Below are 57,164 nucleotides of genomic sequence, written 5' to 3' on the forward strand. Positions count from 1 at the left end.
TACCAGAACCGTCGACCGACCCTGGATGCCATACCGCACCTGGGCCTGTTTGTAGGTCAGTTCGCCTTTTTCGATCTGATCAACGACGGCCAATTTAAAAGACAGCGAGTAATCTCGCTGTGTGCGCTTTACACCTTGCTCCATCTGACTCTCCGGAAATTCGGGATGGGAGGTGTAAACCTTATTCAGGACGGGACACGCCCATAAAAAAAGCCGACTTTGCAGTCGGCTTTTTTCAGCGTTTGGTGCCCCGAGGGAGACTCGAACTCCCACTCCTTTCGAAAACGGATTTTGAATCCGCCGCGTCTACCAATTCCGCCATCAGGGCTTGTGGCGGCGAAGTATAGAGAGGTGCCTACCGTTGGTCAATCACGTTTCATGGTGAATTTTTGTCTTTTCGGCTAAACTTTGCGGCCCTGTCGAACCGAACACCATCATGCGCGTCGCTGATTTTGCCTTTGAGCTCCCTGATTCCCTGATTGCTCGCCATCCTCTGGCGCAGCGCCACAGCAGCCGACTGTTGACCCTGGACGGGCCGAGCGGGGCGCTGGCTCATCGCCAGTTCACCGATCTGCTCGAGCACCTGCGCCCGGGCGATCTGATGGTGTTCAACAATACCCGGGTCATTCCTGCGCGTCTGTTTGGCCAGAAGGCCAGCGGCGGCAAGCTGGAAATTCTGGTTGAGCGTGTACTGGACAGCCACCGCGTGCTGGCCCATGTGCGTTCGAGCAAGTCACCCAAGCCGGGTACGCAGATTCTGATCGAGGGTGGTGGCGAGGCCGAAATGGTCGCGCGTCACGATGCGCTGTTCGAGCTGCGCTTTGCCGAAGAAGTGCTGCCGCTGCTCGACCGTGTCGGGCATATGCCGCTGCCACCTTATATCGACCGTCCGGATGAAGGCGCTGACCGTGAGCGCTATCAAACGGTTTATGCCGAGCGCGCCGGTGCGGTTGCCGCACCCACCGCCGGGCTGCATTTCGATGAAGAGCTGTTGGCCAAGATTGCCGCCAAGGGCGTAGAAACCGCCTTTGTCACCCTGCATGTTGGCGCTGGTACCTTCCAGCCGGTGCGGGTCGAGCGCATCGAAGACCACCACATGCATAAAGAGTGGCTGGAAGTCGGCCAGGATGTGGTCGATGCCGTTGCCGCCTGTCGTGCGCGTGGCGGGCGAGTGATCGCCGTGGGTACCACCAGTGTGCGTTCGCTGGAAAGCGCTGCCCGTGATGGTGTGCTCAAGGCGTTCAGTGGTGACACCGACATCTTTATCTATCCGGGCCGTCCGTTCCATGTGGTCGATGCCCTGGTCACCAACTTTCATTTGCCAGAATCCACGCTGCTGATGCTGGTTTCGGCCTTCGCCGGTTACCCCGAGACCATGGCTGCCTACGCGGCAGCGGTCGAGAACGGGTACCGCTTCTTCAGTTACGGTGATGCCATGTTCATCACCCGCAATCCGGCGCCGCGCGGCCCCGAGGATCAAGCATGAGTCGCACCTGTCGTATGTCCTTCGAATTGCTGGCCACCGACGGCAAGGCCCGTCGCGGCCGCCTGACATTCCCCCGTGGCGTGGTCGAAACCCCGGCATTCATGCCAGTGGGCACCTATGGCACGGTCAAGGGCATGTTGCCACGGGACATCGAGGCCATCGGCGCGCACATGATCCTCGGTAACACCTTTCACCTGTGGCTGCGCCCAGGCACCGAGGTGATCAAGGCGCACGGCGACCTGCACGACTTCATGAAGTGGCAGGGGCCGATCCTCACCGACTCCGGTGGTTTCCAGGTGTTCAGCCTGGGCGCCATGCGCAAGATCAAGGAAGAGGGCGTGACCTTCGCCTCGCCGGTAGATGGCTCGAAAGTGTTCATGGGGCCGGAAGAGTCGATGCAGGTGCAGCGTGACCTGGGTTCCGACGTGGTCATGATCTTCGACGAATGCACCCCGTACCCGGCCGATGAAGACGTCGCCCGTATCTCCATGGAGCTGTCGCTGCGCTGGGCTCAGCGTTCGAAGAACGCCCATGGCGACAACACTGCGGCTCTGTTCGGGATTGTGCAGGGTGGCATGCACCAGAATTTGCGCATGCGCTCGCTGGAGGGCCTGGACAAGATTGGTTTCGACGGCCTGGCCATTGGCGGTCTGTCGGTGGGCGAGCCCAAGCACGAAATGATCAAAGTGCTGGATTACCTGCCCACCCAGATGCCTGCTGACAAACCTCGTTACCTTATGGGGGTAGGCAAGCCGGAAGATCTCGTTGAGGGTGTGCGCCGCGGCGTCGACATGTTTGACTGCGTGATGCCCACGCGCAATGCGCGCAACGGTCATCTGTTCGTTGATACCGGCGTGCTCAAAATCCGTAACGCGTTCCATCGCCATGATGATTCGCCACTGGATCCAACCTGTGACTGCTACACCTGCCAGAACTTCTCCCGTGCTTATCTGCATCACCTGGATAAGTGCGGCGAAATGTTGGGCAGTATGTTGAATACGATCCATAACTTGCGTCATTACCAGCGTTTGATGGCTGGTTTACGCGAGGCTATTCAACAAGGTACATTGGCCGCCTTTGTCGATGCCTTTTACGCCAAGCGCGGGCTTCCTGTGCCGCCCTTGGACTGATGTTCTGTCGATCCCTAACAAGTACTGATTGCAACTGGAGTGCTAAATGAGCTTTCTGATCCCAGCCGCTTACGCGGACGCCGCTGCCCCTGCCGCCGGCCCAGCCGGAACCGGTTTTGAGTGGATTTTCCTGGTTGGCTTCCTGGTCATCTTCTATCTGATGATCTGGCGCCCACAGGCCAAACGCGCCAAAGAGCAGAAGAATCTGCTGAGCAACCTGCAAAAAGGTGATGAAGTTGTCACCAACGGCGGTATCGCTGGCAAGATCGTCAAAGTTGCCGACGACTTCGTAGTGCTGGAAGTTTCCGACAATGTCGAACTGAAGTTCCAGAAGGGCGCCGTTGCCGCGACCCTGCCAAAAGGTACGCTCAAAGCGATCTAAGTTTCAGTTTTTTACCAATCGACGGGGCGCGCAAGGCGCCCCGCGTCTTGAACGGGCGGCGTGATGCTGAACAAATACCCTCTGTGGAAATACGCACTGATCGTGGTGGTACTGGCGATCGGTTTTATTTATTCCGCTCCCAACCTCTACCCTGATGACCCGGCCGTTCAGGTCAGTGGTGCCAGCACGGCGCTGCAGGTCACTCAGGCGGACCTCGATCGTGCAAGCAAAGCGCTGGCCGATGCCGGTATCAAGGTCAAGGCCGCGAGCCTGGGCGAGAAGGGCAAGGGTGCACTGCTGCGCCTGACCAACCAGGAAGATCAACTTCCAGCCAAGGATGTTGTGCGCAAGGCACTGGGCGATGACTATGTCGTAGCGCTGAACCTGGCCCCGACTACTCCGCAATGGCTGCGTAATCTGGGTGCAAGCCCGATGAAGCTGGGCCTGGACCTGTCGGGTGGTGTGCACTTCCTGCTTGAAGTAGACATGGACAAGGCCATGGCGGCCCGTCTGAAGGTCTACGAAGGTGAAGTCAAAAGCCTGCTGCGTAAAGAGCGTGTGCGCTACCGCAGCCTGCCGCAACAAGATGGCGATATTCAGCTGGGCTTCGCCGATGATGCAGCCCGCGAACAGGCGCGTAGCCTGATCCGCAAGAATTTCAATGATTTCGAGCTGACCACTACCGAGCGCAATGGCCTGTCGGTGCTGCGTCTGGCGATTACCCCGGCCAAGGTCGCGGAAATTCGCGAATACTCGATCAAGCAGAACCTGACCACGGTTCGTAACCGGGTCAACGAGCTGGGCGTTGCCGAGCCGCTGGTACAGCGTCAGGGTGCCAACCGCATCGTGGTCGAGCTGCCAGGCGTGCAGGACACTGCCGAAGCCAAGCGTATTCTCGGTAAAACCGCCAACCTGGAGTTCCGTCTGGGTGCTGAGCCGGGTGCCTCGAAAGCCACCACCGAAACCTTTGAGTTCCGTGAAGGCGGTCGTTCGGCGGCGGTCGAGCGCGGCCTGATCATCACCGGTGACCAGGTAACCGACGCTCAAGCCAGCTTCGACGAGCAAGGTCGCCCGCAAGTGAACATCCGTCTGGATGGCCATGGCGGCGAACTGATGAGCCGTGCAACGCGCAGCAACGTCGGTCGTAGCATGGCGGTGATCTTCATCGAGCAGCGTCCAACCACCCGCTACGTAAAGCAGATGGTTGATGGCGTAGAGAAAGACGTCGCCGTTCAGACCTTCACCGAAGAGAAGAAAATCATCAGCCTGGCGACCATTCAGTCGCCGCTGGGCAGTCAGTTCCGTATCACTGGCCTCAACGGTCAGGGTGAGTCTTCTGAGCTGGCCCTGTTGTTGCGTGCTGGTGGTCTGGCTGCACCGATGTACTTCGCTGAAGAGCGCACCATCGGCCCGAGCCTGGGTGCTGACAACATTACCAAGGGTATCGATGCATCCCTGTGGGGCATGCTGTTCGTATCGCTGTTCATCATGGCCATCTACCGCTTCTTCGGTCTGATCGCCACCATCGCCCTGGCCGGTAACATGGTCATGCTGCTGGCGTTGATGTCGCTGCTGGGGGCAACCCTGACCCTGCCGGGTATTGCCGGTATCGTGCTGACCATGGGTATGGCGGTCGACGCCAACGTGCTGATCTTCTCGCGGATTCGCGAAGAGTTGGCCAATGGCATGTCGGTGCAGCGCGCCATCCACGAAGGCTTCAACCGTGCTTATACCGCGATTGTCGATGCCAACCTGACCACCTTGCTGGTCGGCGGCATTCTCTTTGCCATGGGTACTGGCCCGGTCAAGGGCTTCGCCGTAACCATGTCCCTCGGGATTTTCACCTCGATGTTCACGGCCGTAATGGTTACCCGTGCAATGGTCAACCTGACCTGCGGTGGGCGTGATATCAAGAAGCTGTGGGTTTAAGGGGCTGCCATGTTACGTACCATTAACTTCATGGGTGTGCGCAACGTTGCGTTCGGCGTCACCCTGCTTCTTACCGTACTGGCGCTGTTCAGCTGGTTCTACAAAGGGCTGAACTTCGGCCTGGACTTCACCGGCGGTACGCTCATCGAGCTGACTTACGAGCGCCCGGCCAATTTGGGTGAGGTTCGCGAAGAACTGGTCAAGGCCGGCTTCCAGGACGCAGTGGTGCAGAGCTTCGGCGCCACCACTGACCTGCTGGTGCGTATGCCTGGCGATGACCCGCTGCTGGGTAACCGTGTTGCCGAGGCGCTGAAGAAAGTCAGCGGCGACAACCCGGCGGTGGTCAAGCGCGTCGAGTTCGTCGGGCCGCAAGTGGGTGAAGAGCTGCGTGACCAGGGCGGCCTGGGCATGCTGCTGGCATTGGGCGGCATCATGATCTACCTGGCGTTCCGCTTTCAGTGGAAATTCGCCTTGGGTGCGATCCTGTCGCTGGTGCACGACGTGGTTGTGACCATGGGTATCCTGTCGTTCTTCCAGATCACCTTCGACCTGACAGTTCTGGCGGCGGTGCTGGCGATCATCGGCTACTCGCTCAACGACACCATCGTGGTATTCGACCGTGTGCGTGAGAACTTCCGCGTACTGCGCAAGGCCTCGCTGATCGAGAACATCAACATCTCGACCACCCAGACCCTGCTGCGTACCGTTGCCACCTCGGTGTCGACCTTGCTTGCCATTGCTGCGCTGCTGTTCTTTGGTGGTGACAACCTGTGGGGCTTCTCGCTGGCACTGTTCATCGGTGTAATGGCGGGTACCTACTCGTCGATCTACATCGCCAACGTGGTGCTGATCTGGCTGAACCTGAGCAGTGAAGACCTGATTCCTCCAGCCAAGGCTGAAGGGGTGGATGATCGTCCATAAGGACTTTTCCCACGCAGTTGGTCGTACAAGAAGGCGCGAGTATTGAACTCGCGCCTTTTTTTGTGCTCCAAGGCAGGGAGAAGGCAGGCAATGTCCTGCAGGTACGATCAGGAGGTTCACGTGAACAAGTCAATGCTGGTGGGTGCGGTTCTGGGGGCTGTCGGTGTGACCGCCGGAGGTGCTGTAGCTACCTACAACCTGGTCAAGAGTGGGCCGGAATACGCTGAGGTACTGGCGGTTCAGCCGGTCAAACAGACCGTCAAAACCCCGCGCGAAGTGTGCAAGGACGTAACCGTTACGCGTCAGGCGCCGGTGAAGGACCAACATCAGATTGCCGGTACCGTGGTTGGTGCTCTGGCGGGTGGCCTGCTGGGTAATCAGATTGGTGGTGGTACCGGCAAGAAAATTGCCACGGTCGCTGGTGCGGTCGGTGGTGGCTATGCCGGTAACAAGGTGCAGGAAGGCATGCAGGAGCGTGATACCTACACCACGACGCAAACCCGCTGCAATACGGTCAATGACCTGAGCGAGAAGGTGGTTGGTTATGACGTCAAGTATTCGATTGGCGACAAGGTCGGGCAAATCCGTATGGATCGCGACCCGGGCGCTCAGATCCCGCTGGATAAAGAAGGCAAGCTGATCCTGAGCGAAGCGCAGCCAGGTCAATAACGGTAATTCTCCTCGGTGGGAGCGGGCTTGCCCCGCGATTGCGATCTGTCAGGCGCATCGAATCGCGGGGCAAGCCCGCTCCCACAGGTTGCAGTCTTCCAAAGCCATAAAAAAAGCACCCCGAGGGGTGCTTTTTTTGTGCTCGATCGAGGCTTAGCGTTTGATCGTAGCAGGCAGGTGCGGCTGGATAGCAGTCAGTACAGCTTTGAAGCACTTGGTGTTACCGGCAACGATGTGGCCCTTCTCAAGGAAGTCGTGGCCGCCGGTGAAGTCGCTCACCAGGCCACCTGCTTCCTGGATCAGCAGCGTGCCCGCAGCCATGTCCCACTCCGAAAGGCCCGACTCCCAGAAGGCGTCAAAGCGACCGGCGGCAACGTAGGCCAGGTCCAGGCTGGCAGCACCGGCGCGGCGAATGCCGGCGGTTTGGCCAACCAAGGCGCGGAACATGCCCAGGTAGTTGTCCAGGTCAGCCATCTGGTTGTCGCGGAACGGGAAGCCGGTACCCAGCAGGGCGCCTTCCAGGCTGGTGCGTGGGCTGACGCGCAGGCGGCGACCGTTCAGTTGGGCGCCACGGCCGCGGCTGGCGGTGAATTCTTCCTGGCGGACAGGGTCCAGAACCACGGCGTGCTCAAGGCGGCCACGGTATTTGCAGGCAATGCTGACAGCGAAGTGCGGGACGCCACGCAGGAAGTTGGTGGTGCCATCCAGTGGGTCGATGATCCACTCGTAGTCCTTGCCTTCTTCGCCGGTACCTGCGTGCAGGCCGGTTTCTTCACCGCGGATGGTGTGGTTCGGGTAGGCCTTGCGCAGGGCATTGATGATGCTTTGCTCTGCAGCGCGATCGACTTCCGAGACGTAATCCTTGGCGTCCTTTTCATCAACCTTGATGCTATCCAGGCGCTCGATGGAGCGGAAAATCAATTCACTGGCGCTGCGGGCGGCGCGCAGCGCGATATTCAGCATAGGCTGCATGGACGTTTCACCTGGGTCGTTAAAGAAAGCCGAACATTCTAGCAGAAAACTTTGCGCGAAGAAGGGTGGCATTTGCTTTCGTAGCGCAAAGTCGGTCGGTTCTGTAAGATTTACCCCTTCTATTCCGTGTCTGTGAGCGCTCGCCTTGCTGCAAAATATTCGTGTTGTTCTGGTCAATACCAGCCACCCCGGCAATATCGGCGGCGCTGCGCGTGCCATGAAAAACATGGGCTTGTCGCGCCTGGTGCTGGTCGATCCGCTGGACTTCCCGTCCCACGAGGCCGATGCCCGTGCGTCGGGTGCCGATGATGTGCTCGCCGGTGTGCAAGTAGTGGCCACCCTGGAAGAGGCGTTGGTCGGTTGCAACCTGGTGTTCGGTACCAGTGCTCGCGAGCGTCGGATTCCCTGGCCGTTGGTCGATCCGCGTGAATGTGGCACCAAGGTGATCGAACATGCTGCGCAGGGCGAAGAAATTGCCCTGGTGTTTGGCCGTGAGTACGCCGGTCTGACCAATGAAGAGCTGCAGCGTTGCCACTTCCATGTGCACATACCGTCGAATCCGGACTTCAGCTCGTTGAATCTTGCGGCTGCGGTGCAGGTACTGGCCTACGAAGTGCGCATGGCCTGGCTGGCGGCTGAGGGGCAGCCCTCAAAAGTGGAAAAGTTCGAGGTAACGTCGGTGCGCAGTAGCGAGTTGGCGACCATGGATGAAATGGAGCTGTTCTACCAGCACCTGGAAAGTACCTTGGTAGACATCGGTTTCCTGGATCCGGAAAAGCCCAAGCATCTCATGCCGCGCTTGCGTCGGCTGTATGGGCGCAGTTCGGTCAATCGTTCGGAAATGAGTATTTTGCGCGGCATTCTCACGGAAACCCAGAAAGTGGCCCGTGGCGAGCCGCATAAGCGCAAGGATCAGTAAATGTTCGAGCGTCTGCGTGAAGATATCCAGAGCGTTTTCCACCGTGACCCGGCGGCGCGCAATGCCTTTGAAGTGCTGACCTGTTACCCGGGCATGCATGCGATCTGGCTGCATCGGGCTGCGCATGCGCTATGGAAGCGTGACTGGAAGTGGCTGGCTCGGCTGGTATCGAACTTCGGGCGCTGGATGACCGGCATTGAAATTCACCCGGGGGCCAGGGTCGGTCGGCGCTTCTTTATCGATCATGGTATGGGCATTGTAATCGGTGAAACTGCCGAGATCGGTGACGATGTGACCTTGTACCAAGGGGTTACCCTGGGGGGGACCAGTTGGAACAAAGGCAAGCGTCACCCAACCCTTGAGGATGGTGTGGTCGTGGGTGCCGGTGCCAAGGTGTTGGGGCCGTTCACCGTGGGTGCCGGGGCGAAGATCGGCTCCAATGCTGTGGTTACCAAGGCAGTGCCGGCTGGTGCCACGGCGGTAGGCATTCCTGGACGTATCATCATCAAGACCGACACCGAAGTTGAAGCCAAGCGCAAGGCGATGGCTGAGAAAATCGGCTTCGACGCCTATGGCGTGAGTGAAGATATGCCAGACCCGGTAGCGCGTGCCATTGGTCAGTTGTTGGATCACCTGCAGGCGGTCGATGGGCGCCTTGAGGGTATGTGCGGTGCCTTGAAGAACCTTGGCAGTGACTACTGCGCCAAGGATCTGCCGGTATTGCGTGAAGAGGACTTTGCGCAGATCAAGGACCAGGCACGAAGCGACGCATCGACGCATTGACAGAAGGGGCGTGCGCAGACGTCCCTTAGTTTGCTATCATCCCGCCGCCGTCCAGCGGTAAACCCGACTAAAGCACTAGGTCTTATAGTTGACTTAAATGCTCGGGAATAGCATACTCGCTCCCATCCTGAAACCCCGTGGTACCTACTAGCCATGCGACTGACTACAAAAGGCCGATACGCCGTGACCGCCATGCTTGATCTGGCGTTGCACGCGCAGCATGGGCCGGTGTCTCTGGCCGACATTTCCGAGCGCCAAGGCATCTCCCTATCTTATCTGGAGCAGCTATTTGCAAAGCTGCGCCGCAGCAGCCTGGTTTCCAGTGTGCGCGGCCCTGGCGGTGGCTATCAGCTATCGCGAAGCATGGAGAGCATTCAGGTTGCCCAGGTCATCGACGCGGTTAATGAATCGGTCGACGCAACACGCTGCCAGGGGTTGGGTGATTGCCATTCCGGCGATACCTGCCTGACGCACCACTTGTGGTGTGACCTGAGCCAGCAGATTCACGAGTTTCTCAGCGGCATCAGCCTGGCTGACCTTGTTACTCGCCGTGAGGTACAAGAAGTCGCCCAGCGTCAGGACCTGCGTCGAATCGCAGGCCGGGCACCGCAGCTGGACAAGATTGAGACGTCCGCCGTCGAATGACCGTTTCGACGCGCGACGCGACCGCCTGATAGGAGATATTCAATGAAGTTGCCGATCTACCTCGATTACTCCGCGACCACACCGGTCGACCCACGCGTTGCTCAGAAGATGAGCGACTGCCTGCTGGTCGATGGAAACTTCGGTAACCCGGCGTCGCGCTCCCACGTCTTTGGCTGGAAAGCCGAAGAAGCGGTCGAGAACGCTCGCCGCCAGGTCGCTGACCTGGTCAATGCCGACCCGCGGGAAATTGTCTGGACCAGTGGTGCCACTGAATCCGACAACCTGGCAATCAAGGGTGTCGCGCACTTCTACAGCACCAAGGGCAAGCACCTGATCACGTCCAAGATCGAGCACAAGGCTGTTCTGGACAGCACGCGCCAGCTGGAACGTGAAGGCTTCGAAGTCACCTACATCGAGCCAGGCGACGATGGCCTGATCACTCCGGCCATGGTTGAAGCTGCCCTGCGTGATGACACCATTCTGGTGTCGATCATGCACGTGAACAACGAAATCGGTACCATCAACGACATCGCTGCCATCGGCGAGCTGACCCGCGCACGTGGCGTCATGTTCCACGTTGACGCTGCTCAGTCGACCGGCAAGGTTGAAATCGACCTGCAAAAGCTGAAAGTCGACCTGATGTCGTTCTCCGCTCACAAAACCTACGGCCCTAAAGGTATCGGCGCGCTGTACGTCAGCCGCAAGCCTCGTGTACGCCTGGAAGCCACCATGCACGGTGGCGGTCACGAGCGCGGCATGCGTTCGGGTACCCTGGCGACCCACCAGATCGTCGGTATGGGCGAAGCGTTCGCCATTGCCAAAGAGCTGATGGCCAGCGAGAACGTACGCATCAAGGCCCTGAGCGACCGTTTCTACAAACAGGTTGAAGGTCTGGAAGAGCTGTACATCAACGGCAGCATGACTGCGCGTATCCCGCACAACCTGAACCTGAGCTTCAACTACGTCGAAGGTGAGTCGCTGATCATGGCACTCAAAGACCTGGCCGTTTCTTCCGGCTCGGCCTGTACTTCGGCTTCGCTTGAGCCGTCTTACGTGCTGCGCGCCCTGGGCCGCAACGATGAACTGGCTCATAGTTCGATCCGCTTTACCTTCGGTCGCTTCACCACCGAAGAAGAAATCGACTACGCCGCGCAGAAGGTTTGCGAGGCCGTGACCAAGCTGCGCGAGTTGTCGCCGCTGTGGGATATGTACAAAGACGGCGTCGACATCTCCAAGATCGAGTGGGCTGCGCACTAAGTAGTCGCCGGCAAGAGCGGCTCTCTGATGAGGAAGGAATTGCACCATGGCATACAGTGAAAAGGTCATCGACCACTACGAAAATCCGCGTAACGTCGGCAAGATGAATGCCGAAGATCCGGATGTCGGCACCGGCATGGTCGGCGCTCCGGCGTGCGGCGACGTAATGCGTCTGCAAATCAAGGTCAACGAGCAGGGTGTCATCGAAGACGCCAAGTTCAAGACCTACGGCTGTGGTTCGGCCATCGCTTCGAGCTCCCTGGCCACCGAGTGGATGAAGGGCAAGACGCTGGATGAAGCCGAAACCATCAAGAACACCCAGCTGGCCGAAGAACTGGCATTGCCGCCAGTGAAAATTCACTGCTCGGTACTCGCCGAAGACGCCATCAAGGCGGCCGTTCGCGATTACAAGCAGAAGAAAGGTTTGCTCTAAGTTCGCCTGTTGCAGGTAAGGAGTCTCGATGGCTATCAGCATGACAGAAGCCGCCGCCAACCACGTGCGGCGCTCCCTTGACGGGCGTGGCAAAGGCGTTGGTATTCGCCTTGGCGTACGCACCACCGGCTGCTCGGGCCTGGCCTATGTGCTGGAGTTCGTCGATGAGCTGGCCGACGAAGACCAGGTTTTCGAAAGTCATGGCCAAAAGGTCATCATCGACCCGAAAAGCCTGACATACCTCGACGGCACTGAGCTGGATTTCGTCAAGGAAGGGTTGAACGAAGGCTTCAAGTTCAACAACCCCAACGTACGCGGTGAGTGTGGCTGCGGCGAAAGCTTCAACGTCTGAGGCTGCGCGTGGGTACTCCTTGTCATTTCGCCCTGTTTGACTTGCAACCTGGCTTCCGTCTGGACCTCGATAAACTGGCCGTTCGTTATCGCGAGCTGGCCCGTGAGGTCCATCCGGATCGCTTCGCCGATGCTTCCGAACGCGAGCAGCGCATTGCGCTGGAGCGCTCGGCTGCATTGAACGAGGCCTACCAGACACTCAAGAGCGCGCCCCGGCGTGCCCGCTACCTGCTGGCTATCAGCGGCGCCGAAGTGCCGCAGGAAGTCACTGTCCACGATCCCGAGTTCCTGCTGCAGCAAATGCAATTGCGCGAAGAGCTCGAAGACTTGCAAGACAGTGCCGACCTTGATGGTGTCGCGACCTTCAAGCGCCGCTTGAAAGTGGCCCAGGAAGCGCTCAACGAGGACTTTGCTGCCTGCTGGAACGAGCCTGCGCAGCGCGAACAGGCCGAGCGCCTGATGCGCCGCATGCAGTTTCTCGACAAGCTCGCCTATGAAGTGCGCCAGTTGGAAGAGCGCCTCGACGACTAACCCGGCGCTGCCTTTGGCGGCGCCCCTGGTATTCAGATAAGCATGGCCCTACTGCAGATCGCCGAACCCGGTCAGAGCCCTCAACCGCACCAGCGCCGCCTGGCGGTGGGGATTGACCTTGGTACCACCAACTCCCTGGTTGCCGCCCTGCGCAGCGGCCGTAGCGAGCCCCTGCCTGACGCTCAAGGTCGGGTCATCCTGCCGTCCGCGGTGCGTTACCACGCTGACCACATCGATGTTGGTCAGGTGGCGCGTGATGCCGCCTCCAGCGACCCGCTCAACACCGTGCTGTCGGTCAAGCGCCTGATGGGGCGTGGCCTGGCGGACGTGAAGCAGTTGGGCGAGCAGCTGCCGTATCGCTTTGTCGGTGGGGAGTCGCACATGCCCTTCATCGACACCGTCCAGGGGCCGAAAAGCCCGGTGGAAGTCTCGGCCGATATCCTCAAGGTGCTGCGCCAGCGCGCAGAAGAAACCCTGGGCGGCGAGCTGGTCGGTGCCGTGATCACGGTGCCGGCCTACTTCGACGATGCCCAGCGCCAGGCCACCAAAGACGCCGCGCGTCTGGCCGGTCTGAACGTATTGCGCCTGCTCAACGAGCCCACCGCCGCAGCGGTGGCTTATGGCCTGGACCAGAACGCCGAAGGTGTCGTGGCTATTTACGACCTCGGTGGCGGTACTTTCGATATCTCGATCCTGCGCCTGACCGGCGGTGTGTTCGAAGTGTTGGCGACCGGTGGCGATACTGCTCTGGGTGGCGATGATTTCGACCACGCCATCGCCAGCTGGATCGTACAGTCCGCTGGGCTGTCGTCCGACCTCGATCCGAGTGCTCAACGCCGTCTGCTGGAAACCGCCTGTGCGGCCAAGGAAGCCCTGACCAGCGCCGATGCCGTGACCGTTAGCTATGACGGTTGGCAAGCCGAGTTGACCCGTGCCGCCTTCGACGCCCTGATCGAACCGATGATCGCCCGCAGCCTCAAAGCCTGCCGCCGCGCCGTGCGTGACAGTGGCATCGAGCTGGAGGAAGTGAGTGCGGTGGTGATGGTTGGTGGTTCGACCCGGGTGCCACGTGTGCGCAGCGCCGTTGGTGAGCTGTTTGGTCGTCAACCGCTGACCGACATCGACCCTGACCAGGTCGTTGCCATTGGCGCCGCGATCCAGGCCGATACCCTGGCCGGTAACCGCCGTGACGGTGGCGAGCTGTTGCTGCTCGACGTGATTCCACTGTCCCTGGGGCTGGAAACCATGGGCGGGTTGATGGAAAAGGTGATTCCGCGGAACACCACCATCCCGGTTGCCCGTGCCCAGGAGTTCACCACCTATAAAGACGGCCAGTCGGCGATGATGATTCACGTGCTGCAAGGCGAGCGTGAACTGATCAGCGACTGCCGTTCGCTGGCACGCTTCGAACTGCGTGGTATTCCGGCGATGGTCGCCGGTGCGGCGAAAATTCGCGTGACTTTCCAGGTCGATGCCGACGGCTTGCTCAGCGTTTCTGCGCGTGAACTGGGTTCGGGCGTCGAGTCGAGCATTCAGGTCAAGCCGTCTTACGGCCTGACCGACGGCGAGATTGCCCGCATGCTCAAAGACTCCTTCGAACACGCCGGTTTCGACAAGGTTGCGCGTCAGTTGCGTGAGCACCAGGTTGACGCCGAGCGCTTGCTTGAAGCGGTACAAGGCGCGCTGGATGCCGATGGCGAACGCCTGCTGGACGCCGAAGAGCGTCTGGCCATAGAACAACAGATGCAAGACTTGCGTGATTTGATCAACGGCACCGATGGCGCAGCTATCGAGCAACAGACCAAACGTCTGTCGCAGGTGACCGATGCCTTTGCCGCCCGTCGCCTTGATTCGACGGTAAAAGCCGCGTTGGCCGGGCGCAACCTGAATGAGATCGAGGAATAACTGATGCCGCAGGTGATTTTTCTGCCCCACGAGAAGTTCTGCCCGGAGGGTATGGTCGTGGAGGCCGAGACGGGTAAGTCCATTCTCGAAGTGGCTCACGACAACCACATCGAAATCGAAAGCGCCTGCGGCGGCGTCTGTGCCTGCACCACATGCCACTGCGTCATTCGTGAGGGCTTCAACTCGCTCAACGAAGCTGACGAGCTGGAAGAGGACTATCTTGATCGTGCCTGGGGCCTGGAGCCTACGTCGCGCCTGACCTGCCAGGCCAAGGTCGGCACCGAAGACGTGACCGTCGAGATTCCCAAGTACTCCCTCAACCACGCCGCCGAAGCGCCGCATTGATCTGGAGCTGACATGAGTCTGAAATGGGTTGATGTACTTGAAATTGCAATTCAGCTTGCCGAAAGCAAGCCGGAAGTCGATCCTCGTTACGTTAATTTCGTCGATCTGCACCAGTGGGTGCTGGCGTTGCCGGAGTTTAGTGACGATCCGCAACGTGGTGGCGAGAAGGTTCTCGAAGCCATCCAGGCGGCCTGGATCGAAGAAGCCGACTGAGCGCGCTCGGCAGGTTAGGCAATCCCCCGGAACCCGCGTATAATTCGCGGGTTTAATTTTTCGCTTCACTCAACGTTTCTGGAGTTTCACCATGGCTGTTCAACGTACTTTCTCCATCATCAAGCCTGACGCCGTTGCCAAGAACGTGATCGGCAAGATCACCACCCGCTTCGAAGACGCCGGCCTGAAAATCGTTGCTTCGAAAATCAAGCAGCTGTCCAAAGCCGAAGCTGAAGGCTTCTACGCTGAGCACAAAGAGCGCGGTTTCTTCGCTGACCTGGTTGCCTTCATGACTTCCGGTCCAGTTGTTGTTCAGGTTCTGGAAGGTGAAAACGCTATCGCTCGCAACCGTGAGCTGATGGGCGCTACCAACCCTAAAGAAGCTGCTCCAGGCACCATCCGCGCTGACTTCGCTGAATCCATCGACGCCAACGCCGTTCACGGTTCGGACTCCGAAGCCGCTGCTGCTCGCGAAATCGCTTACTTCTTCGCAGCTACCGAGGTAACCACTCGCTAAGCGAAAGCTTACGGGTGAGGGTGAATCCATGACGACATCGACTGGCAAAACTAACCTGTTGGGGCTAACCCAGCCGGAAATGGAAAAATTCTTCGACTCAATCGGGGAGAAGCGTTTCCGTGCCGGTCAGGTAATGAAATGGATTCACCACTTTGGCGTCGATGATTTCGACGCCATGACCAACGTCGGCAAAGCCTTGCGTGAAAAACTCAAGGAAGTGGCCGAAGTTCGCGGTCCGGAAGTGGTCAGCGAGGACATCTCCAGCGACGGTACCCGTAAATGGGTCGTGCGCGTGGCGTCCGGCAGCTGCGTCGAGACCGTGTACATTCCCCAGGGCAAACGTGGCACCTTGTGTGTCTCGTCTCAGGCCGGCTGCGCCCTGGACTGCAGTTTCTGCTCCACCGGCAAGCAAGGATTCAACAGCAACCTCACCGCCGCCGAAGTCATCGGCCAGGTGTGGATTGCCAACAAGTCGTTCGGCACCGTACCCGCCAAAATCGACCGTGCCATCACCAACGTGGTGATGATGGGCATGGGCGAGCCGCTGCTGAACTTCGACAACGTGGTCGCTGCCATGCACCTGATGATGGACGACCTCGGCTACGGCATTTCCAAACGCCGGGTGACCCTGTCCACCTCCGGTGTGGTACCTATGATCGAAGAGCTGGCCAAGCACATCGACGTCTCCCTGGCCCTGTCGCTGCACGCGCCGAACGACGCGCTGCGTAACGAACTGGTGCCGATCAACAAGAAGTACCCGCTCAAGGTACTGCTTGAAGCGTGCATGAACTACATGTCGCAACTGGGCGAAAAGCGTGTGCTGACCATCGAGTACACCTTGCTCAAGGACGTCAACGATAAGCTCGAACACGCTGTGGAAATGGCCGAGCTGCTCAAGAACGTACCGTGCAAGATCAACCTGATTCCGTTCAACCCGTTCCCGCATTCCGGTTACGAGCGGCCGAGCAACAACGCCATACGTCGTTTCCAGGACCACCTGCATCATGCCGGTTACAACGTGACCGTGCGCACCACCCGTGGTGAAGACATCGATGCGGCCTGTGGCCAGTTGGTCGGGCAGGTGATGGACCGCACCCGCCGCAGCGAGCGCTACATCGCCGTGCGTCAGTTGAACGCTGATGGCGATCTGCAAGACAGCGCCGTTCGCAACTGAAGAGAGGAACTCCATGACCTTGCGCGCCGCGCTGTCGATCCTGTCGCTCGCCCTGCTTGCAGGCTGCGTGTCCAGCGGGAGTTCGGACACGCTGGCGAGTCGCGAGGGACGGGCGCAGGCCGGTCAGGCCTACGTTCAGTTGGGGTTGGGATATTTGCAACAAGGTTTGACCGAACAAGCCAAAGTGCCTCTACAAAAGGCGCTTGATCTCGATAGCCAGGACGCCGCCGCAAACGGTGCCCTGGCTTTGGTGTATCAGGCCGAAGACGAGCCGGAACTGGCTCGCACGCATTATCAGAAAGCCCTGGCCAGCCGCCCGGACGACACCCGGCTCCGTAACAACTACGGCAGTTTCCTTTATGCTCAAGGGCAGTATGCGCTGGCGCAACAGATGTTTGCCCAAGCCGCTATCGATACGCTGTATCCTGAGCGTTCACGGGTGTTCGAGAGCCTTGGTCTGACGGCTTTGCGGCTTGGCCAACGCGAGCAAGCCCAGGAGTATCTGGTAAAAGCGTTACGACTCAACCAGCAGCAACCACGCGCGTTGCTGGAAATGGCTGAGTTGTCTTACGAAGACAGGCATTATGTGCCAGCCCGTGACTACTACGATCGTTTCAGCCAGCTGAGCGACCACAGTGCCCGCAGTTTGCTGCTGGGCAGTCGCCTGGCCAGCGTCTTCGATGAACGGAACATGGCCACCGAGTTGGGCCTGCAATTACAACGACTTTATCCCGGTACGCCGGAATATCAGCAATACCTGTCGGAGCAATGATGAAAGCGGCGCATCCCGAAGTAGCAAACGCGACTCGCGAGAATCCAGGTGAGACTCTGCGTCAGGCCCGAGAGAACAGGGGCTGGTCGCAAGCCGAAGTGGCTCTCAAGCTGAACCTCACAGTGAGTTCCCTGAACAACCTTGAAACCGGCGCTTTCGACAAGCTGCCTGGGCATACTTTCGCCCGCGGCTACATCCGCGCCTATGCCAAGTTGCTGGACATGGATCAGGCTGTCCTGGTGCAAGCCTTCGACCAGTGCACCGGCACCGACGCCCAAGGTAGTGATGTGCATGCACTGGGACGTATCGAAGAGCCGGTGCGTCTGTCGCACAATATCCTGCGTGTTGTGAGCCTTTTGCTGCTGGTGGTAGTGATCGGCGGGGGCTTTTTCTGGTGGCAAGACCAAAGCAGCCAGCGCAGCAGAGACCTGGTGAACATGGCGCTGGAGCACGTCGAAGTCGAAAGCGCCGACGGCACGACCCAAATCCATCCGCTGGATGAGCCGGAAGACCAGGCGGTCAACGCCGCGCAGCAAGCGCAAACGACGCCATTGACCCTGGATCCGGCCCCGGAAACCACTGAGCCAAGCGAAACCGTACCTGCACCTAAGGCGCCAGACAGCACTGCGGTCCTGCCTGCTGTGCCCGCAGCCAGCAGCACCGTCGCGCCTGTTGCGCCTGCCGCACCGGCTGCCGCGGTGCCTGCACCTGCACCGGCTGCCGCGGTGCCTGCACCTGCACCTGCTCCAGTGGTGCCTGTCGCTCCTGTGGTCGCCGCCGCGACCCCGGCCGCAACGCCGGCTCCCGCTGCACCCGCCGCAGCTCCGGCCGGTAGTGGCCAGTTGCATATGCAATTTACCGCCGATTGCTGGACTTCGGTCACCGACGGCAACGGCAAGGTGTTGTTCAGCGCCATCAAGCGCAAGGGCGACAGCCTGGACCTGACCGGCAAACCGCCGTTTGCAGTACGCCTGGGCTTTGCCCGCGGTGCGCAGGTCAGCTACAACGGCCAGCCTGTTGACGTTGCGCCGTTCACCAGTGGCGAGACTGCTCGCCTGAAGTTGGGACAATAAGTCATGCACGGCGAATCACCGATCAAACGTCGCGAATCGCGAAAAATCTGGGTAGGTAATGTACCTGTCGGCGGCGATGCCCCTATCGCCGTCCAGAGTATGACCAACACCGACACCAATGACGTCGCCGCTACCGTGGCGCAAATCAACCGCCTGATTGACGCCGGCGTCGATATCGTCCGCGTCTCGGTACCGGATATGGACGCGGCCGAAGCTTTTGGCCGAATCAAGCAGCAGGTCAGCGTGCCGCTGGTCGCCGATATCCACTTCGACTACCGCATTGCCCTGCGCGTGGCCGAACTGGGCGTCGACTGCCTGCGTATCAACCCAGGCAACATCGGCCGTGAAGACCGTGTGCGGGCAGTGGTTGACGCTGCACGTGACCGCGGTATCCCGATCCGCATCGGTGTAAACGCCGGTTCGCTGGAAAAAGACCTGCAGAAAAAGTACGGCGAACCGACCCCAGCTGCGCTGGTCGAGTCGGCCATGCGTCATGTTGAACACCTCGACCGCCTGGATTTCCAGGACTTCAAGGTCAGCGTCAAGGCCTCTGACGTGTTCATGGCTGTCGAAGCCTACCGTCTGCTGGCCAAGCAGATCGTCCAGCCGCTGCACCTGGGCATCACCGAAGCCGGTGGTCTGCGCTCGGGCACAGTGAAATCCGCGGTCGGCCTCGGTATGCTGCTTGCCGAAGGGATTGGCGATACTATTCGCATTTCCCTGGCCGCTGACCCGGTTGAGGAAGTCAAAGTCGGTTATGACATCCTCAAGTCCTTGCACCTGCGTTCGCGTGGTATCAACTTCATCGCCTGCCCGAGCTGCTCGCGGCAGAACTTCGATGTGGTGAAAACCATGAACGAGCTGGAAGGGCGCCTGGAAGACTTGTTGGTTCCGATGGATGTGGCCGTGATCGGCTGCGTGGTCAACGGTCCTGGCGAAGCCAAGGAAGCCCACGTAGGGCTGACGGGCGGTACGCCGAACCTGATCTACATCGATGGCAAGCCAGCGCAGAAGCTGACCAATGACAACCTGGTCGATGACCTTGAAAGGCTCATCCGCCAGAAAGCGGCCGAAAAGGCCGAAGCCGACGCGGCGTTGATCGCCCGTGGCTGACACCCCGATTCGTAAGGATTTTCCGTGAGCAAATCGCTACAAGCCATCCGTGGCATGAACGACCTCCTGCCCGAGCAGACTCCGCTGTGGCGCTACTTCGAGAGCACCGTGGCCAGCCTGCTGGACACCTACGGCTACCGTCAGATCCGCACGCCGATTGTCGAGTTCACCGAGCTGTTCAAACGCTCGATCGGTGAAGTAACCGACATCGTCGAAAAAGAGATGTACACCTTTGCCGACCGTAACGGTGACTCCCTGACCCTGCGTCCGGAAGGCACCGCAGCCTGTGTTCGGGCGGTGCTCGAACATGGCATCACCGGTGGTGGCCAGGTGCAGAAGCTATGGTACATCGGTCAGATGTTCCGCCACGAGCGTCCGCAGAAGGGGCGTTACCGCCAGTTCAACCAGATCGGCGTCGAAGTGTTCAACCTCGACGGTCCGGACATCGATGCCGAGCTGATCGTGCTCACCTGGCGTCTGTGGGGCCTGCTGGGCATTCGCGACGCCGTCAAGCTCGAGCTCAACAGCCTGGGCACCAGCGAAGCACGTGCCCGCTACCGTGATGCACTGGTCGAGTTCCTCTCGGCACGTCTGGAGCAACTGGACGAAGACAGCCAGCGCCGTCTGAAAACCAACCCGTTGCGCATCCTTGACAGTAAAGATGCCAATACCCAGGCGGTACTGGTTGGTGCACCGAAGCTTGAAGACTACCTGGACGAAGAGTCGCGGGTGCATTTCGAAGGCCTCAAAGCCCGACTGGATGCCGCCGGTATCCCGTTCGTGATCAACACCAAGCTGGTGCGTGGCCTCGATTACTACAGCAAGACGGTGTTCGAGTGGGTCACCGACAAGCTCGGCTCCCAGGGCACAGTCTGTGCCGGTGGTCGCTACGACGGCCTGGTTGAACAAATGGGTGGCAAGCCGACCCCGGGCGTTGGTTTCGCCATGGGTATCGAGCGCCTGATCCTGCTGCTGGAAACCCTGGAGCAGGTACCTGAGTCGATCCATCGTACGGTTGATGTCTACCTGTGCGCCTTTGGTGAGCAGGCGGAGCTGGCAGGCCTGGCCCTGGCCGAGCGTCTGCGCGACCGCTTGCCGAACCTGCGTCTGCAGGTCAATGCCGGCGCTGGCAGCTTCAAGAGCCAGTTCAAGAAGGCCGACAAGAGCAATGCGCTGTTCGCCTTGATCCTGGGGGACGACGAACTGGCGCAACAAGTGGTAGGTTTCAAACCCCTGCGTGGCCAGGGCGAACAACAAAACATTGCCTGGGATGCTCTGGCAGAGCACCTGGAAGCTTCCCTCGCGCAGGCGTGAAGCGGTTCAACAGCCGATTTGGTGAAAAGGAGTATTGGGGTGTCGAGTACCGATGATGAACAGCTGGCGGCATTCAAGGACTGGTGGCAGCGTAATGGCAAGCCACTGGTAACCGGCGGCCTGCTGGCACTGGTGATAGTGTTTGGCTGGCAAGCCTTCCAGAAGTACCAGGGCAACCAGTCGCAAGGCGCCTCGAACCTTTATCAGGCCTTGCTGGAAACCACCCTGACGCCAAGTGGCGAGCCGGATGCTGCCAAGGTTGCTGAACTGTCCGGCAAGCTCAAGAACGAGTTTGGTGGTTCCGCTTACGCCCAGTACGGCAGCCTGTTCGTGGCTAAAGTCGCGGTCGAAGCCGGCAAGCTGGATGACGCCGCCGCTGAGCTGAAGGCGATCATGGACAAACCTGCCGACGCGACCCTGGGCGAAATCGCCCGTCAGCGTCTGGCCCGTGTCATGGCTGCCCAGGGCAAGGCTGAAGAAGCGCTGAAACTGCTCGACGGCGACGCCGACAAAGCGTTCCTGGCTAGCCGCGAAGAGCTCAAAGGTGACCTGCTGGTACAGTTGGGGCGTGCTGCTGATGCTCATGCCGCTTATGAAAAGGCCAAGGCCGCGCTGTCTGATGACGCTGCGATCGGTGGTTTGCAACTCAAGCTCGACGACCTGGCCAAAGGGGATGCGTGACGTGATCGGTTGGAAACATGCAGCAGTGCTGACCCTGGCCCTTCTGGCCGTGGGTTGCAGCAGCAACAGCAAAAAGGAATTGCCACCGGCCGAGCTGACCAAGTTCACCGAAGAAGTGGTCCTGAAGAAGCAGTGGAGCCGCTCGATCGGTGACGGTCAGGGCGAGACCTTCAATATGCTGGTTCCGGCGATCGAGAACGATCGCATCTACGCCGCCGATGTCACTGGCGTGGTAATGGCCATGGACCGCAACAATGGCGATGTGGCCTGGAAAAAAGACCTCGAACTGCCTGTCTCCGGCGCTGTAGGTGTCGGTTACGGCCTGGTCATGCTGGGCACCTTGCGCGGTGATGTGATCGCGTTGGATGCCAGCACGGGTGAAGAACGCTGGCGTTCGCGCGTGACCAGTGAAGTTCTGGCGCCGCCTGCCAGCAACGGTGACGTGGTCGTAGTGCAAACCCAGGATGACCGTGTGATTGGCCTGGACGCCAGCACCGGTGACCGTCGCTGGATCTACGAAAGCACCCCGGCGGTACTGACTTTGCGTGGTACCGGTGCACCGATCGTGACCAACCATCTGGCGGTCGCGGGCCTGTCCACCGGTAAAGTAATCGCACTGGACACCCGTAACGGTGTGCCGGTCTGGGAACAGCGTGTTGCCATTCCGCAAGGCCGTTCGGAGCTTGATCGTGTTGTCGACATCGACGGCGGTCTGCTGTTGTCTGGCGGTACCCTGTACGTAGCCAGCTACCAGGGTCGGGTTGCCGGCCTGGATCTGGAGAGTGGCCGGGTGATGTGGCAGCGTGATGCTTCCAGCTACACCGGTGTGGCTCAGGGTTTCGGTAACGTCTACGTGAGCCAGGCTTCGGGTACCGTGGAAGGTATCGATGAGCGTTCCTCGAGTGCCCTGTGGAGCAACGACTCCCTGGCGCGTCGCCAACTGTCGGCGCCGGAAGTGTTCTCCAGCTATGTAGCGGTAGGTGACCTGGAAGGCTACCTGCACCTGCTCAGCCAGGTTGATGGCCGTTTCGTCGGCCGTGAGCGTATCGATAGCGATGGCCTGCGTGCCCGTCCACTGGTGGTGGGTGACACCATCTATGTGTACGGCAACAGTGGCAAGCTCGAGGCGCTGACCATTCGCTGAGGCTATGCTTGAGGCCGTACAGGCCTCGGGCTGCGGCACTTTGGGTGCCGCCCGAACTCCGGCCGCTGCAGTGCAGCGGCCTTTGTATTTTCTGAATTTATGCAATGGAGAGCCGCATGGTTCCCGTAATCGCCCTGGTGGGCCGACCGAACGTCGGTAAATCCACCATGTTCAACCGCCTGACCAAGACCCGCGATGCAATCGTCGGCGATCTGTCTGGGCTGACCCGTGACCGCCAGTACGGCGAAGCCCGCTGGCAGGGTCGTACTTACATCCTGATCGACACCGGTGGTATCACCGGTGATGAAGTGGGCATGGACGAGAAAATGGCCGAGCAGTCGCTGATGGCCATTGAAGAAGCCGACTACGTGCTCTTCCTGGTCGATGCCCGTGCCGGCATGACCGCCGCCGACCAGATGATTGCCGAGCACCTGCGCAAACGTAACAAGCAGTCGTTCCTGGTGGCCAACAAGATCGACAACATCGATCCGGACACCGCCCGTGCCGAGTTCGCCCCGATGGGCATGGGCAACGCCATTCCCGTGGCTGGTTCCCAGGGCCGTGGCATCAACGCCTTGATGGAGCTGGTACTAAGCGAGGTACCGCGCGACAAAGAAGACGAAGCCCTCGACGAAGACGTCGCTGAAGGCGAAGAGGCCGTGCGCATTCCGGGGCCGAGCGAGAAAGATGGCATCAAGATCGCCATCATCGGTCGCCCCAACGTCGGCAAGTCGACCCTGGTCAACCGCATGCTCGGTGAAGAGCGTGTGGTGGTTTACGACGAGCCGGGCACCACGCGCGACAGTATCTACATTCCGTTTGAGCGGGATGAAGAGAAGTACACCCTGATCGACACCGCCGGGGTGCGCAAGCGCGGCAAGATCCACGAAGAAGTTGAAAAGTTCTCGGTGGTGAAAACCCTGCAGGCGATCAAAGACGCCAACGTGGTGATCTTCGTCATGGATGCCCGCGAAGGCGTGGTTGACCATGACCTCAACCTGCTGGGTTTTGCCCTGGAAGCCGGTCGTGCCATTGTCATCGCCCTGAACAAGTGGGACGGCATGCAGCCGAGCGAGCGCGACTATGTGAAGACCGAGCTTGAGCGCCGGTTGTTCTTCGTCGACTTCGCCGACATTCACTTCATCTCAGCGCTGCACGGCACTGGCGTGGGCAACCTGTACAAATCGGTACAGGCGTCGTTCAAGTCGGCGGTCACCCGCTGGCCAACCAGCCGTCTGACCCAGATCCTCGAAGACGCTGTCAGCGATCACCAGCCGCCGATGGTCAATGGTCGTCGGATCAAGCTGCGTTATGCCCACCTTGGTGGTGCCAACCCGCCGATCATCGTGATCCACGGTAACCAGGTCGAGAAGGTACCCAAGTCGTACTCGCGCTACCTGGAAAACACTTACCGCCGGGTGCTCAAACTGGTCGGTACGCCGATCCGTATCGAGTACAAGGGTAGTGACAACCCGTACGAAGGCAACAAGAACACCTTGACCGACCGCCAGGTCAACAAGAAGCGTCGCTTGATGTCGCACCACAAGAAAGCCGAGAAGAAGCGCAGAGACAAGCGTTAAGCGCATCGCGGGGCAAGCCCGCTCCCACCAGAGGCTGTGGGAGCGGGCTTCCCCGCGATCAGGCTGCGACCGTTACAACCTTTTTCCTGACCATTCAATCCGCTATGCTCGGTCTCTTGAACGCCGGATTGTTCTGCAGGAAAGAGGGCTCCATGATCAGCAGCAAGTTGCCGAACGTCGGCACGACCATCTTTACCACCATGTCCCAGCTCGCCGTGCAAACCGGCGCCTTGAACCTGTCCCAGGGGTTCCCCGATTTCAATGGCCCTCAGGCGTTGCTTGATGCGGTCGGTCGGCATGTCAGTGCCGGCCACAACCAGTATTGTCCGATGACCGGCCTGCCCGCGCTGCGTGAGCAAGTCGCGACCAAGATTGCCCGTAGCTACGGTGTGAGTGTTAATGCCGAGACGGAAATCACCATTACTCCCGGCGCCACTGAGGCGATCTTTTGCGCTATTCATGCCGTGGTTCGCAGCGGCGACGAAGTGATCGTCTTCGACCCCTGCTACGACAGCTACGAGCCTGCAGTCGAACTGGCCGGGGGGCGCTGTGTGCATGTGCAGCTCACCGACGGGCAATTTGCCATTGACTGGCAGAAGCTCACCGACGCACTGAGCCCGCGCACGCGCATGATTATCCTGAATTCGCCACACAACCCCAGTGGTGCGCTGATCAGCCGCGATGATCTGGACAAGCTGGCACTATTGATTGCCGAGCGCGATATCTATCTGATCAGCGACGAGGTGTATGAACACCTGGTGTTCGACGGGGTGCAGCACGCCAGCGTGCTGGCTGTTGAAGCGTTGTACCAACGGGCCTTCGTCGTTAGCTCATTTGGTAAGACCTATCACGTGACTGGGTGGAAAACCGGCTACGTGGTGGCACCGCCCGTCCTGAGCGCCGAGCTGCGCAAGGTGCATCAGTACGTCAACTTCTGTGGTGTGACGCCGTTGCAATGGGCACTGGCCGACTTCATGGCCGCGCATCCAGAGCATGTTGAGGAGCTACCGGGCTTCTATCAGGCCAAGCGCGACCTGTTCTGTGACTTGTTGGAATCGTCACGTTTCCAGTTCACCCGTACCAGCGGCACCTACTTTCAACTGGTCGACTATTCGGCCATTCGCCCGGACCTGAATGACGTCGATATGTCCCTGTGGCTCACCCGCGAGCACGGAGTGGCGACCATCCCGGTGTCGGTGTTTTACCAGCAACCCATTCCCGAACAGCGCCTGGTGCGTCTGTGTTTTGCCAAACGCGAGGAGACGCTGCGTCAGGCAGCGGAGAAGCTATGCGCGATCTGAGTGCTCTGCCTAATTTGAAAGTTGCCTTGGTCCAGACCGCCTTGGCCTGGCACGACCGTCAGGCCAACTACGAGCATTTTGAAAGTCTGTTGGAGCAGGCCCGCGGGGCTGATCTGATCATCCTGCCGGAGATGTTCACCACAGGCTTTTCGATGGAGTCCGAAAGCCTGGCCGAGCCGGAAAACGGCCCTACCTATAAATGGCTGAAGGCCCAGGCGAAAAAGCTCGATGCCGTTGTTACTGGCAGTGTGATCATCCAGGCTGCTGACGGCAGCCATCGCAACCGCTTGCTCTGGGCCCGTCCGGATGGCGAGATCCTGTTTTATGACAAGCGCCACCTGTTCCGCATGGCCGGTGAGCATAAGCACTACACCCCGGGCGAACGTCAGGTGCAGTTCGAGGTGAAGGGCTGGCGGGTGCGCGCGCTGATTTGCTACGACCTGCGATTCCCGGTGTGGAGCCGTGATGCGCAGGACACCGACCTGTTGCTGTACACCGCCAACTGGCCAGCAGCACGTCGCCAACACTGGAATCGCTTGTTGCCTGCCCGGGGCATTGAAAACCTGTGTTATGTGGCGGCGGTGAACCGGGTGGGTACCGACGGTAAGGGCTTTGCCTATTCAGGCGACAGCCAGGTGCTCGATTTCCAGGGAGAGAGCCTGCTCAGTGCAGGGGAAGCGGACGGGGTGTTTACTGCGGTGCTGAGTTCGGCCGATCTGGCGGCGTATCGCACGCGCTTTCCGGCCAATCTGGATGCCGACACTTTCGAACTGCATTAAAGACAATCGCGGGGCAAGCCCGCTCCTACAGGTTGGAAGTAATTCCTGTGGGAGCGGGCTTGCCCCGCGATCATTCAATACACGTCGCGGCGATAACGCCCCGACTCGACCAACTGTTCGACCTCAGCTGTCCCGAGCACTTCGTTGAGCACCGCATCGACGCCGCTGGCCATGCCCTGCAGGCTGCCGCAAATGTAGATCGACGCCCCTTCTTCCAGCCAGCGACGCAATTCAGCCGCCTGTTCGCGCAAGCGATCCTGCACGTAGACCTTGTGTGCCTGATCACGCGAAAACGCCAGGTCCAACCGCGCCAGTTCGCCCGTGCGCAGCCAACCTTGCAGTTCTTCACCACAGAGGAAGTCATGGGCCTGGTTACGCTCGCCGAACAGCAACCAGTTGCGTGATTCGCCTGCGGCGATGCGAGCTTTGAGCAGGCTGCGCAAACCGGCCAGGCCGGTACCGTTACCGATCAGGATCGTCGGGGTGGTTGGTGCCGGCAGGTGGAACCCGCTGTTGTTGCGCAGACGCAGGCTGACGCTGTTATCCACAGCCAGATATTCAGTCAGCCAGCCTGAACCCAGCCCCAGGCTGCCATCGGGGTGGCGTTCCTGGCGCACGATCAACTCCAGAACGCCATCGCTGGCAATCGAGGCGATCGAGTACTCCCGCGCTGCCAGTGGGATCAATGCATCCACCAACGCCTGGGCGTGCAGGCCGACCAAGTGTTCGCGGCTGTTGGGCAACTGACGACCACCCAGCGCTTGAAGCAGGCTTTCCTGCAAACCTTCGACTTCGACACGCGATTCACCATCAAGGCCCAGCCCACGCAGGAAGTGTTCGACGCTCTGCGGATTATTACGCGGCAGGATCTCGACCAGATCACCCGCCTGCCATTGCATTGGCTGCGGTGGTGTCAGCCCAAGCAGATAAACCGCCGAGCTTTGGCTGCCGGGGTTCATCAATTGGCGCTGAGTCAGTGTCCAGTTATCAAAGGCAGGCGCCTGCCAGGCAGCCGGTGGCGTGCTGCCGGTCAACTGTGCCAGTTGCTGCTGCCACAGCTGCAAAGAGGCTGGGTCGGCGCTGTCGACTTCCACCGTGGCGAAAGCACTGGTAGCCCCACGCTCGCCAAGCCAGGCCTGCAGACGGCGGGCAAAGCCACAGAAGTGTGGATACTGGCGGTCGCCCAATGCCAGCAACGCGTAGTTCAGATTGCTCAGCGCCCATGGCTGGCCGAGCACTTTGCGTTCGAAGCCGCGTGCACTATCGGGTGCCTCACCATCCCCGAAGGTACTGACCACGAACAATGCGCGCTCAGCCTGATGCAGATCGCTTTCGGTCAGTTCGGCCAGTGGGCGCACCTGCACCGGCAGGCCGGCGGCCTGCAATTGCCCGGCGGTCTGCCAGGCCAACTGTTCGGCAAAGCCACTCTGGCTGGCGAAGCCCACCAGCCAACCGTTGCCTTCAACAGCGGAGGGCCGCAGGTTGCTGCGGGCCGCGCGCACCTGGCGTTTTTTGCGACGGCGGTCGAGGTACAGCAACCAGCCAGTGACGAAGAACAACGGCATGGTCAGGCTGGCGATGGCAAACAGAATCCGTCCGGTCAGGCCAAAATAGCTGCCTACATGCAACGCATAGACGCTGGCCAACAGTTGCGCCTTGAAGGATTTGTCGTCGTAGCGTTCGAGCTTTTTCACCTGGCCGGTGGCCGGGTCAAAGGTCAGGGTGTTGAACGCACGTTCGTGTGCTGCGCCTTGCAGTCTGTAGAACAGCGTCGCAGGCTGACCACCCGCCGGGGGCAGGCGCAAATTGTAGTTGGTCATGTTCGGACCGGCGGCGGCCTGCAAGCTGGCCCACACGGCATCGTAGTCAACCACCAGAGGTTTGGCGTCTTTGCCCGGCGCGCCGCCTGGGCGGCCGCGGCCTTCACCACGCTTGTGTTGCTCGCCTGCCGCCGGAGCGTCGGCAAGCAGTTTGTTCAGGCCTTCCCGGTACCATTCGTAGGACCAGAACAAGCCTGTGAGGGCGAACAGCAGATAGAACAGCAGGCACCAGGTGCCGAACACGGCGTGCAGGTCCCAGTTGAAAGCGCGGCCTTTCCTGGCCCAGTCCAGTGTTAACCAGGTCCGCCAGTTCAGGGCCTGGCGCGGCCAGCGCAGGTACAGGCCAGAGAGGCAGAAGAAAATCAGCATCAGGGTACAGGCACCGGTGATCTGCCGTCCGGTATCGCCCATGGCCAGAAAACGGTGCAGTTGCAGCATCAGGTCGAAAAAGCCCTGACCGCTGACATCGCCTTGCAGCTTGCCGGTGTACGGGTCGGCGTAGCGCATCAAGCCACGGCGTTGTCCGGGCGGTGGGGTGAAGAACACGCGCGCCGCAGTGTCACCTTCCGTGGCCACCGAGAGCATGGCCACTTTGTCGCCTTGTTCGGCTTCGATTCGACGAACCAGCTCGGGCATGGGCAGTACGCCTTCCTGGCGTACTTCGACCTTGAGCACGTCGGGGTTGAACAGGCGCAGGAGTTCATCCTGGAATGCCCAGATTGCCCCGGTAATACCCATCAAGGCCAGCACCAGGCCGGCGGTTATGCCGAAGAACCAGTGCAGTTGAAACAGGGATTTCTTCACCACATCAATCACCTTGTTTTGCCGCAAATGCGAATGCGTCGCACATTATGCCTTGATACACAAAAGCCCCGCTCACAGAAGTGAACGGGGCTTGCCGGTCAGCGCGCTTAGAAGTGCACTGCGGTGGTCAGCAGGGCAGTGCGCCCAGGTGCCTGGTTGGCGTAGTGAGCAGCGTAAGCCTTGTCGTAGTAGACCTCGTTGGTGAGGTTCTGGACGTTCAGCTGCAGGTCGACGTTTTTGGTCAGCTTGTAGCTGGCCATCGCGTCGTAGCGCCAGTACGAGTCGACCATCACGCTGTTGGTCACGTTGCCAAATACGTCGTCTGTATAGAAGGCACCACCGCCGACGGTGAGTTTCGGCGTGACGTTGTAGGTGGTCCACAAGGTCAGACTGTTGTTTGGCGTGTTGGGCATCTGGTTGCCGTCGTTGTAGCCGTCGACCAGCACCTTGTTCACGGTCTGGGCGCCGCCGTCTACCAGTTCGGAGTCCAGGTAGGTGTAGCCGGCGAACACTTGCCAGTTGTTGGTCAGCTTGCCGGTAGCGGTCAGTTCCAGGCCATCAACGCGGCTTTTACCTGCGTTCTGGTAGGTGTTGGCATCAACCAGTACACGAGCGTTTTCTTTCTCGGTACGGAAGACCGCTGCGGTCAGGTTCAGGCGTTGATCCAGCAGATCCCACTTGGTACCAATTTCATAGTTAGTGGTTTCTTCGGGCTTCAGCTCGCTGGTAGTGGTGGCTGTCAGCAGTGGATTACCGTCGCTACCTTCACCCAACGAAGCACCGGCTGGCGTTGCCGAGGTCGCGTAGGAAATGTAAACGCTACCGTTGTCGGTTGGCTTCCAGGTCAGGCCCAGTTGACCGGTGATGAACTCGCTGGTGTCTTCGGTTTTGAATTGAGTAACGGCACCCTTTTTATCCAGGGCTTTGGTCTTGGCCTTGGTGTCAAAGTGGTCGTAACGCAGGCCCATGGTCAGCAACCAGGCCGGGTTCAGTTCCAGCGTGTCTGTCAGATAAATGGCACGGGTGCTACCGGAAGTATCGGTACCCAGGTCATTACGAGCAACACTACCGCCCCATGCTTCATTTGGGTCCGGGTTAGGGAACGAGGTACACACACCAGGAATCAGGCCTTCACCCGTCGAGCAATCGCCTGACTTGAATCCGGTAACGTCATAGCCTTCTTTGTTAGAGACTTCGCGGCTCAGCTCGATACCGGTGGAGAAGGTGTTCTTGAAACCACCAATGTATACCTCACCGAACAGGTCGGTCTGGTTGGTGGTGGTGCTGGTATTCGCCACGCGGTTGTTCGGACGGCGCCAGACTTCACCCTTGAGGATGTTGCCTTTACTGTCATCAGGCTGACTGTAGATGTAGTCCTGCAGGGTGCTGCCGTGGCGCAGGGTGTTCTTGATCGTCAGCGAGTCGCTCAGGTCATGCTCCAGAGCGATGGTGGCGATGTCTGCGCGGCTCTTGTAGAAGTCACGATCGACCAGGCCGTAGAAGTTGTCGCTGTCGCCGCCATCAATCGGTTTGTCCGGGTTGGCCGAAGTACGGTTGGCCGAGCTGCCGGACTTGAGGCTGTACGGAATACCAGAGTCTGGCAGGTCGTTGCTTTCTACGTGGTAGTAGTCCAGGTACAGACGGGTTTCTGTGCCCAAGCCGAAGACCAGCGATGGCGCTACGCCCCAACGGTCGTAATTGACTTCGTCGCGACCGGCGACATTGCTTTCGTGGCTCATCAGGTTCAGGCGGAACGCCGCAGTGTCGAGGAACTGATAGTTGCCATCGAAGGTGTAACGCTGGGTCTGGTCCGAACCCCAGGTGAATGCGCCGTCGGTGGAGTTGCCCAAGTGCGCGCGCTTGCTCACCAGGTTGATGGTGCCACCTGCAGCACCGCGACCGCCGATGGCCGAGTTAGGGCCTTTGGCCACTTCTACCGATTCGACGGCAAAGATTTCTCGGGTTTGCGAACCGGTGTCACGCACGCCGTCAAGGTACATCGAACCCTGGGAGTCAAAACCACGAATGAACGGGCGGTCGCCCGATGGGTTGCCACCTTCACCGGCACCCATGGTGATACCCGGCACAGTGCGCAGGGCGTCCTGAAGTGTAAGGGCGTTGGTGTCCTTGATGACTTGCTGAGGGACCACCGTCACGCTGCGCGGAATGTCGATTAGCGGCGCGGTGTACTTCGGCGACGAAGCACTTTCCACTTTGTAGTCAGTATTTGCCGCATCGGCCTGTCCGGTAACGCTGGTAGCGTCCAGGGCAATCGCGCCGTTCTTGGCTGGCTCGGCTTCTGCGGCATATGCCACGTGGGCTGCCGAGGTGGCGGTGAGTGCCACGCCGATGGCAGAGGCGAGCAAGCGTGGTGAACTGACAGCAGTTGGCACATAGTGACGCGGCATGGTGGTCCCCTTCCCCGGTTTCAAAGGCCGCGAAATATAATGTAATGAATTATGAGTAACAATTGAGAAAGATTGCTATTTGTTTGAAATTTACAATCTTTACAATTTTTCCCTTGCGCCTTTTAGGCTGAATCGATGCGCCTATCTGAAAAGGCTTGTGGTGAGTCAATGGGAATCAATACCATTGGCATCCCATTTGCTCTCAGGTGCCTGCGCCATGCTGCTACACATATCCGGACTGTTCTCTACTGAGGAAGTCGTGCGTATCCGTGAAGCGCTGGAGCAGACCGAGTGGGCAGATGGCAAGATCACCGCCGGTTACCAGTCGGCCAAGGCCAAGCACAACTTGCAACTGCCAGAAGGCCATCCGTTGGCCAAGGAAATCGGCACAGCGTTGATCGAGCGCTTGTGGCAGCACCCACAGTTCATGTCGGCGGCATTGCCACACAAGGTGTTTCCGCCGTTGATCAACTGCTATCGCGAAGGGGGCAATTTCGGTTTCCACATCGACAACGCTTTACGCCAGCCTCGCGGTAGTCACGAACGGGTGCGTACCGACTTGTCTTCAACGCTGTTTCTGAGCAACCCAGAGGACTATGACGGCGGCGAGCTGGTGATCCAGGACACTTACGGCATACAGCAGGTGAAGCTGGCGGCGGGCGATCTGGTGCTCTATCCGGGCACCAGCTTGCACAAGGTCAATCCGGTGACCCGTGGCGCACGCTACGCGGCGTTTTTCTGGACCCAGAGCCTGGTGCGTGAAGACAGCCAGCGCGCGTTGCTGTTCGAGATGGACAACGCCATTCAGGCACTGACGGCAGACGTGCCCGAACACCCGGCGTTGATTCAGCTCACCGGCACTTACCACAACCTGTTGCGTCGCTGGGTCGAGGTCTGATTCATGGCCTTTGCACTTCGGAACCGGCAAGAGCTGGACAGCGACCAATTCACCGAAATGCTTGAACACAGCCCGGCCAAGGCTGCGCAGGCGATATTAGCCGCAGCAGGGCAGGGCCTCGTTGAGGCTCAGCTCTTGCTGGGGCAGATTCTGCTCGACGGTCGCGGCATCGAGAAAGACCCAGGCTTGGCGCGCCGCTGGTTTGCTATTGCCGCCGAGCGTGGCAGTGCGATGGCTTGCAACATGCTCGGCCGTTGCCTGGAGCACGGCTGGGGCGGCGAGGTGGATCAGGCCCAGGCGGCGCAACACTACCGGCAGGCAGCGCGTACCGGGCTGGACTGGGGGCTATACAACTACGCCAATCTGCTGGCTACTGGCCGTGGTGTCATCCAGGATCACGCAACTGCACTGAGCTGTTATCGGCAGGCGGCCGAACTGGGCCACGCCAAGTCGATGAACCTGCTCGGGCGTTATCTGGAAGACGGCGTGCATTGCCCGCGTGATGTACACAGCGCGCAGCGCTGGTATCAGCGTTCGGCAGAAGGCGGGGATTTTCGTGGGCAGTTCAGTCATGCCGGAGTACTGGCGGCGCAAGGGCGCACGCAAGATGCCTTGAAGTGGTTGCAACAAGCGCTCGAGGGCGGTAACGCGAATTTCCTGCGAGTAGCCGGGCCAGCGCTGGAACTCGCCGAGCAGCCTGAAATTCGCCGTTTGGCACAGGCATATGCCGCACGTTTGGCGCAGTTGCAAGCACAGGCTTGATCGCCAGTGGGAGCGGGCTTGCCCCGCGACGCGGTGTGTCAGGTAAAACGCGAATCGCGGGGCAAGCCCGCTCCCACCGGGGGGGACTGGCTAATCAGCCAGCCGAAAAAAAGGGGCCTTTCGGCCCCTTTTTCATTACAGGTAGTAGGCTTTCAGCGGCGGGAAGCCGTTGAACTCTACAGCGCTGTAGCTGGTGGTGTAGGCACCGGTCGACAGCCAGTACAGGCGGTCACCGATAGCCAGGTTCAGTGGCAGGCCGTACTTGTAGTGCTCGTACATGATGTCGGCGCTGTCGCAGGTAGGGCCGGCGATGACCACTTCTTCCATTTCGCCTTTCCTGAAATTCGCCGTTTGGCACAGGCATATGCCGCACGTTTGGCGCAGTTGCAAGCACAGGCTTGATCGCCAGTGGGAGCGGGCTTGCCCCGCGACGCGGTGTGTCAGGTAAAACGCGAATCGCGGGGCAAGCCCGCTCCCACCGGGGGGGGGACTGGCTAATCAGCCGGCCGAAAAAAAGGGGCCTTTCGGCCCCTTTTTCATTACAGGTAGTAGGCTTTCAGCGGCGGGAAGCCGTTGAACTCTACAGCGCTGTAGCTGGTGGTGTAGGCACCGGTCGACAGCCAGCACAGGCGGTCACCGATAGCCAGGTTCAGTGGCAGGCCGTATTTGTAGTGCTCGTACATGATGTCGGCGCTGTCGCAGGTAGGGCCGGCGATGACCACTTCTTCCATTTCGCCTTTCCTAAAATTCGCCGTTTGGCACAGGCATATGCCGCACGTTTGGCGCAGTTGCAAGCACAGGCTTGATCGCCAGTGGGAGCGGGCTTGCCCCGCGACGCGGTGTGTCAGGTAAAACGCGAATCGCGGGGCAAGCCCGCTCCCACCGGGGGGGCTGGCTAATCAGCCGGCCGAAAAAAAGGAGCCTTTCGGCCCCTTTTTCATTACAGGTAGTAGGCTTTCAGCGGCGGGAAGCCGTTGAACTCTACAGCGCTGTAGCTGGTGGTGTAGGCACCGGTCGACAGCCAGTACAGGCGGTCACCGATAGCCAGGTTCAGTGGCAGGCCGTACTTGTAGTGCTCGTACATGATGTCGGCGCTGTCGCAGGTAGGGCCGGCGATGACCACTTCTTCCATTTCGCCTTTCTTCTCGGTCCAGATCGGGAACTTGATGGACTCGTCCATGGTTTCGATCAAGCCGGAGAATTTACCCACGTCGGTGTAGACCCAGCGCTCGACTGCGGTACGCGATTTACGCGCTACCAGCACCACTTCACTGACCAGAATGCCGGCGTTGGCGATCAGCGAACGGCCTGGCTCAAGGATGATTTCCGGCAGATCGTCACCGAAGTCTTCCTTGAGGAAACGGATGATTTCTTCGGCGTAGGTTTCCAGGCTGTTGGTACGGGTGATGTAGTTGGCCGGGAAGCCGCCGCCCATGTTGATCAGCTTGAGTTCGATGCCGTCTTCTTCTTTCAGGCGTTCGAAGATCACTTTGACTTTAGCGATAGCCGCATCCCAGACGCTGATGTCGCGTTGTTGCGAACCCACGTGGAACGAGATGCCGTAAGGCACCAGACCCAGGTCACGGGCAAGGATCAGCAGGTCCATGGCCATGTCGGTCTGGCAGCCGAACTTGCGCGACAGTGGCCAGTCGGCAGTGGTCGAACCTTCAGTGAGAATACGCACGTACACCTTGGAGCCTGGTGCCGCCTTGGCGATGTTGCGCAGGTCGGCCTCGGAGTCGGTGGCATACAGACGCACGCCCTTCTCGTAGAAGTAGCGGATGTCCTTGGACTTCTTGATGGTGTTGCCGTAGCTGATGCGATCAGGGCCGACGCCACGGCCGAGCACTTTGTCCAGCTCGTAGATCGAGGCGATGTCAAAGCTCGAGCCTTTTTCCTTGAGCAGGTCGATGATCTCGACGGCCGGGTTGGCCTTGACTGCGTAGTAGACCTTGGCGAATTCGAAACCGGCGCGCAGGTCGTCATAGGCCTGGCTGATCATCTGGGTGTCGATGAGCACGAACGGGGTTTCTTGCTTGTCGGCGAACGCCTTCATTTTTTGGAAGGTATCGCGCGCGAAGTAGTCTTCGACCTGAATCGACATGCTTAGGGACTCCATGGGCAAACTGATTGAAAAAGTGGCTGCAACTGAACGCCCTCCGTATCCCCACTTTGGTTCGCCTACTTCCCAAGGCATGTCGCCGAAAGCAAAAAGGTCAACCGTGCGTGATAAAGCGAGCTACGGGTGACCTTGCTGTCTCGTCGTCAGTACTTGAGCCGGATGGATCGTTTCCAGCATGGACGTTCGGCGCGAACTTTAGGACCTGAGGGGCTCAAGATCAACAAAAAACGTCGCGATTTCGCACGCGTTTGTCGCCCCGTCGTGCACAGTCACTTTGTAACCGACCCAGGTAAACAGTAGATGTTCAATTTGGTGACAAAAGCGTTAAAAATACCGAAAAGCACGAAGAACGTTCAGTGATTCGGTGAGTTCGTTGATGTGCTTGCTAATCGGCGAAATTAGCGACGAAAGTGGCAAAAAAATCGCTGAACAGTGCTTGTGGAGCGCTTGCCATTGTCATCGGTGAAACCCGTAGCCGTTCAATTTTTTTTTCGTGCCCAGCAACATGTTCAATCGAGATTTTTTTTGCCTGAATTACGCTTCGTCGCTCACCACGAACTTCAATTGATCGTCTTAATAAGAAACATTACTATTCGCGTCATTCCTCACGCTTGGCGAAGACCCCCGCACCGTGTCGCGACACAAAGGCTTCCTTGACCACTACCATGAGCTGATCGGCACCTGGACGCGCAAGTTGCGCAATCGCCAGCAGGCCGAGGATTTGGCGCATGATGCGTTTGTCCGGGTGCTGGAAAATGACCAGGCCGGGGTCGAGCAGCCACGCGCGTACCTGCACCAGACCGCGCGCAACATTGCCGTGGATGGCTACCGCCGCGAAGACCGTCGTCAGGCCGTTGAGCAAGACATCATTGATCCCGGTACCGACCTCAGTGGCGACCCGGAGGCTTATATGCATGCCGTCGAGCTGGCCGACAGCGTCGAGCGGGCACTGGCGCTGTTGCCGCTCAATTGCCGGCGCGTGTTCATCTGGCAGAAGCTCGAAGGGCTGACCCAGGCCGAAATCGCCGAACGCATGGGCTTGACCAAGAACATGGTCGAAAAGTATATGATTCGCACGCTCCGGCATCTGCGTGAGCACCTGGATGTGTCAACGAGATGAGTCAGGCGAATGTTTTCATGAATAACGATGCGTGCCTGTGTGGCCGTGAAGCGGTGCGCGATCAGGCCGCCCAATGGTTTGCCCGCACTTGCGATGGCACGTTGAGCGCAGACGTACAGACTCAGTTCGAAGCCTGGCTGACACAGCACCCTCAACATCAGTACGAATACGATGTGCTCGCCCAGCTTTGGGGCGCAGCCGATGGTATTGCGCGGGTGCGTCTTGAGGCGCTGTGCCAAGCCGAGCCGGTGCGTCAATTACCGCGTCGGCGTTTCATTCAGCAGGCGCTGGCTGCGGGTGTGGCTGCGGCGGCAGTGGGGCTTGGCTGGTTCGGTTGGCAGCACCATCAGCTCAACTATCAAGATCAGCTTCACACTGCGCTCAACGAGCGCCGCCAGATTGACCTGCCCGATGGCTCGCATCTGGAGCTTAATGGCCGCACGCAGCTCAGCGTCGACTTCAGTGCCGGGCAACGGCGTATCGACCTGACGGCTGGCGAAGTCATGTTCAGCGTTGCCCACGATACCGCTCGGCCATTTGTTGTGAACACCCGTCACGGCGCGGTCACCGTCACCGGCACCCGTTTCGACGTCCGCCTGGACCCGACGCGCACCCGGGTGGCAGTGGAACAAGGCTCGGTCAAGGTACAAGGAGCTGATGCCAGCCAGGCGTTACTCACAGCCGGGCTCGGCGCGCAGATCGATGCCCGGGGTACGGTCGCCAAGCCTTATGCCGTGGACGCTGCTGCACTGACCGCCTGGCGCAACGGCAAGCTGGTGTTCAACGACGCTCCGTTGAGCGAAGTGGTCGAGGAAGTCTCGCGCTATCGCGCCCAACCCCTGCGGATCGGCGAAGGAAAAGTTGGTGCTCTACGCCTGAGCAGCACCTTCAGCAGTGACGACACGGATGCGTTGTTGCGAGCACTGCCGAGCATCCTGCCAGTGGCCATCAAGACCCACGCCGACGGCTCCAGCGAAATAATTTCAAAATAAATTCAGGTTTTTTTTCAGTTGTTCGTCTTCCTGGCCAACTGCAACTGCCAAGCATTTCCATTTGCATGCAGATGGCATTTTATCCGGCCCTTTTGGATTTCTCGAAGACGTGAACAACAACAAGTTTTCCCCGCGTTTTGCCCCACGCTTGCGTACCCGATTGTTACCTCTGGCGTTGGCCCTGGCGGTCAACGGTGGCATCGCCAGCAGCTACGCTGACGAGCCAGCTACCTCTATCCAGATCCAGGCCCAACCGCTGGCCTCGGCCCTGAGCCAATTGGGACAGCAAACCTCGCTGCAACTGTTCTTCAGCCCGGAACTGGTCGCTGGCAAGCAAGCACCGGCCGTCTCCGGCACGTTGGCTCCGGAGCAGGCACTGCAGGCGCTGCTGCAAGGCAGTGGGCTGACTTACGAGATTTCCCAGGGCACCGTCGTGCTCAAGCCGGCTCAGAGCGCAGGCACCTTGACCACTGGCAGCCTCGAACTGGCACCCACCGACGTCAAAGTGGTGGGTGACTGGCTGGGAAACGCTGATGAAACCGTGGTGCAGAACCACCCGGGCGCGCGTACCGTGGTTCGTCGCGAGGCGATGATCGAAGAAGGCACGATGAACGTGCGTGATGCTCTGCGCGGCATTCCCGGTGTGCAGGTGCAGGACTCAAACGGCACCGGCGGCAGTGACATTGCATTGAACGTAGGCGTACGCGGCCTGACTTCCCGTTTGTCTCCGCGTTCCACCGTACTGATCGACGGCATCCCGGCAGCCTTCGCCCCCTATGGTCAGCCGCAGTTGTCCATGGCGCCGATCTCCTCTGGCAACCTCGACAGTATTGACGTTGTGCGCGGCGCAGGCTCGGTCCGTTATGGCCCGCAAAACGTGGGCGGGGTGATCAACTTCGTTACCCGGGCGATTCCGGAAAAGGCCACAGGCGAGTTGTCGACCACCATGGAAACGTCCCGTCATGGTGGCTGGAAGCACATCGAGTCGGCATTTCTCGGTGGTACCGCCGACAACGGCCTGGGCGCAGCGTTGCTGTACTCGGGAGTCAATGGCAATGGTTACCGCAGCAGTAACAACGACAATGACATCGATGACGTACTGCTCAAAACCCATTGGGCAGTGACCGACAGCGATGAGTTGTGGTTGAACTTCCACTATTACGACGCCAAGGCTGACATGCCCGGCGGTTTGACCCAAGCGCAGTTCGACGACGATCCCTATCAGTCCGACCGTGACTACGACAACTTCAGTGGTCGCCGCAAAGACGTGTCGCTCAAGTACCTGCGCCAGATCGACGATGTCACCCAGTTCGAAGTTCTGACCTACTACACCGACAGCTTCCGTGGCAGCAGCATCGCCGCCCGTGACCAGAAGACTTTGTCGTCGTACCCGCGCAGCTATCACACCTTCGGGATCGAGCCGCGCCTGTCGCGGATCTTCTTCGTCGGCCCGACTACCCAGGAAGTCAGTGTCGGTTATCGCTACCTCAAAGAGGCCATGCACGAGCAGGCTACTCGCCTGGCTCTGATCGACAACGTTCCGACCCCGGAGCCGGGCTCTGACGGTCATGTCTATCAGGACCGTACCGGTGGCACTGAAGCCAGTGCCTACTACATTGACGACAAGATCGATGTGGGTAACTGGACCATTACGCCGGGGATCCGTTTCGAACACATCAATACCGACTGGCATGAGCGCCCGGTGATCGGTACGGATGGCAAGCGCGTACAAGAGAAAAACCGCAGCATCACCAGCAACGAACCGTTGCCGGCGCTGAGTGTGATGTATCACCTGTCTGATGAGTGGAAGCTGTTCGCCAACTATGAAACCTCATTCGGCAGCCTGCAGTACTTCCAGTTGGGCCAGGGGGGCAAAGGCGACCAGACCGCCAATGGCCTGGAGCCGGAAAAAGCCAAGACCTATGAAGTCGGTACGCGCTACAACAACGGTATCTGGGGTGGTGAGCTGACCGCGTTCTACATCGACTTCGACGATGAGCTGCAATACATCAGCAATGACATTGGCTGGACCAACCTCGGCGCCACCAAGCACCAAGGTATCGAGGCCTCGGTGCGCTACGACCTGTCGGGCCTCGATCCGCGCTTGCAGGGCTTGAGCGCCAACGCTGGGTACACCTATACCCGCGCCACCTATGAAGGTGAAATCCCAGGCTTCAAAGGTCGTGACCTGCCGTTCTACTCGCGGCAAGTAGCCACTGCCGGCCTGCGTTACCAGATCAACCGCTGGACCTGGAACCTCGATGCTTTTGCTCAATCGAAGCAGCGCGCGCCGGGTACCGGGATGAACAAAGACGGCAGTTTCAACGGCAACTACATCACTGAGCCGAGTGCTGATGGCCAGTACGGCGACATCCCAGGTTATGTCACTTGGGCGGCGCGTGGTGGTTATGACTTTGGCCCGCAACTATCGAACCTGAAACTGGCTGCCGGGGTGAAGAACATCTTCGACAAGCAGTACTACACCCGTTCCAGCGATAACAACGCGGGGATCTACCTGGGTGAGCCGCGCACCTTCTATGTGCAGGCCAGCGTAGGCTTCTAACCCTAACCGGTGCTGTGAGTGGGAGCGGGCTTGCCCCGCGATTGCGATTTGTCAGTCATATCGCAATCGCGGGGCAAGCCCGCTCCTACAGGTGTGGTGTCAGGCCACGGCTTCAGCGGGGGAGACGATACTGGTCTTGCCGCCGCGCGAGCGCCCTGAGCTCAGGTAAGCGGCAATCGATTCCTGTGTTACTTCTCCCAGAAACACCTGCTCGGCATCGAGCACCGGCAACCACGAGCGATTGAACTCATACATGCGCGACAGCAAGATCCGCAGGTGTTCATCGTGGGCAGCGGTGGCGTTGAAGGGGCGCAGGAAGTCACCACAGCTGCCTTGCTGGCGGTGCAGGTCGCGCCGGCGCACGTAGCCTGTGGCTTTATTCTGCGCATCGGTCACCACCACGTAGCGCCGGTCGTGTTCGTCCATCAGCTCCAGTGCGTCATTGACCGGCGTTTGCGGGCTCACTGACGGGGCGTTGTCGGCGGCGTCTTCAGCACGTACCAGCAGCAGGCGCTTGAGGGTGCTGTCCTGGCCGACAAAGTTGCTGACAAAATCATCGGCCGGATGCGCCAGGAGCGTGTCGGGATGGTCGATCTGGATCAGCTTGCCGGCGCGGAAAATGGCGATCTTGTCGCCCAGTTTGATCGCCTCGTCGATGTCATGGCTGACCATGATCACCGTCTTGTTCAACGCACGCTGCATCTCGAAGAATTCGTTCTGGATCATCTCGCGGTTGATCGGGTCGACTGCGCCGAATGGCTCGTCCATCAACAGCAACGGAGCTTCGGCAGCCAGGGCGCGAATCACGCCGATTCGCTGTTGCTGGCCGCCCGATAGCTCACGCGGGTAGCGCTGCAAATATTGCTTGGGCTCAAGCTTGATCATGCTCATCAACTCGCGGGCGCGCTCGTGGCATTTTTGTTTGTCCCAGCCGAGCAGGCGCGGGACCACGGTAATGTTTTCTTCGATGGTCATGTTGGGGAACAGGCCGATCTGCTGAATGACATAACCAATACGCCGGCGCAGGGTCACTTCATCAAGGCCGCTGGTGTCTTCGCCGTTGATCAGCACCTTTCCTGAGGTGGGTGTAATCAGGCGGTTGATCATTTTCAAGGTGGTGCTCTTGCCGCAACCGGACGGGCCGAGGAATACGCAAATCTCGCCTTCATTGACGGTCAGGCTCACGGCATCGACAGCTTTGACGTCTTTGCCGTTGGCGTGGAAGGTCTTGCTCAGGTTTTGAAGTTCGATCATTTGCGCAGTCCTTCTGGAGTCAGGGCACGTTGCAGGGTTTGCAGCAGCAGGTCAGCAAAGATGGCCAACAGGCTCACCAGTACAGCGCCAACTAGCAGCATCGACATGTCGCTACGGCTGATGGAGGTCAGGATCAGGACGCCGAGGCCACCGGCACCAATGGTGGCGGCGATGGTCATGACGCCAATGTTCATCACCACGGCGGTACGCACACCGGCGAGGATCACCGGCACGGCGATGGGCAGCTCGACCATGCGCAGGCGTTGGCCGAAGGTCATACCGATGCCGCGCGCGGCTTCACGGATACCGGGCTCGACATTGGTCAGCGCCAGGTAGGTGTTGCGCAGGATCGGCAGCAGTGAATAGAGGAATACCGCCGTGATTGCCGGTAATGGTCCCAGCCCCTGGCCAAACTTCGAATAGAACGGCAGCAACAAGCCAAACAGGGCGATGGACGGAATGGTCAGTAGAACCGTAGCGCAGGCTTGCAGCGGGCCGGCGAGGGCGGGAAAGCGGGTCATCAGGATGCCCAGCGGCACACCGAACAAGATGGCAAGGCTGACGGCAATACCGACCAGCGTGATGTGTTGCCAGGTCAGGTGCAGGACCTGGGCCCAGTCCAGGTGAGCGAAGGTATCGAGCATGGTCATGGCTGCTCCTGTGCGGGTGGATGCTGGCGCAGGTACTCGGTGGCGACCTTGCCGGGGCTCTGGTGCTCGACGTCGACTTTGGCGTTGAGCTCACGCATCGTTTGGTCATCCAGTTGCTCGGCCAGTGGCTTGAGCAGGGTGGCCAGCTGCGGGTGAGCGTCGAGAATTTCTTTGCGTACGACGGGCGCGGCGGTGTAGTCGGGGAAGTAATGTTTGTCGTCTTCGAGCAGTTTCAGATTGAAGGCGCTCAGGCGGCCATCGGTGGTGTACACCAAGCCACTGAATACCTGGCCGTTGCGCAAGGCGGTGTACACCAGGCCTGCATCCATCTGACGGATGTTGCGGCGGGTCAGTTGCAAGTCGTAGGTGTCGGTGAGACCGACCAGGCCATCGGGACGGTTGGCGAACTCGGTGTCCAGGGCCAGCACGTGGTCGCGGTCCTTTTCTTCCCGCAGCACCTGGTTCAGTTGGCTGATGGTGTTTACCTGCGGGTACTGCTCAGCAATCTTGCGCGGCAAGGCCAGGGCGTAGGTGTTGCTGAACTTCGAAGGTGTCAGCCAGACCAAGCCTTTTTTCGCGTCCAGCGCTTTGACCTTGGCATAGGTGGCTGCCGCGCTGGGCATGCGCTCATCGATATGGTTATAGGACACCAGCGATACACCGGTGTATTCCCAGACCAGATCCAGCTGTCCGGTTTCATGGGCGCTGCGGGCCAGGTTGCTGCCCAATCCGCCGGTGATGCGTACGTCGAAACCATTCTGATTGAGGTAATGGGCGGTGATTTCGGCCAGTACGCTCTGCTCGGTGAACACCCGCGCGCCGAGGCGAATCACAGGCTTTGTCGCGGCTTGGGCAAATCCCGAGAACAGCAGGGCCGCGCCCAGTAACAAGGCGATTCTTTTCATTGGAGTTCCTTCGCTTAGTGGGCCAGGCCGCGTTCAAGCCAACGCCGACTGCCTTGCGCCACCAGGGCGTCAAGCAACAGGGCGAGCAGAGCGGTGCAAGCAGCGCCGAGCAGCAGTTGCGGCTGATTGTTCAGGGCAATGCCGGGAAAAATCAGGCTGCCCAGACTGTTGGCGCCGATCAGGAACGACAGTGGCGCGGTGCCGACGTTGATCGCCAACGCCACTCGCACACCGCCGACGATAATCGGCACGGCATTGGGCAACTCCACTCGCCACAGACTTTGACGAGGTGTCATGCCGATGCCGGTGGCAGCTTCTTTAAGCGAGGCGGGAACGTTTTTCAGGCCTTCGTAGGTGTTGCGCACGATTGGCAGAAGTGAGGCGAGGAACAAAGCGAAGATCGCCGGACCTGCACCGATGCCCAGGAAACTCAGGGCAATGGCCAGAACGGCCAGGGGAGGGATGGTGTTGCCAATATTGAAAAACTGCATGAAGCGTTCGGCGCGGTCGACCCTGTGTGGTCGACTCAAGGCAATCCCAGCGGGTATGCCCACGGCTAACGCCGCCACCATCGACAGCAGCACCAGCATCAGGTGCGCTTGCAGGTAGAACCACAGATCAGCGCGGTAATGCACGATCGTATCAATGCCGATCCAGTGGATCAGCAGGGCCAGGATGACGAGCGCAAAGGCACATCCCATCAGCCCCTTGCCATAGCGTTTAGCCACAGGCGGACTCCTTTTTTTGTCGGCGAACACACTCCCGTGGCGGTCACCATTCCAGGTGACAGGCAGCGTGATCGCGATAAGCAGCGCGTTTTCCGGACCGGATCAACACGCCATGAGCGAAGCCTCGTCAGGCTCGTAGTGCTAGTGAAACCAACCCTGACGAACGGTCATGACCGGTTGCAAATCAGGGGAGTGGACGCCTCCACAGCCGTAAAGGTTCCCATCTGAAGCGGCATTTGGCCAGTGTTAATCCCTGGGTTGTATGAAAATTCGCGCAAAAAAACCGGGCGTTTCCTCCCTGTGGTCATTGAGTTGCCTGCTATCTGGCCATTCGTCATGAAGTTCAGCATTGCGGAGGATTTTTATGACAGTCGATTGAGGGAATAGTCCCCTGAGGGTATTTTCTTGCGAAGGTCAATCAGGTTCAGTGATGAGTTTCTTTCGGATTTCGAAGGCTTGAATGAAGAAATCCGGGACGAACTGCTCAGCCACCTGAAGATGCTGGAGAGGCTTGGGCCGGCACTTGGTCGCCCGCGCGTGGATACGCTAAAAGGATCTCGGCATCACAACATGAAGGAACTGAGGTTTGACGTTCTAAAGGGTGTCTGGCGAGTGGCTTTTGCGTTTGATCCGAAGCGATGTGCAGTTGTTCTTGTTGCGGGCGACAAGTCTGGAGTAAGCCAGCAACGGTTTTACCGAAAGCTGATCCGGCATGCCGATGAGCGTTTTGATAGGTATTTGTCAGGAGGTCAGGAACATGTCAAAAACACTAGATGAAGTCATTGACCGTCTTTCACCTGAACGACGGGCACGAATAGAGCAGCGCGGGCACGAGTTGATTCGTGAAGAAATGACACTGCAGGCGCTGCGTAAACAGTTGGCGCTTACCCAAGAAGGTATGGCCGAACGCCTGGAGATTCGTCAGGCGAATGTTTCCAAGGTTGAAAGGCGCAGCGACATGTTGATTTCGACCCTGCGCACCTATGTGGAAGCCATGGGGGGGACACTTGAGCTAGTTGCGCATATGCCCGGTCGCGGACCTGTAACCCTTGAGGGTTTCGCTGACGGTTCGGCGGCACATAAATAACGTGCTTGGCATTGCGTGCGACCGACGGGGAGATCAGATTTTGGTCCCCGTCCGACTTCAGGTATGATATCGCCCCTTTTTTCAATCCCCAGTCAGGCGATTTCCCATGACCAACCAGGCCGCCGAAGTCGCGAAGCGCCGCACTTTCGCCATTATTTCCCACCCCGACGCCGGTAAAACCACCATCACCGAAAAGCTCTTGCTGATGGGCAAGGCAATCGCCGTTGCCGGTACCGTGAAGTCGCGTAAGTCCGACCGCCATGCCACCTCCGACTGGATGGAGATGGAGAAGCAGCGTGGTATCTCGATTACCACCTCGGTCATGCAGTTCCCGTACCGCGAGCACATGATCAACCTGCTCGACACCCCCGGTCACGAAGACTTCTCGGAAGACACCTACCGCACCCTGACTGCGGTGGACTCGGCGCTGATGGTGCTCGACGGCGGTAAAGGCGTTGAGCCACGGACCATCGCCCTGATGGACGTGTGCCGCCTGCGTGACACGCCGATTGTCAGCTTCATCAACAAACTCGACCGTGATATCCGCGACCCGATCGAACTGCTCGACGAGATCGAGGCGGTACTGAAGATCAAGGCCGCGCCAATCACCTGGCCGATTGGTTGCTACCGTGATTTCAAAGGTGTGTACCACCTTGCGGGCGATTACATCATTGTCTACACCCCGGGCCACGGCCACGAGCGTACCGAGGTGAAGATCATCGAGAAGCTCGACTCCGACGAAGCCCGCGCCCACCTGGGTGACGAATACGAGCGCTTCCTCGAACAACTGGAGCTGGTGCAGGGCGCCTGCCATGAGTTCGACCAGGACGAGTTCATGCGCGGCGAGCTGACGCCAGTGTTCTTCGGTACCGCCCTTGGCAACTTTGGTGTCGACCATGTGCTCGATGCCGTTGTCGATTGGGCGCCACGCCCATTGGCACGGGTTGCCAACGAGCGCAGCGTCGAGCCGACCGAAGAGAAGTTCAGTGGCTTCGTGTTCAAGATCCAGGCAAACATGGACCCTAAACACCGCGACCGTATCGCGTTCATGCGCATCTGTTCCGGGCGTTATGAAAAGGGCATGAAAATGCGCCATGTGCGCACCGGCAAAGACCTGCGTATCGGCGACGCGCTGACCTTCTTCTCATCCGAGCGTGAGCAACTGGATGAGGCCTGGGCCGGTGACATCATTGGTTTGCACAACCATGGCACCATCCAGATCGGGGACACCTTCACCGAAGGCGAAGCCCTGGGCTTCACCGGTATCCCGCACTTTGCCCCGGAACTGTTCCGCCGCGTGCGCCTGAAAGACCCGCTCAAGTCCAAGCAATTGCGTCAGGGCTTGCAGCAGCTGGCCGAAGAAGGTGCCACCCAGGTGTTCTTCCCGGAGCGCAGCAACGACATCATCCTGGGAGCCGTGGGTGTGCTGCAGTTCGATGTGGTCGCCAGCCGCCTGAAGGAAGAGTACAAGGTCGAGTGCGCTTACGAGCCGATTACTGTTTGGTCCGCACGCTGGATCAGCTGTGACGACAAGAAGAAGCTTGAGGAATTCCAGAACAAGGCCATGGAAAACCTGGCCGTCGACGGTGGTGGTCACCTGACCTACCTGGCCCCGACCCGGGTCAACCTGTCGCTGATGGAAGAGCGTTGGCCGGATGTGAAATTCCGCGCTACTCGCGAGCATCATTGATTTAAGCTTTAAGCTTTAAGCTTTAAGCTTTAAGCTTTAAGCTTTAAGCTTTAAGCTGTGAGAAAAAGCAGGCCGGTACGCGGCCTGCTTTTTTTTTTGGCTAAAAGCTTGGCGCTAATTTTCCCTCTGCGTTTTACCTCGTCAGCCCTGTTGAATACAGCCTTGCCAACCACTCCGACGAGTGCTCGGCACAGCATGAAAAAATCCAGGGAGTGAAAAATGGCGACGATTCAACATAGCTACGATCGATCTTTTATTGCCTACATTGCGTGTACCACACCGGGGTACGAGGGCTACCTTGATTGTGCGACGTTGGTGCTAAAAGATGGCCAGGTCGGGCGGCTTGCCGATGATTGGATGATTGTGACATCGGAAGTGGTTCGCGAACCGCATCGCTTCTGGTTTCGCTGTCTGTTTGACGAGTCCCGCGGTCGCCCTTACTACGATATTCAGTCTTGGAGCCGTCGGACCGGTCGGGATTTCAACTCCAAGAAGCGCCATCTGGACCGCAGTTACAACGGATACCCAGGGCTCTACGAGGTAGCTCCCGAAGATGACAATCTGTGGAAGGTGATAACTCTTCAGGACGGTAAGTTTGCAAGCATGACCTCGATTGTGGAGGTCGGGCAGAAAGTCGAAGCGCGAATCACTACACGTGACAATGATGTGCTCCAGGCTGGCGGCTGCAGGGTGGTTGGCGACGGCTGGTTTGCCTCGGTCTGCACCAGCGGCGGGCAGGAGTTGGACCTGAGCTTGGAAATCCTCGATATTGGCGAGGAGTTGCTAGACGACCAATGATTGATAGGCCTGTGTTTCGAACAATGGTCGGGATGCAGGCCTTGGTCCTCGGTAAACCTGCTCCCACAGCTTAAGGCTTTCTAGTCTGTGGGAGCGGTATTCTCAGTTCCCCGCTTTGATGCTGGTCCACATCCGCGTACGAATGCGGTCGATTTTGGCCGGCATTGCCTCCAGTGCGTACAGCTTGCCGAGCATTGCATCGCTCGGGTAGATCATGGTGTTGGCCTTCAGGGCCGGGTCTACCAGTGTGTCCGCTTTGTGGTTGCCGTTGGCGTATTGCACGTAATCGCTGATGTTGGCCATCACCTCTGGTTGCAGCAGGTAGTTCATGTAGGCGTAGCCGGCTTTTTCATCCGGGGCATCGGCCGGCATGGCGACCATGTCAAACCACATTGGCGCGCCTTCTTTCGGGATCGAATAACCGACTTTGACGCCGTTCTTCGCTTCCTCTGCACGGTTTTTCGCCTGCAGCACATCGCCGGAGAAACCCACCACTACGCAGACATCGCCATTGGCCAGGTCGCCGGTGTATTTGGAGGAGTGGAAGTAGCTGATGTAGGGGCGCACTTTCATCAGCAGCGCTTTGGCTTTGTCGTAGTCTTTCGGATCCTGGCTGTGGTGCGGCAGGCCCAGGTAGTGCAGGGCGATGGGCAGCAGTTCCGGGCCGTTATCCAGCACCGCGACGCCACAGCTTTTCAGCTTGCTGATGTATTCGGGTTTGAAGATCAGGTCCCAGGAATCCACTGGTGCGTTGTCACCCAGCACCGCTTTGACCTTATCGATGTTGTAGCCGATGCCGGTACTGCCCCACAGGTAAGGGAAGCCGTACTGGTTGCCCGGGTCGTTGACCTCCAGCGCCTTAAGAAGCACCGGATTGAGGTTCTGCCAGTTGGGCAGTTGGCTCTTGTCGAGTTTCTTCAGCGCTTTGCCCTGGATCTGCCGGGCCATGAAGTGGTTGGAAGGGAACACCACGTCATAGCCGGAGTTGCCCGTCATCAGCTTGCCGTCGAGGGTTTCATTGCTGTCGAAGACGTCGTAGGTCGGCACGATACCGCTGGCTTGCTGGAAGTTTTTCAGGGTGTCGGGGGCGATGTAGCTGGACCAGTTGTAAATCTTCACCGAGTCAGCTGCCTGGGCCATGGACGTAGCCAACAACAATGGGGCGATGAGCAATGGGCGCATGTCTGGATTCCTTGCTTTGTCTGTTTTTATCGAAGGAGGCAGGCGATCAAACGATCAGAAAATCAATACGTAGGTTTTGCGCACGGTTTCCTGGATGTCCCAGATTCCGGTGCTGTTGGCGGGCAGCATGATGGCGTCGCCGGCTTCGATGGTCAGCGGCTCACCACCATCCGGGGTGAAGGTGCAGCGGCCCTTGATGAAGTGACAGAACTCCTGCTGCACAATCTGGCGGCGCCAACGCCCAGGGGTGCATTCCCAGATTCCGGTTTCGACGCCATCGGTGCGTTCGACTGCGGTGACCGAGGCAATCGAGACGGGTTCACCGAGGGGCACGGCGACCGGGTTCGATTCTTGTAAAGCGACGCTGTCGGTGTTCTTGAACTGGGTAATGCTCATAGCGGTGAATCCTGTGCAGGGGGATCGAAAAGTCAGCGCATGAAACCTTCCATGAAGTCCGCAACACCAATGGCCAGACGGCGGCGCCACGGCGCGCTGTCGGGGTTGGCGAGGGTCTGGTCCTCATGGACGAAACTCTTGATGATGGCGTTGTAGCCCAACCAGCGGCATGGCTCCGGTTCCCAGCCTTTGAGCCGCGCCAGTGTGCTGTCGGGGTGGACCCAGGGTTGTTCAGTCAGCTCACTGCGCCGCTCCAGAATCAGGTCGGCAACTGTGCGCCCGCCCAGGTTGGCCGCACCGACACCTTCACCACCGTAGCCACCGGCCAAGGCGATGCCTTGTTTGCGGTCACACAGCATGTGCGGCTGGAAGCGCCGGGCCATACCCAGGTTGCCGCCCCAGGCGTGGGTGATGGCGACGTCCTTGAGTTGCGGGAACAACTCGCCGAACAGGTAGCGGCGCAATTCGATTTCGCTACTGGTGAGGTCGAAGTTCTCGCGCAGGCGCCCGGCAAAGCGGTAGCCGCCACGGGCACCGAACACCAGACGGTTGTCGGCGCTGCGCTGGCCGTAGGTCACCTGGCGGCTGTTTTCGCTGAACGCCTGGCCGCGGTTGAGGCCAATTTTTTCCCAGACCTGTTCCGGCAGCGGTTCGGTGGCCACGATCAGGCTTTGCACCGGCATTTGGTAACGGCCCAGCGGCGGCAGGTTGACCGAGTAGCCTTCAACGGCTGGCACCAGCCACTGACACTTGACCCGTGCTTGCGCGGTACGCACTTCTCCTGCGCGCCAGTCGATCACCGGGCTGTTTTCGTACAGGCGCACGCCCATGCTTTCCACCGTGCGTGCCAGGCTACGTACCAGCTTGGCCGGTTGGATGGTGGCCACATTGGGGTTGAAGATCGCTCCATAGGCTTTACGCACCCTTAGCTGGGTGGCTAGCTGTTCAGGGCTGAGCCAGCAGTAGTCGGCTTCGTTGAGCCCTTGCTTGTAGAGCTTGTTGAGGTAAGCGCGAAGGGTCGCTTGCTGCTCGGGGTAGCGTGCTGCGCAATACAGCACGCCTCCTTTGCGGTAGTCGCAGTCAATGGCTTCGCGTTCAAGCACGCGCTGCACTTCATCTGGAATGCCATGCAACAGGTCGTAGGAGGCGCGGCGTTGTGCCGGGGAGCTGGCGGCAAGCAGGCGGTCTTCACCCAGCAGGTTGCCCATCAGCCAGCCACCGTTGCGCCCGGAGGCTCCGAAGCCGGCGAAGTTGGCTTCAACGATAGCGATGTTCAACTGTGGCGCATGCTGCTTGAGGTAGTAGGCGGTCCACAGTCCGGTGTAACCCGCGCCGATGATGCAGACATCTACGTCCAGGTCGTGCTGCAACGCTGCACGCGTGCTCAGCGACTCATCGAGCTGGTCCATCCAAAGGCTGATTTTGCGCCATGCCTGCATGTTGTTCGGCTCCACATCCGTTACGGTCTGTGGCTGATCCTAGAAGCAGGCGGGGGCGCTTGTCTTAGCTGCGTGCACGCAGAGAATTCTGTTTCACCCAGGCTTTGGGCGAGAGCCCGGTGTGTTGGCGAAAACACTTGTAGAAGGCCGACAACGAATTGAAACCGGCGGCAAACGCCAGGTCATCGGTTTTGGCGTTGGCTGGCGCTTGTGCCAGGCCGTTGAGCAGGTGATGCAGACGCGCCTGATTGACGTATCGGTAGAAGCTCTGGCCGAGTACCTGGTTGAGCAGGTAGGAGATCTGGTTGCGGCTGTAACCGCTCTCGCGGGCGACCCGTTGCAGGTCCAGTTCCGGATCGAGATAGGGTTGCTGGCGCTGGAAATACTGTTCCAGGTCCTGGGCCATGGAACTCAATTGCCGAGGCGAAAGCCCCAAGCGGCTCATGGTCGGGCGCACGTCGCTTTGACTGGCGTCGGCTTTGGCTTCGCGGACCAGCGAGGCGTACTCATTGACCCGCCAGATCAGCCCGTCGCGTACGGTGATCGCTTCACTGGACTGGAAGGCCACCAGCCCATCGCCGCCGCGCAGGGTCACTTGGTACTGGATGAATGCAGTACAGCCATCGACGCGGATACGGTCGCTGTGGACGATGTCTTCGTCGGCTTCGCGCGGCATGCTGGCGCGTACGTATTCGCGCAGTTCGGCGAAGTGCATCACGCGGTTCTGAAAGAAATCGTTGTACTGGATATCGGGGTGGTACAAGGCCATCACCCCGTCGAGGTCGCGATGCTTCCAACACAGGTGATAACGCATGACGGTGGCGGCAGTTTCCGGGGTTTGTTCCGGGCCGTCGGGGAGTGGGGGTGGGGTCATTGGGAGATAGTGAGGGAGGGCTTAATCGCGGGTCAAGCCCGCTCCCACAGGGATGTTCACCACACCTGTGGAAGCGGGCTTGCCCCGCGATCGATTTACAAGAACTGCTCCGCGTAATGGCACGCCACCTGCCGCGTTCCCACCTGGCGGAACGCAGGCTCTTCAGACGCGCAACGTTCGGTGGCATACGGGCAGCGCTTGTGGAACGCGCAACCCGGCGGCGGGTTCAACGGGTTAGGCAGCTCGCCGGCGATCTTGATCTTCGGCTTGAGCGGATCCGGATGAATGGTCGGGGTGGCCGATAGCAGCGCCTGGGTGTAGGGGTGCAGCGGCTTGTTGTAGATATCCTCCTTGGGTCCCATTTCCGCCGGGCGCCCCAGGTACATCACCAACACTTGATCGGCGACATGACGCACCACCGCCAGGTTGTGGGAAATGAACACGTAAGCGGTGTTGAACTCTTTCTGCAGGTCCATGAACAGGTTCAGCACCTGGGCCTGGATCGACACATCGAGCGCCGAAGTCGGTTCGTCGGCAACCAGCACTTTGGGCTGCAGCATCATCGCCCGCGCCAGGGCGATGCGTTGGCGCTGGCCCCCGGAAAACATGTGCGGGTAGCGCTGATAGTGCTCCGGGCGCAGGCCAACCTGTTGCATCATGGCCTGAACCTTTTCGCGCCGTTCAGCTTTGGACAGGTTGGTGTTGATCAGCAGTGGCTCGGCCAACTGGTCACCGATTTTCTGCCGCGGGTTGAGCGAGGCGTAAGGGCTCTGGAACACCATCTGCACGTCTTTGCGCAGTTGCTTGCGTTCAGCCTTGTTAGCCCCGGCCACTTCCTGTCCGGCGATTTTCAGTGAACCGGAGGAGGGCTCTTCGATCAGGGTCAGCGCCCGTGCCAGGGTAGATTTGCCACAACCGGACTCACCGACCACCGCCAGGGTTTTGCCGGCTTCCAATTCAAACGACACCCCATTGAGCGCGCGGACCAGGGCGTGGCCTTTGAACAGGCCACGCGAAACTTCGTAGTGACGGGTCAGTTCACGGGCGGTAAGGACGACGGTCATTACGCCACCTCCTGGTTCAGCGGGTAGAAACAACGGACCTGGCTATGTGCCTGGGGATCAAGGGTCGGGCGCTGGCGCCGGCAGCTGTCTTGCACGTAGGGGCAGCGTGGCGACAGCAGGCAGCCTTCAGGGCGGTCGTAGCGGCCGGGAACGATACCGGGCAGGGTCGCCAGGCGCTCGGCGCCTTCGCTGTGCTCGGGAATCGCCGCCAGCAGGGCTTCGCTGTACGGGTGCGCAGGCACATCGAACAACTCGGGTACCTGGCCCACTTCCACCGCTTGCCCGGCATACATCACACACACGCGCTTAGCGGTTTCGGCGACCACGGCCAGGTCGTGGGTAATCAGGATCAGCGCCATGTTCTGCTCTTTCTGCAGATTGAGCAGCAGCTCCATGATTTGCGCCTGAATGGTCACGTCCAGCGCGGTGGTCGGCTCGTCGGCGATCAACAGCTTGGGTTCGCCGGCAATGGCCATGGCGATGGCCACGCGCTGGCTCATACCGCCCGACAGTTGGTGAGGGTAGGCGTCCAGGCGGCTTTCGGCGGCAGGGATCTCGACTTTTTTCAGCAGTTCCAGGGCGCGTTGGCGCGCCGCTTTACCGCGTAGGCCCAGGTGCTGGCGCAGCACCTCTTCGATTTGGAAGCCCACGGTGTAGCTTGGGTTGAGCGCGGTCATCGGGTCCTGGAAGACCATCGCCATATCCTTGCCGACCACCTTGCGCCGTTGCCGGCCGCTGAGTTTGAGCATGTTGGTGCCGTCGAAGGTCAGCGCGTCGGCAGTGATCCGTCCGGGGGCGTCGATCAGGCCCATCAGGGCCATCATGGTCACCGACTTGCCCGAGCCAGACTCGCCCACAATGGCCAGCACCTCACCTTCGTTTACCGTCAGGTCGAGGCCGTCCACCACGGGCACCGCATTGGCATCGCCAAAGCGCACATTCAGATTCTTGATTTCTAGAAGTGACATGGCGATCTCCTCAGGCGGCATTCTTGAGTTTCGGGTCCAGCGCGTCGCGCAGTCCGTCACCCATCAGGTTGATTGCCAGCACGCTGAGCAAAATTGTCAGGCCGGGCAGGCTTACCACCCACCAGGCGCGTTCGATGTAGTCGCGGGCCGAAGCCAGCATGGTGCCCCACTCAGGGGTAGGCGGCTGAACGCCCAGGCCGAGGAAGCCGAGGGCGGCGGCATCGAGAATTGCCGAGGAGAAACTCAAGGTGGCCTGAACGATCAGCGGCGCCATGCAGTTGGGCAGCACGGTGACGAACATCAGCCGTGGCAGTCCGGCACCGGCCAGGCGTGCAGCGGTGACGTAGTCACGGTTCAGTTCACCCATGACTGCAGCGCGGGTCAGACGCACGTAAGAGGGCAGCGACACGATGGCAATGGCGATCACGGTGTTGAGCAGGCCAGGGCCAAGGATGGCGACGATGGCTACGGCCAGCAGCAGCGATGGCAAGGCCAGCATCACGTCCATCAGGCGCATGATCGACGGGCCGAGGATGCGTGGAAAGAACCCGGCCAGCAGGCCGAGGAAAATCCCCGGAATCAGCGAGATCACCACCGACGAGAGGCCGATCATCAGCGACAGACGTGAACCCTGGATCAACCGCGAGAGCAGGTCGCGGCCCAGTTCATCCGTACCGAGAATGAACTGCCAGTTACCGCCTTCCAACCATACCGGTGGTGTCAGCAGGAAGTCGCGATACTGCTCGCTGGGGTTGTGCGGGGCGACCCAGGGCGCGAACAGTGCGCAAAACACAATCACGCTCATGAACATCAGCCCGGCGACGGCGCCTTTGTTGCGCGAAAACGCCTGCCAGAATTCTTTGTAAGGCGAGGGGTAGAGCAGGCTCTGGTCAACCGCAGTAGCTTGGGTGGTGACCGATTTGGCAAGTGGAGTTGTCATGACGGGGCCCTCAGCGCTGATGACGGATGCGTGGGTTGGCCAGGCCGTAGAGGATGTCTACGACGAAGTTGACCAGGATCACCAGGCAGGCAATCAGCAGAATGCCGTTCTGCACCACGGGGTAGTCACGGGCGCCGATGGCTTCAATCAGCCATTTGCCGATGCCCGGCCAGGAAAAGATGGTTTCGGTCAGCACTGCGCCGGCCAGCAGGGTGCCGACCTGCAGGCCGAACACGGTCAGTACCGGGATCAGAGCGTTACGCAGGCCATGCACGAACACCACCCGTGCTGGCGACAGGCCTTTGGCCCGAGCGGTACGGATGTAGTCTTCGCGCAGCACTTCGAGCATCGAGGAGCGGGTCATCCGGGCGATCACCGCCAGCGGAATAGTGCCCAGCACGATGGCCGGCAGAATCAAGTGCATCAGGGCGTCCTTGAACGCGCCTTCTTCATCGCTGAGCAGGGTGTCGATGAGCATGAAGCCGGTTTTCGGCTCGATGTCGTAGAGCAGGTCGATGCGCCCGGAAACCGGGGTCCAGCCGAGGCTGACCGAGAAGAACATGATCAGAATCAGGCCCCACCAGAAAATCGGCATCGAGTAACCCGCCAGGGATATCCCCATGACACCGTGGTCGAACAGTGAACCGCGCTTGAGGGCGGCGATTACCCCGGCCAGCAGGCCGATTATCCCGGCGAAGAACAAAGCCGCGATGGCCAGCTCCAGGGTCGCCGGAAACAGGGTGAGAAATTCGTTCCACACGCTTTCGCGGGTGCGCAGCGACTCGCCAAGATCCCCTTGCGCAAGTTTGCTGACATAGTCCAGGTACTGTTCTGGCAGTGGCTTGTTCAAGCCGAGGCGCTCCATGGCCTGGGCGTGCATTTCCGGGTCAACCCGGCGTTCCCCCATCATGACTTCTACCGGGTCACCGGGTATCAGCCGTATGAGCGCGAACGTCAGCAAGGTGATGCCGAAAAAGGTCGGGATCAATAGTCCCAGGCGCCGGGCAATAAAACTAAGCATCTTCTGGTGTACCTCATCAGCCGGTCAGGCATGCCCGCCAGCACCCGGGTAGAGCGCTGGCGGTCGTTCTTGTTCTACTTCACCTGGGTGGTGGCGAAGTTGTTATTGGTGAGAGGGTTGATGTGATACCCCTCCACGTTTGCGCGCATGGCTGTGAACATCTTCGGATGCGCCATGCTGATCCACGGTTGATCTTCATCGTACACCGCCAGTGCCTTTACATAGAGCGCTGCGCGCTCATTTGTATCGGTGATGGTGCGGGCTTTGTCGATCAAGGCCTGGAATGTCTGATTGCACCAGCGGGCATAGTTCTCACCACTTTTCACCGCATCGCAGCTGAGCAACGGGGTGAGGAAGTTGTCCGGGTCGCCGTTGTCGCCGGCCCAGCCGGTGGAAACCATGTCAGGTTCGCCCTTTTTGGCACGGCGCAGCATCTCGGCCCACTCCATCACGCGAATGTCGACCTTCAGGCCGATTTTCGCCAGGTCGGCCTGGAGCATTTGCGCGCTCAGTTGCGGGTTGGGATTGGTCGGCCCGCCACCGTTGCGTGTGAACAGGGTGAGCACCGTGCCCTCCGGTACACCAGCCTCTTTGAGCAGCGCGCGGGCTTTGTCCAGATCGCGTGGTGGGTTCTGGTTGGCGGTGTTGTAGCCCATCAGCGTCGGCGGATAAGGGTTGACGCCAACCAGGGCGTTGCCCTTGCCGAACAGCTGGTCGACGTGGGTCTGGCGGTCGAAGGCGATGTTGATGGCTTTGCGCACCCGCACGTCGCTCAGGTACTTGTGCTCGGTATTGAGGGAGATGTAACCGGTGGTCAGCGCCTCCATCTCGGCGACTTTCAGTTTAGGGTCGGTCTTGATGTTGGAGATGTCGTCGGGCTTGGGGTAGAGCGCCACCTGGCATTCGTTGGCCTTGAGCTTTTGCAGGCGCACATTGTTGTCGCTGGAAATGGCGAAAATCAGCGCATCGGCCGGTGGCTTGCCGCGGAAGTAGTCAGGGTTGGGCTTATAGCGAACCTGAGCATCCTTGACGTAGCGCTGGAAAATGAACGGGCCGGTGCCAATCGGCTTGCTGTTGAGGTCGGCGGTTTTACCGGCCTTGAGCAACTGGTCACCATATTCGGCGGAGTAGATCGAGGTGAAGGCCATGGCCAGGTCTGGCAAGAATGGCGCTTCAGGGCGGGTGAGCGTAAAGACCACGGTGTGGTCATCGGTCTTCTCAACGCTTTTGAGCAGGTCTTTGAAACCCATGCTCTCGAAGTAAGGGAAACCGATGCTGGTCTTGTTGTGCCACGGATGGTTCGGGTCCAGTTGGCGGCGGAAGCTCCAGAGTACGTCGTCGGCATTCATCGCCCGGGTGGGTGTGAAGTAATCGGTGGTATGAAACTTCACCCCTTGGCGCAAATGAAAGGTGTAAGTCAGGCCGTCGTCGCTGATCTCCCAGCGCTCGGCCAGGGCCGGCTGGATTTCGGTGGTGCCGGGTTTGAAATCGACCAGGCGGTTGAACACGGTTTCGGCCGAGGCGTCAGCGGTGACTGCGGTGGTGTACTGCACAATGTCGAAGCCTTCCGGGCTGGCTTCGGTACAAACCACCAGCGGCTTGGCCGACAGGCCCGCCGCAGCACTCAACAGGACGGCTGCCAGGGCAGCCTGTAACGGTAGCAATTTCATGAAACCTCCCTGCTATCAATTAAGCCAGCGTAGCCGCCACAGCCGGTTCAGTGAACCGGCATGGCGGCCTGCGCCTTAGAGAATGTTGAATGGAATGGTGGTCACGATGCGCAGCTCGTCCAGGCTGCCGTCGCCTTGGTTCTTGCTGGCGCGGTGAGCGGTGTAGGTTGCACGCACGGTGGTGTCTTTGAGTGCACCGCTCTGTACCGCATAGCTGGTACCGATACCCCACTCATAGTGGTTTTCGCCATCGAGGTTTTTCACGTCGTAACCGGTACCGGTGTAATGCGTACCGTCGATGCCCCAGCCGCGCGCGTTGTACAGGTTGAACTTCAGGCCGGGTACACCGTACTGAGCCATGTTCAGCACGTAAGCGATCTGCATGGACTTCTCGTTCGGGCCGTTGAAGTCCGAGAGCAGGGAGTTGGCCAGGAAAATGGCGTTGGTTTCATGCAGGTAGTCGAAGTACTCGTTACCGTTCACTTGCTGGTAGGAGAAGGTCAGGTTGTGCGCCTGATGGGTCAGGCCCAGCGACAGACTGTAGGTGTCGTTGTCGATGTCACCGAGTTCGCTGCGACCTTCATCTTTGGTTTTGTAGTAGTTCAGGCCAGTGGTCAGGCTCAGTACCGAACTGTCGCCCAGTTCATGGTTGGCGCCGAAGTAGTACTGGTTCCAGAAGTCTTCGACCTT

Annotated in this window: 54 protein-coding genes, 1 tRNA gene and 3 pseudogenes (1 of these 58 running past the window's edge); 36 read left to right on the forward strand and 22 right to left on the reverse strand. The window is 59.5% G+C overall.

Annotated features, from left to right (window positions below):
- A pseudogene (locus tag E1573_RS21645) lies at positions 1-144 on the reverse strand (IS3 family transposase); the annotation flags it as partial.
- A 99-nt stretch (positions 145-243) separates the two neighbouring features.
- Positions 244-328 (reverse strand) — tRNA-Leu (locus tag E1573_RS21650).
- Between the two features lie 108 nt (positions 329-436).
- Here E1573_RS21650 and queA point away from each other — a divergent pair.
- The 6 genes from queA to E1573_RS21680 all read left to right on the forward strand — a co-directional run bounded on the left by queA (position 437) and on the right by E1573_RS21680 (position 6,517).
- The gene (gene queA / locus E1573_RS21655; RefSeq protein ID WP_133216604.1) at positions 437-1,486 is read left to right on the forward strand and encodes a tRNA preQ1(34) S-adenosylmethionine ribosyltransferase-isomerase QueA; all 1,050 of its coding nucleotides are present in this window, start codon (positions 437-439) and stop codon (positions 1,484-1,486) included.
- A gap of 14 nt (positions 1,487-1,500) precedes the next feature.
- On the forward strand, positions 1,501-2,616 hold the full coding sequence (gene tgt, locus E1573_RS21660) for a tRNA guanosine(34) transglycosylase Tgt (RefSeq protein ID WP_165957373.1): 1,116 nt from the start codon (positions 1,501-1,503) through the stop codon (positions 2,614-2,616).
- 46 nt (positions 2,617-2,662) lie between these two features.
- Complete coding sequence (yajC, locus tag E1573_RS21665) at positions 2,663-2,998, forward strand: preprotein translocase subunit YajC (protein ID WP_010223473.1); 336 nt, start codon at positions 2,663-2,665, stop codon at positions 2,996-2,998.
- A 63-nt stretch (positions 2,999-3,061) separates the two neighbouring features.
- A complete protein-coding gene (secD, locus tag E1573_RS21670) occupies positions 3,062-4,927 on the forward strand; it encodes a protein translocase subunit SecD (RefSeq protein WP_133216606.1) in 1,866 nt (621 codons plus the stop codon).
- A gap of 9 nt (positions 4,928-4,936) precedes the next feature.
- Entirely contained in the window at positions 4,937-5,848 is a 912-nt protein-coding gene (gene secF / locus E1573_RS21675) for a protein translocase subunit SecF (RefSeq protein ID WP_133216607.1), read from the forward strand.
- A 120-nt stretch (positions 5,849-5,968) separates the two neighbouring features.
- Entirely contained in the window at positions 5,969-6,517 is a 549-nt protein-coding gene (locus E1573_RS21680) for a glycine zipper 2TM domain-containing protein (RefSeq protein ID WP_133216608.1), read from the forward strand.
- Positions 6,518-6,670: 153 nt separating this feature from the next.
- On the opposite strand, the gene suhB is transcribed toward E1573_RS21680, so the two are convergent.
- Complete coding sequence (gene suhB, locus E1573_RS21685) at positions 6,671-7,489, reverse strand: inositol-phosphate phosphatase (protein WP_133216609.1); 819 nt, start codon at positions 7,487-7,489, stop codon at positions 6,671-6,673.
- 145 nt (positions 7,490-7,634) lie between these two features.
- On the opposite strand from suhB, the gene trmJ reads away from it, so the two are divergent.
- The 21 genes from trmJ (at position 7,635) to E1573_RS21790 (ending at position 26,319) form a co-directional block, all read left to right on the forward strand.
- Positions 7,635-8,408, forward strand: a complete 774-nt coding sequence (gene trmJ / locus E1573_RS21690; protein WP_133216610.1) for a tRNA (cytosine(32)/uridine(32)-2'-O)-methyltransferase TrmJ — start codon at positions 7,635-7,637, stop codon at positions 8,406-8,408.
- The gene (cysE, locus tag E1573_RS21695) at positions 8,409-9,191 is read left to right on the forward strand and encodes a serine O-acetyltransferase (protein WP_133216611.1); all 783 of its coding nucleotides are present in this window, start codon (positions 8,409-8,411) and stop codon (positions 9,189-9,191) included. It begins immediately after the preceding gene.
- 153 nt (positions 9,192-9,344) lie between these two features.
- A complete protein-coding gene (gene iscR, locus E1573_RS21700; RefSeq protein ID WP_133216612.1) occupies positions 9,345-9,836 on the forward strand; it encodes a Fe-S cluster assembly transcriptional regulator IscR in 492 nt (163 codons plus the stop codon).
- A 42-nt stretch (positions 9,837-9,878) separates the two neighbouring features.
- Positions 9,879-11,093, forward strand: a complete 1,215-nt coding sequence (locus E1573_RS21705; RefSeq protein ID WP_133216613.1) for an IscS subfamily cysteine desulfurase — start codon at positions 9,879-9,881, stop codon at positions 11,091-11,093.
- A gap of 46 nt (positions 11,094-11,139) precedes the next feature.
- Entirely contained in the window at positions 11,140-11,526 is a 387-nt protein-coding gene (gene iscU, locus E1573_RS21710; RefSeq protein WP_002552476.1) for a Fe-S cluster assembly scaffold IscU, read from the forward strand.
- Between the two features lie 28 nt (positions 11,527-11,554).
- Positions 11,555-11,878, forward strand: a complete 324-nt coding sequence (iscA, locus tag E1573_RS21715) for an iron-sulfur cluster assembly protein IscA (protein ID WP_133216614.1) — start codon at positions 11,555-11,557, stop codon at positions 11,876-11,878.
- 8 nt (positions 11,879-11,886) lie between these two features.
- Positions 11,887-12,408 carry a co-chaperone HscB gene (gene hscB / locus E1573_RS21720; protein WP_133216615.1) on the forward strand — a complete coding sequence of 174 codons (522 nt, stop codon included), beginning with the start codon at positions 11,887-11,889 and terminating at the stop codon, positions 12,406-12,408.
- A gap of 42 nt (positions 12,409-12,450) precedes the next feature.
- Entirely contained in the window at positions 12,451-14,313 is a 1,863-nt protein-coding gene (gene hscA, locus E1573_RS21725) for a Fe-S protein assembly chaperone HscA (RefSeq protein ID WP_133216616.1), read from the forward strand.
- A 3-nt stretch (positions 14,314-14,316) separates the two neighbouring features.
- Entirely contained in the window at positions 14,317-14,658 is a 342-nt protein-coding gene (fdx, locus tag E1573_RS21730) for an ISC system 2Fe-2S type ferredoxin (RefSeq protein ID WP_133216617.1), read from the forward strand.
- A gap of 12 nt (positions 14,659-14,670) precedes the next feature.
- Entirely contained in the window at positions 14,671-14,871 is a 201-nt protein-coding gene (iscX, locus tag E1573_RS21735) for a Fe-S cluster assembly protein IscX (RefSeq protein ID WP_028942766.1), read from the forward strand.
- Between the two features lie 91 nt (positions 14,872-14,962).
- Entirely contained in the window at positions 14,963-15,388 is a 426-nt protein-coding gene (gene ndk, locus E1573_RS21740; protein ID WP_133216618.1) for a nucleoside-diphosphate kinase, read from the forward strand.
- A 28-nt stretch (positions 15,389-15,416) separates the two neighbouring features.
- The gene (gene rlmN / locus E1573_RS21745; protein ID WP_133216619.1) at positions 15,417-16,562 is read left to right on the forward strand and encodes a 23S rRNA (adenine(2503)-C(2))-methyltransferase RlmN; all 1,146 of its coding nucleotides are present in this window, start codon (positions 15,417-15,419) and stop codon (positions 16,560-16,562) included.
- 13 nt (positions 16,563-16,575) lie between these two features.
- Complete coding sequence (pilW, locus tag E1573_RS21750; RefSeq protein WP_133216620.1) at positions 16,576-17,334, forward strand: type IV pilus biogenesis/stability protein PilW; 759 nt, start codon at positions 16,576-16,578, stop codon at positions 17,332-17,334.
- The gene (locus tag E1573_RS21755) at positions 17,334-18,407 is read left to right on the forward strand and encodes a RodZ family helix-turn-helix domain-containing protein (RefSeq protein ID WP_133216621.1); all 1,074 of its coding nucleotides are present in this window, start codon (positions 17,334-17,336) and stop codon (positions 18,405-18,407) included. Before pilW ends, E1573_RS21755 begins: the two co-directional genes overlap by 1 nt.
- A gap of 3 nt (positions 18,408-18,410) precedes the next feature.
- Entirely contained in the window at positions 18,411-19,520 is a 1,110-nt protein-coding gene (ispG, locus tag E1573_RS21760; protein WP_133216622.1) for a flavodoxin-dependent (E)-4-hydroxy-3-methylbut-2-enyl-diphosphate synthase, read from the forward strand.
- A 24-nt stretch (positions 19,521-19,544) separates the two neighbouring features.
- Entirely contained in the window at positions 19,545-20,834 is a 1,290-nt protein-coding gene (gene hisS, locus E1573_RS21765) for a histidine--tRNA ligase (RefSeq protein ID WP_133216623.1), read from the forward strand.
- A 39-nt stretch (positions 20,835-20,873) separates the two neighbouring features.
- The gene (locus E1573_RS21770; protein WP_133216624.1) at positions 20,874-21,515 is read left to right on the forward strand and encodes a YfgM family protein; all 642 of its coding nucleotides are present in this window, start codon (positions 20,874-20,876) and stop codon (positions 21,513-21,515) included.
- Between the two features lies 1 nt (position 21,516).
- Entirely contained in the window at positions 21,517-22,659 is a 1,143-nt protein-coding gene (gene bamB / locus E1573_RS21775) for an outer membrane protein assembly factor BamB (RefSeq protein ID WP_218568392.1), read from the forward strand.
- A gap of 116 nt (positions 22,660-22,775) precedes the next feature.
- Positions 22,776-24,239, forward strand: a complete 1,464-nt coding sequence (gene der, locus E1573_RS21780; RefSeq protein ID WP_133216626.1) for a ribosome biogenesis GTPase Der — start codon at positions 22,776-22,778, stop codon at positions 24,237-24,239.
- Between the two features lie 152 nt (positions 24,240-24,391).
- Positions 24,392-25,540 carry a pyridoxal phosphate-dependent aminotransferase gene (locus tag E1573_RS21785; RefSeq protein ID WP_133216627.1) on the forward strand — a complete coding sequence of 383 codons (1,149 nt, stop codon included), beginning with the start codon at positions 24,392-24,394 and terminating at the stop codon, positions 25,538-25,540.
- Entirely contained in the window at positions 25,528-26,319 is a 792-nt protein-coding gene (locus E1573_RS21790; protein WP_133216628.1) for an amidohydrolase, read from the forward strand. Before E1573_RS21785 ends, E1573_RS21790 begins: the two co-directional genes overlap by 13 nt.
- Positions 26,320-26,393: 74 nt before the next feature.
- On the opposite strand, the gene E1573_RS21795 is transcribed toward E1573_RS21790, so the two are convergent.
- Together E1573_RS21795 and E1573_RS21800 are read right to left on the reverse strand one after the other, a co-directional pair.
- Positions 26,394-28,946 (reverse strand): sulfite reductase flavoprotein subunit alpha, encoded by a 2,553-nt coding sequence (locus E1573_RS21795; RefSeq protein ID WP_133216629.1) that lies wholly within the window; start codon positions 28,944-28,946, stop codon positions 26,394-26,396.
- 104 nt (positions 28,947-29,050) lie between these two features.
- On the reverse strand, positions 29,051-31,351 hold the full coding sequence (locus E1573_RS21800; protein WP_133216630.1) for a TonB-dependent siderophore receptor: 2,301 nt from the start codon (positions 31,349-31,351) through the stop codon (positions 29,051-29,053).
- A 217-nt stretch (positions 31,352-31,568) separates the two neighbouring features.
- Between E1573_RS21800 and E1573_RS21805 the strand changes: the two genes are divergently transcribed.
- Positions 31,569-32,249 (forward strand): Fe2+-dependent dioxygenase, encoded by a 681-nt coding sequence (locus E1573_RS21805; RefSeq protein ID WP_133216631.1) that lies wholly within the window; start codon positions 31,569-31,571, stop codon positions 32,247-32,249.
- A gap of 3 nt (positions 32,250-32,252) precedes the next feature.
- Positions 32,253-33,011, forward strand: a complete 759-nt coding sequence (locus E1573_RS21810) for a tetratricopeptide repeat protein (RefSeq protein ID WP_133216632.1) — start codon at positions 32,253-32,255, stop codon at positions 33,009-33,011.
- A gap of 135 nt (positions 33,012-33,146) precedes the next feature.
- Here E1573_RS21810 and E1573_RS21815 read toward each other — a convergent pair.
- From E1573_RS21815 to E1573_RS21825, 3 genes and pseudogenes are all read right to left on the reverse strand, one after another.
- A pseudogene (locus E1573_RS21815) lies at positions 33,147-33,350 on the reverse strand (type III PLP-dependent enzyme); the annotation flags it as partial.
- 200 nt (positions 33,351-33,550) lie between these two features.
- A pseudogene (locus E1573_RS21820) lies at positions 33,551-33,754 on the reverse strand (type III PLP-dependent enzyme); the annotation flags it as partial.
- Between the two features lie 197 nt (positions 33,755-33,951).
- On the reverse strand, positions 33,952-35,115 hold the full coding sequence (locus tag E1573_RS21825) for a type III PLP-dependent enzyme (protein WP_133216633.1): 1,164 nt from the start codon (positions 35,113-35,115) through the stop codon (positions 33,952-33,954).
- Positions 35,116-35,764: 649 nt separating this feature from the next.
- Between E1573_RS21825 and E1573_RS21830 the strand changes: the two genes are divergently transcribed.
- From E1573_RS21830 to E1573_RS21840, 3 genes are all read left to right on the forward strand, one after another.
- Positions 35,765-36,253 carry a sigma-70 family RNA polymerase sigma factor gene (locus tag E1573_RS21830; RefSeq protein ID WP_133216634.1) on the forward strand — a complete coding sequence of 163 codons (489 nt, stop codon included), beginning with the start codon at positions 35,765-35,767 and terminating at the stop codon, positions 36,251-36,253.
- A gap of 17 nt (positions 36,254-36,270) precedes the next feature.
- A complete protein-coding gene (locus E1573_RS21835; RefSeq protein ID WP_133216635.1) occupies positions 36,271-37,245 on the forward strand; it encodes a FecR family protein in 975 nt (324 codons plus the stop codon).
- Positions 37,246-37,354: 109 nt separating this feature from the next.
- Positions 37,355-39,808 carry a TonB-dependent siderophore receptor gene (locus tag E1573_RS21840; protein ID WP_177494596.1) on the forward strand — a complete coding sequence of 818 codons (2,454 nt, stop codon included), beginning with the start codon at positions 37,355-37,357 and terminating at the stop codon, positions 39,806-39,808.
- Positions 39,809-39,907: 99 nt separating this feature from the next.
- On the opposite strand, the gene E1573_RS21845 is transcribed toward E1573_RS21840, so the two are convergent.
- The 4 genes from E1573_RS21845 to E1573_RS21860 are packed head-to-tail and all read right to left on the reverse strand — an operon-like array spanning position 39,908 to position 43,345.
- Positions 39,908-41,062, reverse strand: coding sequence for a betaine/proline/choline family ABC transporter ATP-binding protein (locus E1573_RS21845; RefSeq protein WP_133216636.1), 1,155 nt, complete (start codon positions 41,060-41,062; stop codon positions 39,908-39,910).
- Positions 41,059-41,712, reverse strand: a complete 654-nt coding sequence (locus E1573_RS21850; protein WP_133216637.1) for an ABC transporter permease — start codon at positions 41,710-41,712, stop codon at positions 41,059-41,061. Before E1573_RS21850 ends, E1573_RS21845 begins: the two co-directional genes overlap by 4 nt.
- Entirely contained in the window at positions 41,709-42,617 is a 909-nt protein-coding gene (locus E1573_RS21855) for a glycine betaine ABC transporter substrate-binding protein (RefSeq protein ID WP_133216638.1), read from the reverse strand. Before E1573_RS21855 ends, E1573_RS21850 begins: the two co-directional genes overlap by 4 nt.
- Positions 42,618-42,631: 14 nt before the next feature.
- Complete coding sequence (locus E1573_RS21860; protein ID WP_133216639.1) at positions 42,632-43,345, reverse strand: ABC transporter permease; 714 nt, start codon at positions 43,343-43,345, stop codon at positions 42,632-42,634.
- Positions 43,346-43,801: 456 nt separating this feature from the next.
- Here E1573_RS21860 and E1573_RS21865 point away from each other — a divergent pair, with 456 nt between their 5' ends.
- The 4 genes from E1573_RS21865 to E1573_RS21880 all read left to right on the forward strand — a co-directional run bounded on the left by E1573_RS21865 (position 43,802) and on the right by E1573_RS21880 (position 46,920).
- The gene (locus E1573_RS21865) at positions 43,802-44,122 is read left to right on the forward strand and encodes a type II toxin-antitoxin system RelE/ParE family toxin (RefSeq protein ID WP_256659599.1); all 321 of its coding nucleotides are present in this window, start codon (positions 43,802-43,804) and stop codon (positions 44,120-44,122) included.
- On the forward strand, positions 44,103-44,432 hold the full coding sequence (locus tag E1573_RS21870) for an XRE family transcriptional regulator (protein WP_133216641.1): 330 nt from the start codon (positions 44,103-44,105) through the stop codon (positions 44,430-44,432). The genes E1573_RS21865 and E1573_RS21870 overlap by 20 nt, the downstream gene beginning before the upstream one ends.
- 106 nt (positions 44,433-44,538) lie before the next feature.
- Positions 44,539-46,122 (forward strand): peptide chain release factor 3, encoded by a 1,584-nt coding sequence (locus E1573_RS21875; RefSeq protein ID WP_133216642.1) that lies wholly within the window; start codon positions 44,539-44,541, stop codon positions 46,120-46,122.
- 219 nt (positions 46,123-46,341) lie between these two features.
- Positions 46,342-46,920 carry a hypothetical protein gene (locus tag E1573_RS21880; protein ID WP_133216643.1) on the forward strand — a complete coding sequence of 193 codons (579 nt, stop codon included), beginning with the start codon at positions 46,342-46,344 and terminating at the stop codon, positions 46,918-46,920.
- 102 nt (positions 46,921-47,022) lie between these two features.
- On the opposite strand, the gene E1573_RS21885 is transcribed toward E1573_RS21880, so the two are convergent.
- From E1573_RS21885 to E1573_RS21930, 10 genes are all read right to left on the reverse strand, one after another.
- Positions 47,023-48,102, reverse strand: a complete 1,080-nt coding sequence (locus E1573_RS21885; protein ID WP_133216644.1) for a polyamine ABC transporter substrate-binding protein — start codon at positions 48,100-48,102, stop codon at positions 47,023-47,025.
- A gap of 54 nt (positions 48,103-48,156) precedes the next feature.
- Positions 48,157-48,498, reverse strand: coding sequence for a cupin domain-containing protein (locus tag E1573_RS21890; RefSeq protein ID WP_133216645.1), 342 nt, complete (start codon positions 48,496-48,498; stop codon positions 48,157-48,159).
- Between the two features lie 32 nt (positions 48,499-48,530).
- The gene (locus tag E1573_RS21895) at positions 48,531-49,937 is read right to left on the reverse strand and encodes an FAD-binding oxidoreductase (protein WP_133216646.1); all 1,407 of its coding nucleotides are present in this window, start codon (positions 49,935-49,937) and stop codon (positions 48,531-48,533) included.
- Between the two features lie 64 nt (positions 49,938-50,001).
- Positions 50,002-50,811, reverse strand: a complete 810-nt coding sequence (locus tag E1573_RS21900; protein ID WP_133216647.1) for a nuclear transport factor 2 family protein — start codon at positions 50,809-50,811, stop codon at positions 50,002-50,004.
- 95 nt (positions 50,812-50,906) lie between these two features.
- Positions 50,907-51,875: a peptide ABC transporter ATP-binding protein gene (locus tag E1573_RS21905; protein WP_133216648.1), complete on the reverse strand. Its 969-nt coding sequence runs from the start codon at positions 51,873-51,875 to the stop codon at positions 50,907-50,909.
- Positions 51,875-52,843: an ABC transporter ATP-binding protein gene (locus E1573_RS21910; protein ID WP_133216649.1), complete on the reverse strand. Its 969-nt coding sequence runs from the start codon at positions 52,841-52,843 to the stop codon at positions 51,875-51,877. Before E1573_RS21910 ends, E1573_RS21905 begins: the two co-directional genes overlap by 1 nt.
- A gap of 10 nt (positions 52,844-52,853) precedes the next feature.
- Entirely contained in the window at positions 52,854-53,783 is a 930-nt protein-coding gene (locus E1573_RS21915) for an ABC transporter permease subunit (protein WP_133216650.1), read from the reverse strand.
- Between the two features lie 10 nt (positions 53,784-53,793).
- Positions 53,794-54,804, reverse strand: coding sequence for an ABC transporter permease subunit (locus E1573_RS21920; RefSeq protein ID WP_133216651.1), 1,011 nt, complete (start codon positions 54,802-54,804; stop codon positions 53,794-53,796).
- 74 nt (positions 54,805-54,878) lie between these two features.
- Complete coding sequence (locus E1573_RS21925; RefSeq protein WP_133216652.1) at positions 54,879-56,474, reverse strand: ABC transporter substrate-binding protein; 1,596 nt, start codon at positions 56,472-56,474, stop codon at positions 54,879-54,881.
- A gap of 75 nt (positions 56,475-56,549) precedes the next feature.
- Positions 56,550-57,164: the 3' end of an OprD family porin gene (locus tag E1573_RS21930; protein ID WP_133216653.1), read on the reverse strand. The gene runs 765 nt beyond the window's last position; 615 of the gene's 1,380 nt are visible here — the last part of the coding sequence; its start codon lies beyond the right edge, outside the window — the gene reads right to left on this strand; the stop codon is at positions 56,550-56,552.

The sequence above is a fragment of the Pseudomonas sp. H9 genome, assembly GCF_004353925.1.
Lineage (GTDB): Bacteria > Pseudomonadota > Gammaproteobacteria > Pseudomonadales > Pseudomonadaceae > Aquipseudomonas.

Coding starts and splice junctions, on each gene's coding strand:
- E1573_RS21900 (WP_133216647.1), bottom strand. CDS start 50,811: ATGACCCCACCCCCACTCCCCGACGGCCCGGAACAAACCCCGGAAACT.
- E1573_RS21755 (WP_133216621.1), top strand. CDS start 17,334: ATGAAAGCGGCGCATCCCGAAGTAGCAAACGCGACTCGCGAGAATCCA.
- E1573_RS21850 (WP_133216637.1), bottom strand. CDS start 41,712: ATGACCATGCTCGATACCTTCGCTCACCTGGACTGGGCCCAGGTCCTG.
- rlmN (WP_133216619.1), top strand. CDS start 15,417: ATGACGACATCGACTGGCAAAACTAACCTGTTGGGGCTAACCCAGCCG.
- secD (WP_133216606.1), top strand. CDS start 3,062: ATGCTGAACAAATACCCTCTGTGGAAATACGCACTGATCGTGGTGGTA.
- fdx (WP_133216617.1), top strand. CDS start 14,317: ATGCCGCAGGTGATTTTTCTGCCCCACGAGAAGTTCTGCCCGGAGGGT.
- E1573_RS21910 (WP_133216649.1), bottom strand. CDS start 52,843: ATGTCACTTCTAGAAATCAAGAATCTGAATGTGCGCTTTGGCGATGCC.
- E1573_RS21785 (WP_133216627.1), top strand. CDS start 24,392: ATGATCAGCAGCAAGTTGCCGAACGTCGGCACGACCATCTTTACCACC.
- secF (WP_133216607.1), top strand. CDS start 4,937: ATGTTACGTACCATTAACTTCATGGGTGTGCGCAACGTTGCGTTCGGC.
- E1573_RS21805 (WP_133216631.1), top strand. CDS start 31,569: ATGCTGCTACACATATCCGGACTGTTCTCTACTGAGGAAGTCGTGCGT.
- E1573_RS21835 (WP_133216635.1), top strand. CDS start 36,271: ATGAATAACGATGCGTGCCTGTGTGGCCGTGAAGCGGTGCGCGATCAG.
- E1573_RS21895 (WP_133216646.1), bottom strand. CDS start 49,937: ATGCAGGCATGGCGCAAAATCAGCCTTTGGATGGACCAGCTCGATGAG.
- E1573_RS21915 (WP_133216650.1), bottom strand. CDS start 53,783: ATGACAACTCCACTTGCCAAATCGGTCACCACCCAAGCTACTGCGGTT.
- cysE (WP_133216611.1), top strand. CDS start 8,409: ATGTTCGAGCGTCTGCGTGAAGATATCCAGAGCGTTTTCCACCGTGAC.
- hscA (WP_133216616.1), top strand. CDS start 12,451: ATGGCCCTACTGCAGATCGCCGAACCCGGTCAGAGCCCTCAACCGCAC.
- E1573_RS21880 (WP_133216643.1), top strand. CDS start 46,342: ATGGCGACGATTCAACATAGCTACGATCGATCTTTTATTGCCTACATT.
- E1573_RS21890 (WP_133216645.1), bottom strand. CDS start 48,498: ATGAGCATTACCCAGTTCAAGAACACCGACAGCGTCGCTTTACAAGAA.
- E1573_RS21920 (WP_133216651.1), bottom strand. CDS start 54,804: ATGCTTAGTTTTATTGCCCGGCGCCTGGGACTATTGATCCCGACCTTT.
- E1573_RS21885 (WP_133216644.1), bottom strand. CDS start 48,102: ATGCGCCCATTGCTCATCGCCCCATTGTTGTTGGCTACGTCCATGGCC.
- iscR (WP_133216612.1), top strand. CDS start 9,345: ATGCGACTGACTACAAAAGGCCGATACGCCGTGACCGCCATGCTTGAT.
- queA (WP_133216604.1), top strand. CDS start 437: ATGCGCGTCGCTGATTTTGCCTTTGAGCTCCCTGATTCCCTGATTGCT.
- E1573_RS21810 (WP_133216632.1), top strand. CDS start 32,253: ATGGCCTTTGCACTTCGGAACCGGCAAGAGCTGGACAGCGACCAATTC.
- E1573_RS21825 (WP_133216633.1), bottom strand. CDS start 35,115: ATGTCGATTCAGGTCGAAGACTACTTCGCGCGCGATACCTTCCAAAAA.
- yajC (WP_010223473.1), top strand. CDS start 2,663: ATGAGCTTTCTGATCCCAGCCGCTTACGCGGACGCCGCTGCCCCTGCC.
- ndk (WP_133216618.1), top strand. CDS start 14,963: ATGGCTGTTCAACGTACTTTCTCCATCATCAAGCCTGACGCCGTTGCC.
- E1573_RS21790 (WP_133216628.1), top strand. CDS start 25,528: ATGCGCGATCTGAGTGCTCTGCCTAATTTGAAAGTTGCCTTGGTCCAG.
- E1573_RS21875 (WP_133216642.1), top strand. CDS start 44,539: ATGACCAACCAGGCCGCCGAAGTCGCGAAGCGCCGCACTTTCGCCATT.
- E1573_RS21800 (WP_133216630.1), bottom strand. CDS start 31,351: ATGCCGCGTCACTATGTGCCAACTGCTGTCAGTTCACCACGCTTGCTC.
- E1573_RS21845 (WP_133216636.1), bottom strand. CDS start 41,062: ATGATCGAACTTCAAAACCTGAGCAAGACCTTCCACGCCAACGGCAAA.
- iscX (WP_028942766.1), top strand. CDS start 14,671: ATGAGTCTGAAATGGGTTGATGTACTTGAAATTGCAATTCAGCTTGCC.
- iscU (WP_002552476.1), top strand. CDS start 11,140: ATGGCATACAGTGAAAAGGTCATCGACCACTACGAAAATCCGCGTAAC.
- E1573_RS21925 (WP_133216652.1), bottom strand. CDS start 56,474: ATGAAATTGCTACCGTTACAGGCTGCCCTGGCAGCCGTCCTGTTGAGT.
- der (WP_133216626.1), top strand. CDS start 22,776: ATGGTTCCCGTAATCGCCCTGGTGGGCCGACCGAACGTCGGTAAATCC.
- E1573_RS21905 (WP_133216648.1), bottom strand. CDS start 51,875: ATGACCGTCGTCCTTACCGCCCGTGAACTGACCCGTCACTACGAAGTT.
- suhB (WP_133216609.1), bottom strand. CDS start 7,489: ATGCAGCCTATGCTGAATATCGCGCTGCGCGCCGCCCGCAGCGCCAGT.
- ispG (WP_133216622.1), top strand. CDS start 18,411: ATGCACGGCGAATCACCGATCAAACGTCGCGAATCGCGAAAAATCTGG.
- E1573_RS21705 (WP_133216613.1), top strand. CDS start 9,879: ATGAAGTTGCCGATCTACCTCGATTACTCCGCGACCACACCGGTCGAC.
- tgt (WP_165957373.1), top strand. CDS start 1,501: ATGTCCTTCGAATTGCTGGCCACCGACGGCAAGGCCCGTCGCGGCCGC.
- E1573_RS21855 (WP_133216638.1), bottom strand. CDS start 42,617: ATGAAAAGAATCGCCTTGTTACTGGGCGCGGCCCTGCTGTTCTCGGGA.
- pilW (WP_133216620.1), top strand. CDS start 16,576: ATGACCTTGCGCGCCGCGCTGTCGATCCTGTCGCTCGCCCTGCTTGCA.
- iscA (WP_133216614.1), top strand. CDS start 11,555: ATGGCTATCAGCATGACAGAAGCCGCCGCCAACCACGTGCGGCGCTCC.
- E1573_RS21870 (WP_133216641.1), top strand. CDS start 44,103: ATGTCAAAAACACTAGATGAAGTCATTGACCGTCTTTCACCTGAACGA.